The sequence below is a fragment of the Rhizorhabdus histidinilytica genome (assembly GCF_900167915.1).
Classification (GTDB): Bacteria; Pseudomonadota; Alphaproteobacteria; order Sphingomonadales; family Sphingomonadaceae; genus Rhizorhabdus; species Rhizorhabdus histidinilytica.
The window spans coordinates 723,005-768,618 of sequence record NZ_FUYM01000001.1; the positions used below are offsets into that span (position 1 = coordinate 723,005).

Consider the following 45,614-nt stretch of genomic DNA (forward strand, 5'->3'; position numbering starts at 1 on the left):
GGAGGTCGGATTACCTGTTCGAGACGAGTAACGGCGACCGGTACAAGCGCGTCACTGAGATGTGGCGCGAGGTGGTGAACCGGGCACAAATGATGGCACAGCGCGAAGGGCGCGCATTGGTCCCGATGCGCTTCCACGATCTGCGCCATGAGCACGCCATCCGCTACCTGGAGAACGGCGGGAATATCTACACGTTGAAAGAGCGGCTCGGGCATTCCACAATCCGCCAGACTGAGGAATATTTGCGCTACCTGACCCCGGAGCAAGCAGCTATAGCAAGGGGGCAGAGCGGCACAAATCACGGCACACACGCAACAGTTTCTGTAGACGGTGAGAGGGAATTAGTCTAGAGTTTACGGGCTTTCGGAGAGGTGGCCGAGTGGTTTAAGGCAGCGGTCTTGAAAACCGCCGTGGGTGCAAGCCCACCGTGGGTTCGAATCCCACCCTCTCCGCCATTTTCCGCAGTATGCGCCCTGCCAGCCTCCATCCGCGGGGCGATTTGTCGTTTGCGGACACGCGGCGAACCATGCATCAAACTGTACGGATGCCGGCCGCTCCGCAGGATCCCCAGCTTCTCCGCCGCCTGCTGCGCGCCAGGGACCGTATGGACGTCGCCTCGGACGAGGATTGGCCGGTGCGCCGCCTGGCGCGGGTGAGTGGGGTTTCCGAGGCGCATTTCGCGCGCTCCTTCCGCCAGGCATTCGGCATCCCGCCCCACCGCTACCTGCTGTCCCGCCGCGTCGAGCGGGCGGCGGCGTTGCTGCGCGATACCGACCTGTCGGTCACCGAGATCGCCTTCCAGGCGGGCTGGAACAGCCTTGGCACCTTTTCGCGCACCTTCCGCGACGTGACCGGCGAGAGCCCCAGCGAATGGCGCGACAGGATGCGGGGCGAGCCCCACCATCTAGGACTGGTGCCGCACTGCTTCGTCCGCGCCGCGCACCGGCCCGACCTCAAGATGGCAGTTTCGGAGAAGCGCCCTCGGGCGGGCGCGGCTAAGTGCCCTTCCGTCAGGAAGGAGGACTTATGACCCAAGGTGTCCAGGTAGCCGGTCTGTACGTTCGCGATCAGGACGAGGCGCTGCAATTCTATGTCGAGAAGCTCGGTTTCCGCGTCCACACCGATGTGCGCAACGGCGATTATCGCTGGCTGACCGTCCAGCACCCCGAGCAGCCGGACTTCCAGCTCGGTCTGTTCCGGCCGCAGGCGCCGATGGTCGACGACGCCACCGCCCGCGCGCTGCAGGAGGCGGTCGCCAAGGGCGCGATGCCGCCGCTGGTGCTGGCGGTCGAGGATTGCCGCGCTGCCCATGCCGAGATGCGCGGGCGCGGCGTCGAGTTCACGCAGGAGCCGATCGAGCGCTATGGCGCCGTCGATGCGAGCTTCCGCGATCCGTCGGGCAATGGCTGGAAGCTGGTCCAGCGCTGACCCCTCCCCGTCCATCTCCTCCAAAATCGAAAGGGAGACCGCATGTCCACGCAAGCCTGGATCCGGCAGGGTCATCGCTGGCTGGGGATCGTCCTCACGCTGACCATCCTCGCCAATTTCGTCGCCATGGGCTTCGGCCAGCCGCCGGCGCCGATCGTCTACGCGCCGCTCGTCCCGCTCGCGCTGCTGCTGGCGAGCGGGCTGTACATGTTCGTGCAGCCCTATCTCGGCCGGAAAGACGCGGGGCCCGCCGCCTGACCGGGCACGCCTTCAGGCCGACTGCGCCCGCAGCGCCGCCTCGACGATCTCGGTCGCGCCGGTGACGTCGGGATAGCAGAGGCCCGGATCGGCGCGGAAGCGTTCCATGAACGCCCGTTCGGCGGCCAGCCATTTGAGGCTGCCCTCGATCGCCTCGTCGAGCTGGTCGCGCGGGATGACGACGACGCCGTTGTCGTCGGCGAGGATCGCGTCGCCGGGCGCGACCGCGACGCCGCCGCAGCTGATCGGCACGTTCATCTCCCCGCCCATGCCGCGATATTTGGTGGTGACCGGGCTGATGCTGCGCGCCCAGATCGGCAAGCCGGCCTCGCGGGCGTCCTCCATGTCGTTCACAGCGCCGTCGACGATCACGCCCTCCAGCCCGGTCGCCGCGGCGGCGTGGATGGTCGCGCCGCCCCAGTTGCAGGTGCGCTGGTCCTGCCCGCGGTCGATCAGCAGTACGTCGCCCGGCCGGGTGAATTTGAGCGCATAGTGCGCCATCACCGAATCGGGCACGGTGATCCGCACCGTGACGGCGGTGCCGACGATCCTGCTGCCCGGGATGCGCGGGATCATGCCGCCGTCCATGAAGCCGGCCTCGAGATGGTGGCCCACCGTGCCGGTGTCGAGGTCCAGCAGCGCGGCGCGCTGGTCGGCGCGCATCTGCTCGGGCATCGGGTTGACGACATAGATGCGCCGTTCGGGAAGCATCGCCATGATCAGGTCATCCTTGCAGAAAAGGGAGGGCGCCGGGGCAGGACGGCACGGCCGCCCTGCCCTGCGTCGTCAGAAGCGGTAGCGCATCTCGACGCCATAGGTGCGCGGCTCGCCCCAGACCGCCTGGTCGAGGCCGCCGAACACGCGGGCATAGGTGCGATAGTCCTGCTTGGTGAGGTTCTTGCCCCACAGCGCGATCATCAGGTCGCCGACCTCATAACCGATCCGCGCGTCGATCAGCGTATAGCCCGATTCGTGATATTTCGGCAGCTTCTCGGGCTGGAGATACATGTCGCCGGTATAGGTGGCGCTGCCGACCAGGAAGACCTCGCCCGGCCCGGCGGGGAAGCGATATTCGGCCTGTCCGCCGATCATCCAGTCGGGCGTGAACTCGATCCGGTTGCCGGCATAGGAGACCGCCACCGTCGACCCGATCGTCGAATAATCGAAGCGGGTATATTTCGCGTCGAGATAGGAAGCGCTGCCCGACAGGCTCAACCCTTCGAAAGGCCGCAGCGTCGCTTCCACCTCGAAGCCCTTGATCCGCGCCTTGCCGGCGTTGGTGACCTGGACCGAGGAGACGGTGCTCGCCCCGGTCGGCACGATCTGGGCGACCTGCTTGTCCGAATAGTCCATGCGGAACGCCGCCAGGCTGTAGCGCAGCAGCCGGCCGAACAATTGGCCCTTGATCCCGGCCTCATAGTTGATCACCGATTCCGGGCCGAAGATCAGGTCGCGCGAGATCAGGTTGGCGGCGCCGATCGTGTCGAGGTTGAAGCCGCCCGACTTGAAGCCCTTCGAGACGGTCCCGTAGATCGTCAGCTCGCGGGTCGGCTTGTAGGTCAGGCTTCCGGTCCAGGAGACATTCTTGTCGCTGCGGCGCAGATCGTCGAAATCATAGCTCAGCACCGGGCCGCGGACCTGCAGATAGTCGCCGGTCTTCTTCTCGTAGGTGTAGCGCAGGCCGCCGTTGAGGGTGAGCTGCGGCAGCAGGTCGTAATCGGCGTTGATATAGGCGGCGTAGCTGTTGGTGATCGCCTTGGCGCGGTTGAGCGCGCCGTTGGCCAGCGACCCGCCGATGTAGATCTGCCGCAGCGCGGTGCCTTTCTGGTGGTAATAATAGAGGCCGCCGACGTAGCGGAACGGCCCGTCGCTGGGCGAGGTGATCCGGAATTCCTGACTCGCCATCTGCACGAAGTCGGTCAAGGGATTGGAATTGAACAGATTGATCGGAAGCTGATCGATGTCGCTCGACACCGTGACATTGATCTTCCGATAGGCCGAGATCGATGCCAGCACCATGTCGTTGGGCAGGCTGTATTCCGCCGTCAGGTCGGTGCCCCACATGTTGCGCTTGTCGCCGTTGGGCTGGTCGCTGTTCGCCTCGAACCGGTTGCCGGTATAATAGGGCGCGGCGGCGCCGGCCGGCGAATCCATCTGGGTCTGGAGCACGGTGCGCCGGTCGCGGGTGAAGTCGGCGTTGAGCTTGACCTTCAGCGCGTCGGACGGCTTGAAGACGATCTGCGCGCGGGCGCCGCGACGGTTCTCGTCGTTGACGTCCTGATCGTTGAAGATGTTGTGGATATAGCCGTCGCGGTCGTAGGTCGCGACGGTCAGCTTGGCCGACAGCGTGTCCGACAGCGGGCCGGAGATGCTCGCCTGCGTCCGGAAGGCGTTGTAGTTGCCGTAGCTGGCATAGACGCTGCCCTCGACGGTGTCGCCGGGCTCCTTGGTGGTGATGTTGATGACGCCGCCGATCGTGTTCTTGCCGAACAGCGTCCCCTGCGGTCCGCGCAGCACCTCGACCTGGGCGATCTCGGCCAGGTCGGCGTTGTAGCCCGAGGTGCGGGGAATGTAGACGCCGTCGAGATACATGCCGACGCCGGCCTCGATGCCGATGTTGCGCGAATCCCCGCCGACGCCGCGGATGGTGAGCTGGGTCGACAGGCTGCCGCGCTCGGTGAACTGGACGCCGGGCATCAGCCGCGACATGTCGCGCAGGCTCTTGATCCCGGCGGTTTCGAGCTGGGTCTGGTCGAAGGCGGTCACCGAGACAGGAACGTCCTGCAGGCTCTCGGCGCGGCGCCGGGCGGTGACGACGATCTCGCCGCTGTCGACAGAAGAAGCCTCGCTATCCGCGCCGGTTTCGGCCGCGAATACCGCATTGGCCGGCGCCATGCAGAGGATAAAGCCAAGCACTTTTATGGATGACCCAGAAATTATCTTCTTCATGCCCAATCCCCTTCGCAAGTTTATTGATGGTTTATTGGCGGCAGGGACTAGGGCTACCATTCCATCGAATAATTTCGAGTTTGATTTAATTATAAATCCCTATCAGCGATTCTTATGAGCCATAGGCCGGGCGGACGTCCGCCGCGAAACCGTGCCCCGTCGACCGCGCCAGCCAGGCGAGCACCGCCGCGGCCGCCAGCATCGCCGGGCCGATCACCAGCGCCATCGAAAGCCTGAGCGAGGCGGCGTCGGGCCCCATGCCGGTCGACAGCAGGCCGACGAGGGTCGGCCCGAGCCCGAGCCCGACCACGTTGATGAACAGCACATAGAGGCCCGACACCTGCGCCCGGGCGGCCGGCGGCGTCGCGAGCTGGAGGAAGGCGGGCACGACACCCATCGGCATCGAGGCCGCGAAATGGAGGCCGCCCACGACCAGCAGCAGCCCCATGGGGCCGCTCGGCAGGGCGAGGGCGAGCGCGAACGGCAGGCCGAGCAGCGCCGCCAGCGCGACGACGCGGACATGCGCATTGCCGCTTCCCGAGCGCAGCAGCGCATCGGCGAGCCACCCGCCCGCGAGCAGCCCGACCGGGCTCGCCGACAGCACGACGAGCCCATAGCGCACACCGATCACCTCGGCCGGCCAGTGGAACTCGCGGCCGAGCACCGCCGGCATCCACGATACCAGCGCATAGCTGGTCATGATCACCCCCGACATGCCGACGAACAGCGGCAGATAGAGGCCGATGCGCGATCGCACCGCCGCCACCATCGCCGCGAAGCCGCGCGGCTCGCCGGTCCCGGCGCCATCGGCCGGCCCGGCGACACGCTCGGGTTCGCGGATCGCCGCGATCAGGATCAGGAAGAGCAGACCCGGCGTGGCGATGGCGAGGAAGGTCTGCTGCCACGGCCGCAGCCCGCCGATCAGGGGCAGGTCCGCCCCGCCCCCGCCGGTGAAATAGCGATAGACATAGCCGGTGATCAGCAGCGCCAGCCCGGCGCCGAGCACGCCACCGACCTGGAACAGGCTGATCGCGCGGCCCAGTTGCTCGCGCGGGAAGCGGTCATGGACGATCGAGTAGCTGGCGGGGGCGAGCCCCGCCTCCCCCGCCCCGACCCCGATCCGTGCAAGCAGGAGCTGGGGGAAGTTGGCGGCGAGCCCGCAGGCCGCCGTCGCGACCGACCACATGCCCACGCCGAGCATGATCGTGCCCTTGCGCGACCAGCGGTCGGCGAGCCAGCCGAGCGGCAGGCCCATCACCGCGAAGAACAGGCCGAAGGCGATGCCCTGGAGCAGGCCGATCTCGGCATCGCTGATGCCCAGGTCGGCCCGGATCGGATCGACCAGCAGCGACAAGCCGATCCGATCGACGAAGGACAGGATCAAAGCGGCCATCAGCAGCAACACGACCAGCCAGTCCCTGATCCGTCCCTTTTCCATGTGCATTCGCTTCCTTCCTGTTCCGTCCCACCTCAGGCCGACAGTCGTTCGGCCTCGGCCGCTTTCGCCTCGCCATAGGCGGCGCGCACTGCCGCCGGCGTCACCCGGCCCTGGCGCAGGTCGGCCGCGATCGCGGCGACATCGCGCGCCTGCGGATCGCCGAAGCCGCCGCCGCCAGGCGTCTCGATCCGCACCGACTGGCCGGGTGCCAGCACCAGCCGGGGCTGGTTGGCGGGTATCTCATGCTCGCCCGGGGTCCCCCGGTCGCGGATGATATGGGCGACCGCCCCCTTGCCGCCGCCGAACACGCCATCGGCGGGAACGATCGTGCCCTCGCTCGACGCATAGCAGAAGGTGTCGTCGTCGAGCGCGCGGATCTGCCGGGCGATGCCCATGCCGCCGCGCCACTGGCCGGCGCCGCCACTGTCGGTGACGAGGCTATATTCGTCGACCACCAGCGGATATTCGTTCTCCAGCGCCTCGGCGGGCAGGTTCGACGAGTTGGTGATGTGGACATGGGTGCCGTCGGCGCCGTCATGTCCCGCTCGCCCGCCCGCGCCGCCGCCGATCGTCTCGACATAGACATAGGTGCCCGGACGCCGCCGGCTGCGGCCGGAGAAGACCATCGCCGGCATCGCGTCGTTGCTCGCCGCCATCACCCGCTCGCGCGGCAGGAAGTGCGCGAAGGCCCCGATCACCGACGCCGCGACCCGCTGCGCGGTGTTCGATCGCATGCCGACCGCCGCCGGGAAGGTCGGGTTGGTGATCGTTCCTTCGGGCGCGCGCATCGTGATCGAGGCGAACATGCCTTCATTCGCCATCAGCTCGGGATCGAGCATCGTCTTGACCGCATAATAGACGCTCGCCAGCATGGCGCTCTTGGGCATGTTGTAGCTGCCCCGGCACTGGGGCCCCGATCCGTCGAAGTCCACCGTCAGATTCTCGCCCTCGACCGTCAGGGTCGCGCGGATCGCCACCGGATCGCCGCCGAAGCCGTCATCGTCGAGATGGCAGACATGGCTGCCGGTGCCATCCTTCAGCGCGGCGATGCGGTTGCGCAGCCGTCGGGCGGTATAGGCCAGGATGTCCTCGATCGACTGTTCGACCGCGTCGATGCCGAGCTGGCGGACCAGTTCGAGCATGAGCTGCGCGCCGCGCTCGTTGGCGGCGATCTGCACCTTGAGGTCGGCGACCCGGTCCGCCGGCTCGCGGCTGTTCTGCGCCAGCAGGGTCAGCAGCCCGGTATCCAGCTCGCCCTCGCGGACGATGCGGACCAGCGGGATGCGGATGCCTTCCTCGAACACTGTCCGCGCGGTCGGGGAAACCGAGCCCGGATAAGTGCCGCCGACGTCCGAATGATGGCCGATGTTCGCGGCGAAGAAGCGGCAGCGCCCTTCCCAGAAGATCGGCGTGACGATGGTGATGTCGGGGGCGTGTGTGCCGCCCGCCAGATAGGCGTCGTTGCAGATGAAGACGTCGCCCTCGCGGACATTGTCGACGCCATAGTCGCCCAGCACCGTCTCTACCCCGCCCGACAGCGAGCCGAGGTGCATCGGGATATGCGCGGCCTGAGCGATCAATCGCCCCTTGCCGTCGAACATCGCGACCGAGCAGTCCTTGCGCTCCTTGATGTTGGGCGAGAAGGAGGCGCGGACCAGCCGATTGCCCATATCCTCGGTGATCGAGAGCAGGCGATTGGAGAATACCTCCATCGCGATCGGATCGAACAACTGGCCCTCGGCCTTGCTGATCGGGGAATCCCTGTCTGCCATGGTCTGCTATTCCTATTCGAAGATCGATACGATGAGGTTGCCGACCGGATCGACCGTGACGGTCTGGCCGGGCTGGACGATGAGGGTCGAGCTCATCTCCTCGATGATCGCGGGCCCCGCGAAGGTGCGTCCGATCGGCAATTGCCCGCGGCGGTAGATCGACGTCTCCACCCAGCCGGCATCCTTGCCGAAATAGACCGGGCGGCGCCCCTTGACGGCGTCGAGGCCGTGGACGGGTACCGGCGCCGAGACCGGCACCCGCGCCACCCGGCCGATCGCCTGGATGCGGCAGTTGACGATCTCGACCGGGCGGTCGGACACGTCATAACCATATTCCTGGACATGCTGGCGGCGGAAGCGCTCGACCATGTCGCGGAGCCCATCCTCGCGAACCTCGTCGAGCGGCACCGAGACCTCGAAATTCTGGCCGTCATAGCGCGCGTCGACCATGATCCGGAGCTGACGGTCCTCCTCGGCCACGCCCTCGCGGACCAGCCAGGCGGTCGCCTCGTCGCGCATCTCGCCGAGCACCGCACAGACGCGCCGCCACGACGCCTCGCCGGCGAGGCTCAGTTCGCTGCGGACGAAGTCCATGTTGATGTCCGACAGCAGGATGCCGCGCGCGCACAGCGTTCCCGGCTCCTGCGGCACCAGCACGGTGCGGATGCCGCAATCCTGGGCCAGGTCACAGGCATGAAGCGGTCCGGCGCCGCCATAGGCGAACAGCGCGAAGTCGCGGATGTCGTGGCCCCGTTCGGTCGACACCGATCTGATCGCGCGGCTCATATTGGCGTTGGCGATGCGCAGGATGCCATAGGCCGCCTCCTCGACCGACAGGCCGAGCGGCCGCGCGATCCGCTCCTCGATCACCGCGCGGGCCGCGGCGGCGTCGACCGGCAGCCGCCCTTCGAGCAGCGCGACCGGATCGAGCCGGCCGAGCACGATGTTCGCGTCGGTGATCGTCGGTTCGGTACCGCCGCGGCCATAGGCGACCGGGCCGGGCGCTGCGCCGGCACTGCGCGGACCGACCTTGAGCGCGCCGGCGTCGTCGATCGCGGCGATGCTGCCGCCGCCCGCGCCGATGACGTGGATGTCGATCATCGGCGTCTTGACCGGATAGTCCGCCACCAGCCGGTCCGACGCGAACAGCGGTTTGCCGCCGACGATCACCGACACGTCGGTCGAGGTGCCGCCGACATCGAAGGTGACGAGATTGGGGAAGTTGGCTACACGGCCGATCTCCGCCGCGCCGATCACCCCTGCCGCCGGACCCGACACGCAGGTCCGCACCGGAATCTCGCGCACCGTCGGCACCGACATCAGGCCGCCGTTCGAATGGACGGTGTCGAGCTCGCCGGTGATGCCGAGATCGCCGACCCGGCCGAGCAGCCGTTCCAGATAGGTGCCCATGCGCGGGCCCATATAGGCGTTGAGCACAGTCGTGGACATGCGCTCATACTCCCGGAATTCGGGCAGGACGTTCGACGACAGGCTGACATAGGCGTCGGGCAGGATCGCGCGGACGATCTCGCCGGCGCGGCGCTCGTGGTCGGGTCGACGATAGCTGTGCAGGAAGCAGATCACCACCGCTCCGACCCCGGCCTCGCCGAGCTTGCGGGCGGCCTCGGCGACCTGCTCCTCGTCGAGCGGAACCTCGACAGTGCCGTCGGACAGGGTGCGCTCATCGACTTCCAGGCGCAGGTCGCGCGGCACCAGCGGGGTCGGCCGTCCGATCGAATAGTCGTAGAGGTGCGGACGGGTCTGCCGACCGATCTCGAGCGTGTCGCGAAAGCCGCGCGTCGTGATCAGCCCGGTCAGCGCGCCCTTGCGCTCGATCACCATATTGGTCGCGACCGTGGTACCGTGGCCCAGGTGACGGACCAGCGCCGGATCGATGTCATGGTCGGCGATCAGCGCCGACAGTCCGGCCCCGATCGCCTCGGACGGATCGTGCGGCGTCGAAGGCACCTTGAAGTAATGGACTGAGCCGCGCCCTTCATCGAGCATGGTGAAGTCGGTGAAGGTCCCGCCCACGTCGAACCCTATGCGATACATTCATCTTCCCTCTGGCAAGCGACCGGGCATCCTTCACGGAAACCCGTCGAGAGACGGCGCATCGCGCCCACCGGATGGCGCCGTCGGTCGCCCTTGAGTAGCGTCGCCCTTTCGCGGCCGGCCAACGCGATTTTCCGATGGGATGCGATCAGCATTTGTAATCGCGCCCGGAAAACCGGGCCGAACGGGCCATGCCAACCTCCGCCGATCGACTTTCATCGGAAGAAACGATTGGGTCCGCCCACCCCCTGTCCGGCTATGGTCGGGGCAGCTACCATGGCCGTCGCAGGCGACGGAGCGGGACGGACGAGCGGATGAACACACGATTTCTCGAGACCTTCATCTGGCTGGCGCGGCTCAAGAGCTTCAGTCGCACCGCCGAAAAGCTGCACGCGAGCCAGCCCGCCGTCTCGGGCCGGATCGTCGCGCTCGAGGAACTGCTCGGGGTCACGCTCTACGAGCGCAATTCCAAGGGGTTCGAGCTGACTGCCGCCGGCCGCCGCGTGCTCGACCGCTGCGAACGGATCGTCGAGCTGTCGAACGAGCTCAAGTCGATCGCGACCGAGGACAATGTGCTGGGCCGCCCGGTGCGGATCGGCGCGTCGGACGTGATCACGCTCAGCTGGATGAGCGACCTCGTCGCCGTGCTCGGCAGCAAATATGTCGACTATCAGTTCGACATCGTCACCGACAGCGCCAACAATCTCAGTCGGATGCTGATGGCCGACGAGATCGACATCGCGCTGATCGCCAACAGCATCGACGCGAACCGGATCGTCAACGCGCCGTTGTGCAACTATCGCATCGAATGGCTCGCCAATCCGCGCCGCTTCGACGTCACCAAGCCGATCAACATCGAACAGCTCTGCGAGCTGCCGATCATCATGCCGCCGCCCGGGACGCCCGGCTACACCTGGCAGGTCGAATATCTCAAGCGGCACAACCCCAACTACTCGCCCGACCGGCCGTCGCCGCTGCGCATCTCCTGCGGCTATTCGCCAGCCACCGGCATCCAGATGGTGGCGCAGGGCTTCGGCGTGCTGCCGGTGCCCGTGCTCCTCGCGCGGCCCTGGATCGCGTCGGGCGAAGTTGCCCCGCTCAAGGTCAAGGAAAGCTTCCCGGCCTGGGCGATGAACGCCTGCTACAAGTCGCCGCCGACCATCCCGATCATCGTCAGCCTCGTCGAAACCGCGCAGGCGGTCGCCAAGGCCTATGCCGATCGGCGTGGCGGATCGGATTTCTGGCCCTGACCGACCAAGGACAAACGACCATGCCGCACGATCCGGTCCTCGCCCGCGCCATCGCGCAGGTCGAGGCCCCTGCCCCGCACCGCCCCGCGATCAGGAGCTTCTTCGATCCGGCGACGTCGACCATATCGCATGTGGTCCACGATCCGGTCAGCCGCGAGGCCGCGGTGGTCGATCCGGTGATCGGCTACGACCCGGCGTCGGGACGCACCGACAGCCGCCCGGCCGATATGATCGCCGCCTATGTCGAGGCGGAGGGGCTGCGCGTCGTCTGGCTGCTCGAAACCCATGTCCATGCCGATCATCTGTCGGGCGCGCCCTATCTGCAGGAGCGGATCGGCGGGCAGATCGCGATCGGCGAGCAGATCTCCGCCGTCCAGACCAGCTTCGGCCGCCTGTTCCGGCCGGGCCGCGAATTCGCCGCCGACGGATCGGATTTCGACCGGCTGTTCGCCGATGGGGACCGCTTCCGCATCGGGGAGCTGGAGGCGACCGTCCTTCACGTCCCCGGCCATACCCCGGCGTGCGTCGCCTATGTGGTCGGCGACGTCGCCTTTGTCGGCGACACGATGTTCATGCCCGACTATGGCACCGCCCGCGCCGATTTCCCCGGCGGCGACGCCCGCCAGCTTTTCCGATCGCTGCGGCGCATCCTGAAGCTGCCGGGCCACACCCGGCTGTTCATGTGTCACGACTATCTGCCGGAAGGGCGCGACAGCTATCAGTGGGAGACGACGGTCGAGGCCGAACGACGCGGCAATGTCCATGCCCGCGACGGGATCAGCGAGGATGCGTTCGTCGCGATGCGCGAAGGCCGCGATGCCGGCCTGGCGGTGCCCCGGCTGCTGCTGCCCTCGATCCAGGTCAACATGCGCGCCGGCCACCCGCCGGCCCCCGAGGACAACGGCATCCGCTACCTGCGGATCCCGCTCGATGCCTTTTAGTGCATTTGGGGCAACCTGCCTCCGCTCATCCTGAGGACGGACTGAGCCTTGGCGAAGGTCCGTCTCGAAGGATGAGCGGGTCGGATAGAGAGTTCGATGCTCTACGTCCGCCGGCATGATCTAGGATCGGAACCCTATCGGCGGCGCAGCCGCTCGACGATCAGCGCCGCGCCGAGCGCGACGAGGATGGCCGCGCTGTCCGCCACCCAGTCCCAGGCGCTGGCGTCGCGCCGCAGGGCCGGGATCGCCTGGGTCAGCTCTATCAGGATGCCGAACAGCGACAGGCCCGTTGCGAGCCGCCAGGCGGCGACGGAGCGGTAGGCGGTCCGGCCCAGCAGGGTCAGGACGAAAAAGGCTGCGATATGGTTGACCTTGTCGCCTGCGCCTAGGCTCGGGGCCTGGTCGGCCGGCATGATCGCCAGGCCATAGACGACCAGCAGCGTCATCCAGAAGACGGGCGACTTGAAGCGCCGGTAGAGGGCGATCAGCGGCATTCCCTGCCCCGAAATGAAAATGGCCGGGTCATACCCGGCCATATCCACGTCCGAAGGTTCGGAACCAAGCTTACTTCTTGCCGAGCGTGAGCCCGCCGAAGCGCTTGTTGAAGCGGGCCACCTGGCCACCGGCGTCGAGGAGCTGCGACTTGCCGCCCGTCCAGGCCGGATGCACCGACGGGTCGATGTCGAGCTGGAGCGTGTCGCCGGCCGAGCCGTAGGTCGAGCGGGTCTGGTAGGTGGTTCCGTCGACCAGCTGCACCGTGATGCTGTGGTAGTCGGGATGGATATCTTTCTTCATCGTCGTCTGGCTCCAGAAAAATGGCTGGTTTCCGACCAGCCGGGAAGCGAAGCGGCGCCTCTACAGCCTCGGGCCCGATAAGGCAAGCGAAGCAGCTTGCTCAGTCGGTGGGCGGGTCCGCGATCATCGCGGTGAAATTGGCCTGGGCGGCGAGCTTGTCGCCGATATAGGCCTTGCCCTCGAACTTGCAGACACTGCCGCGCTTCTGCGCGAAGGCGACTTCCAGGCGCAGGAGCACGCCCGGCTCGACCGGGGTACGGAACTTCACCTCGTCGATCGTCATGAAATAGACGAGCTTGCCCGAGCCGGCGAGACCGAGCGATTCGACCGCCAGCACGCCCGCCGCCTGCGCCATCGCCTCGACGATCAGCACGCCCGGCATGATCGGGCGGCCGGGGAAATGGCCCTGGAAGAAGTTCTCGTTGATCGTGACGGCCTTCACCGCCGTGATCCGTTCGTCGACCACCAGCTCCTCGACGCGATCGACGAGGAGCAGGGGGTAACGATGCGGCAGCGCGGCCATGACCCGCCGGACGTCCAGCGGGCCAAGGATCTTCGGTGCGTCTTCGCTCATCGAGGGAAGATCAGCGTCCCGCCGGAGCGGCGGCCTGCTCGGCCTGGCCCGGCTGCCAGTTGGCCGGCGGCGTGATCGACACGCTCGGCACCAGCGCGTTGAGCTGGGTCACGACGTCGGGGGTCAGGTCCGAACCGCCCTGGACGGCGACGACCGCCTCCGGGCCGATCACGACACCGACCCGCTTCGCGGTCATCGCGGCCTTGAGGGCCTGCTCGACCTTGGCGCCGATCTGCTCCTTCACATAGGCCTGCGGACGGGCGATCGGGGCGGCAAGGCGCTGCAGCTCGGCCTGGGCGGCCTGGCCCTTCTGCTGGAAGGCAGCGATCTTCGCGTCGAGCGTCGCCTTCGGCGTCGCCGGGTTCTTCTGCAGGTTCTCGATCTCGGTGCGGAGCGGGCCAAGTTCGCCCTGCAGGGCGGTCTGGCGGGTTTGCAGCGCGGTGAACTGCGCCTTGTAGGTAGTCTCGATCTGCGTCATCGCCGAACGGTAGGCCGCCGAGTTGGCGACCGCGCCTTCGAGGTCGACGACGGCGACGCCGGTGTTGGCGGTCGCGGCGGGCGCTGGCGTCGTCGCGGCCTGGGCATTGGCGGCGACGGGAAGGAGCGCGAGGGCGGCCAGGCTGGCCGCCGTCTTCAGGAAGGATTTCATCAGAACTGTGTCCCTACGTTGAAAGTGAAGAGCTTGGTGTTGTCGCCCGGCTCCTTGAGGAGAGCCTTGGCGATGTCGATGCGGAACGGACCGAAGGGCGAGTTCCAGTTGACGCCGAAGCCGACCGAGAGGCGCGGCTTGGCGGAGTCGCCGTAGAAATCCTCGCGGAACGGGCTGATCGTGCTCTGAGCCTTGTCGTTCCTGACGCCACCAACGCACGGGTTCTTCGCCGAGGACGAATATCCGATCTCGCAGAGCGTGTAGGCGCCCGCATTGTCGTTGCCCACGGCCGAGATGTAGAGTTGGCGCCCCTTGCTGTCGAGCACCGGCCGCAGCACGGGCAGATATTTGCCGTCCTCGTCCAGCGCGAATGGATAGCCGGGATTTTCCGGCGCGATCAGCGCCGGCTTCGAGACACCGAACACCGCGCCGACGTCCATGAAGATCGACGGGCGCAGGCCGAGCTCGCGGGCGCCGTTGCCGAGCGGCAGCTCGAGCTCGAGGCGACCGCGATAATAGGCCTTGCCGCCGAGGGCGTCGTCGTTGGTGTAGTTCTTGTCGTTGACCGCGGCGAACTGGCCGGTGTTCGGGTCGATGTAGCGGCGGATCACCCGCGGGCCGACGCCGCGGATGCCGAAGCCGCGCATGTCGGGCTCGCCGAGATAGAAGCGGTCGATCAGGCGGACGTCCTGGCCAAGGCCCTTGATGTAGCCGCCCTCGCCGCCCGCCGAGAAGATGAAGCCGCCGCCGATGCCCCAATATTTGGTCGCCTGCACCGAGGTCTTGATATAGCGGACCTTGCCGCCGAGGCCGGCGAAATCCTGGCTGAACACGGCGCGCTGGCCGCGCGACGGGCGGATGCGGTTGTTGAGGTTGTCGAACACCAGCGAGTAGCCGACCGACGAGGTCACCCGGTTGCCGATCGCATCGCAGAGATAGCGCCCCGCCACGACCGGGTCGCAGGCGTCGCGGATGCCGTCGCCGTTCGTATCGGTGTAATAGGTGAACTTGTTCAGCGACACCTGATCATAGCTGAGGCCGTAGCGTGTCGCGAGCGTGATGAACTCGGTCAGCGGCACACCGGCGCGGAGCTGGAAGCCGGTCGTGGTCTGCTCATAGGTGGTGTTGCGGTCGTTGCCGGCGAAGTTGAACGAGTTGTAGTCGCGCCGGAAAAGGTCGACGCCGACCGCGATGTTCTTGTCGAACACATAGGGCTCGGTGAAGCCCAGCTCAATCGACTTCGAATAGGTCGAGTAGCTGACCCCGGCGCGGAGCTCCTGCCCCTTGCCCATGAAGTTGCGTTCGCGGATCGACAGGTCGACGATGAAGCGCTCGAGGCTCGAATAGCCCGCCGACACCTGCAGCTCGCCGGTCGATTTCTCCTCGACGTTCGCCTCCAGCACGACCCGGTCGGGCGCCGACCCAGGCTTCTGCTCGACCTCGAACTTGTCCTGGAAGAAGCCGAGCGACTGGATGCGATCGCGCGAGCGCTTGACCTTGAAGCTGTTGAAGGCGTCGCCTTCCGACAGGCGGAATTCGCGGCGGACGACCTTGTCCTTGGTGTGGGTGTTGCCGTTGATGTCGATCCGCTCGACATAGACGCGGGGGCTCTGGTTGATCTTGAAGACCACCCCCATGGTCAGGTCATCCTTGTCGCGGGTGAAGTCCGGACGGACGTCGGGGGTGAAGCCGAACACGCCGGTCGCCTCGGTGATGGCGTCGACCGTGTCCTCGACCTGCTTCGCGTTGTACCAGTCGCCTTTCTTCATCGGCAGCAGATATTTGAAGGTCGACGCCTTGATGTCGCGGATCTCGCTTTCGAGGTCGACGTCACCGAATTTGTAGCGCGAGCCTTCCTCGACCACATAGGTGATGATGAAGTCCCGCTTGTCCGGCGTCAGCTCGGCGACGGCGGACACGACGCGGAAATCGGCATAGCCTTGCGTCAGGTAGAACTGGCGCAGCTTCTGCTGGTCGTAGGACATGCGGTCGGGGTCGTAGCTGGTGCCCGACGAGAATATCTTGGTGAGCCCGGTCTGCTTGGTCGCCATCTCGCCGCGCAGGCGGCCGTCCGAGAATTTCTCGTTGCCGATGATGTTGATCTTGCGGACCTTCGACTTGTCGCCCTCGTGGATCTCGAAGATGATGTCGACGCGGTTCTGGTCGAGCTGAACCATCTTCGGCTCGACGGTCGCGGCGAAGCGGCCCTGGCGGCGATAGAGCTCGATGATGCGGTTGACGTCGGCCCGGACCTTCGACCGGGTGAAGATCTGGCGCGGCGCCAGCTTGATCTCGGGGTTGATCTTGTCGGCCTTGAGCCGCTTGTTGCCTTCCAGCACGATGCGGTTGACGACCGGGTTCTCGCGGACCTGGAGGGTGATGTTGCCCTGCCCGTCGTCGCGTACCTGCACGTCGGCGAACAGCTCCGTCTCGTAGAGGTCCTTCAGCGCCTGGTCGAGCGCCTCACGGGTGTAGCTCTCGCCCGGGGCCAGCTTGACATAGGACCGCACGGTGTCGGCCTCGAGCCGTTCCGAGCCGGCGACGTTGACCGACTTGATGGTGCCGAGCGCCTGCGCCGGCCCAAGCGGCGCGGGCTGGGCGGCCGGAGCCGCGGGCTCGGGAGCCGGGGGCTGGGCCGGGGCCTGCTGCGCCATCGCCGGCTGCGCCAGCCCGCCGAGCATCGTGCCGACGAGGAGCGCCGACAAAAGCCGCGCCCGATGGATGTTCGTCGTCGTCGCCGTCACGCGTTCCCCGCCTCGAAAGAATCCCTGACCCCCGAACGTGGGAGCGTGCGCATGCACTGCCCCAACAAGCTCAGCCGATCAACCCGGCAAGCCGCTCCAGAGCCCCCAGCGAGAGAATATCGTTGAGCGTCACGAAGATCATGAACGACAGCAGCACCGCCAGACCCGATCGAAACGCCCATTCCATCGCCCTTTCCGGTACAGGCCGGCGCGCTATCCCCTCGAACAGGTAAAAGACCAGATGGCCACCGTCGAGCATGGGGATTGGCAACAGGTTGATGAATCCGAGATTAATCGAAATGAGCGCCATCAGCATGACGAAGTTGAGCAGGCCGAGCGACGCCTGCTGGCCGGAGACCTGGGCGATCTTGATCGGGCCGCCCAGTTCCTTGACCGAACGGCGGCCGGTGACGATCTGGCCGAGCGTGTCGACCATCATCCGGACGATCCCGAAGGTCTGGCGGGTCGCTTCGACCGGAAGCTCGTGCAGCGGCACCGGAACCACGACCTGCGGGCCCGACATCACGCCGATCGTACCCTTGCGGAACTCGTTGCCGAAGCGGTCGCGTTCCACGTTGGCGACCGGCACCACGAACAGCGACCTTGTCTCCGAACCGCGCACCAGGTCGATCCGCAGCCGCTCGTCGGGGCGGAAACGGATCATGTCGGCGAGATCGTCGAAACGTTCGATCGGCCGCCCTTCGATCGCGACGATCCGATCGCCGGGCTGCATCCCCGCCCGGGCCGCCGGAGAACCCTCGATCACCGCCGATACCACCGATGGGGTGCGGGGGGCGCCATAGACCGCGAAGAAGGCCATGAAGATGCCGATCGCGACGACGAAATTGGTGAACGGCCCCGCGAAGACGATCAGGAAACGCTGCCACACCGGCTTGGCCTGGAAGGTCTTCGCGCGCTCCTCGGGCGGCAAAGCGAGCCATTCGGGCGTCGGCACGCTCGCCGGGTTCATGTCCCCGGCGAACTTCACATAGCCGCCCATCGGTATCCAGCCGAGCTTCCACCGGGTCCCGCGCGAATCGGTATAGCCGGCGATCTCCCGCCCGAAGCCGATCGAAAAGACGTCGGCCTTCACGCCGCACCAGCGCCCAGCCAGGTAATGGCCGAGCTCATGGACGAAGATCAGCGGCCCGATGACGAGCAGGAAAGCCAATATCGTGAAGAGGATACCGGGGCTGTCTGTCACGCCGTCATAACCTCCATCGTCGCCTGTGCGGCCCTGCGGGCGCCGGCGTCGATCGCAAAGACGTCGTCGAGCGAGGCCGGAGCCGGCGGATCGTAGCGCTCCAAGGCTTTGCGGACGATTAACGCGATGTCGAGAAAGCCGATCCGTCCGTCGAGGAAGGCGGCGACCGCCACCTCGTTGGCCGCGTTGAGGATCGCCGGGCGCGCCCCGCCGGCCGCGAGCACGTCGAGCGCGATCGCCAGCGCCGGGAAGCGTTCGAGGTCGGGCGCGAGGAAATCGAGCCGGCCGACCGTCGCCAGGTCGAGCCGGCGACAGGGCGTCGCCATGCGCTGCGGCCAGGCCAGGCTGTGGGCGATCGGCGTGCGCATGTCGGGCGTGCCGAGCTGCGCCAGCACCGACCCGTCGACATAGTCGACCAGCGCGTGGACCACCGACTGCGGATGAATGATCGCATCGAATGCGTCGGGCGGCAGCGGGAAGAGGTGGAAAGCCTCGATCAGTTCGAGGCCCTTGTTCATCAGGGTCGCGGAGTCGACCGAGATCTTGGCGCCCATCGACCAGTTGGGATGCTTGACGGCCTGGGCCGGTGTCGCCGCGCGCATCGCCTCGATGGTCCAGTCGCGAAACGGCCCGCCGCTTGCGGTCAGCGTCACCTTGCGGATGCTGCCCGGCGCCGCATGGTCGAAGCATTGGAAGACGGCATTATGCTCCGAATCGACCGGCAGCAGCGTCGCGCCGTGCGCCCGCGCCGCATCGGTCATCAGCGCGCCCGCGGAGACCAGCGATTCCTTGTTAGCGAGCGCGACCGTCCCGCCGGCGGCCAGCGCCGCCAGGGTAGGCCGCAGCCCCGCGATCCCGACGATCGCGGCCATCGTCCAATCGGCGCCGGCCGCCGCGGCCTCGACGATCGCCTCCGGCCCCGCCGCGACGTGCGTGCCGGTACCGGCCAGCGCCGCCCTGAGATCCTGGTAGCGTGCCGGATCACCGATCACGGCCAATTCAGCGCCGGTCCGCCGCGCCGCCGCCGCGAGGCCATCGACGTCGCGCTGCGCGGTGAGCGCGGTCACCCGGAAGCGATCGGGCTCCCGCTCGACGAGATCGAGCGTCGAGGTGCCGATCGAGCCGGTCGCGCCGAGGATGGCGATGCTCCGCACGGTCACAGCCAGCCCCCCGCGACGGCGGCGGCGACCAGCACCGCCACCGGCACGACGCCGTCGAGCCGGTCGAGCACCCCGCCATGGCCGGGCAGCAGCTTGCCGCTGTCCTTGACGCCCGAGCGGCGCTTGAGCCAGCTTTCGAACAGGTCGCCCGCCTGCGCGGCGACCGCGAGCGGCGCGGCGGCGAACAGGCAGAAGGCCGGCAGGCCGCCGGCCCGCGCGACGAGCGCGCCAACGATCGCGGCGGCGATCATCCCGCCGATCAGCCCCGCCCAGGTCTTGTTGGGGCTGAGCGCCGGCGCGAGCTTGGGTCCGCCGATCGCCCGGCCGGCGAAGAAGGCGCCGATGTCGGTCGCCCAGACGATGACGAGCGTCCATAGGGCGAGGACAAGCCCCTGCCCCGCCTGCTCCCGCAGGAAGACGAGCGCGATCGCCGGCAGCGCGGTGTAGAGCACGCCCGCGCCTAGCCGTGCGCGGAAGCTGATCACGGCCAGCAGGATCGCGGCAAGCCCGGTCAGGTCGATCGTCTGTGCGATCAGCCGGCCGGAATAGCGCGCGAGCATCGCCGGATCGATGAAGGAAAGCGCCGTCACCATCAGCGCGGCGACGATCGCGGCACCGAGCGCGGCCTGCCACCTGGTGGCCTTGGCCATCGCCGACCATTCGAGCATCATCAGCACCGCCAGCAGCGATGCCAGCGCCCAGAAAGCGGGCCCGCCCAGCCACAACGCGCCCAGCGCCACCGCGATCATCGCGACGCCCGAAAGGATGCGGAGCTGGAGCTCGGAGGCCGGAGCCTGTGCCATGACCTTATCGGCCGCCGAAGCGGCGTTCCCGCGCACCGAAGTCGGCGATCGCGGCGGCCAGCGCCGCGCCATCGAAATCGGGCCACAGCGTGTCGACGAACAACAGTTCGGCATAGGCCGCCTGCCAGAGCAGAAAATTGGAAAGCCGCCGTTCCCCGGAGGTGCGGATCAGCAGGTCGAGCGGCGGCAGGTCCTGTGTATCGAGCCGGCCGTCGATCACGGCGCTGCAGATGTCCTCGGGCGCGAGCCGGCCGTCGCGCACATCGGCGGCGATCTCGCGCACCGCGCGCACCATCTCGTCCTGCGCGCCGTAATTGAGCGCCAGCACGAAATCGAGCCGGCGATTATGCCGGGTGCGCTCGACCCCCTCCCGTACCAGGTCGACCAGGTCGCCCTCGAGCCCGTTGATGTCGCCGATCGTCCGCAGCCGGATGCCGTTGCGGTCGAGCTCGGCGACCTCCTTGCGCAGATAGTGGCGCAGCAGACCCATCAGGTCGGACACCTCCTCCGTCGACCGGCGCCAGTTCTCCGATGAGAAAGCATAGAGGGTCAGCGCCTGGAGGCCCATGTCGGCCGCGGCCTTGACGGTGGTGCGCACCGCCTCCGCCCCGGCGCGGTGCCCGGCGACGCGCGGCAGGAAGCGGCGCTTGGCCCAACGGCCGTTGCCGTCCATGATGATCGCGACATGGCGCGGCGCCGCCCCCGCGCCCGCGAGGGTGCTGGAGGCGGGGCTGGCCGAAAGGCCGCTCACTTGCCGAGGATTTCCTTTTCCTTCGCCGCGGCGGCCGCATCGATCTCCGAAATGGTCGCGTCGGTCAGCTTCTGGACCTCGGTCTCGCGGCGCTTGCGATCGTCCTCGCCGATCTCGCCCTTCTTTTCGTCGGTCTTCAGGCTGTCCATGCCATCGCGGCGGACGTTGCGGACGGCAACGCGCGCCTTCTCGGCATATTGGCTGGCGAGCTTGGCGAGTTCCTTGCGGCGCTCCTCGGTCAGGTCGGGGATCGGGATACGCAGCGTCTGGCCGTCGACGATCGGGTTGAGGCCGAGACCGGCCGAGCGGATCGCCTTGTCGACCGGGCCGACGTTCGAGCGGTCCCACACCTGCACGGACAGCATGCGCGGCTCGGGCGCGGTGACCGTCGCGGCCTGGTTGAGCGGCATGTGCGCGCCATAGATCTCGACCGTCACCGGATCGAGCAGGTTGACCGACGCGCGGCCGGTGCGCAGGCCGGTCAGGTCGCTCTTGAGCGCTTCGACGGCTCCGTGCATGCGGCGTTCGAGATCGGCCTTGTCATAGGCGGGCATGATGGTCTCCCCTCAGTTCTGAACGGTCGTGGCCGTTCCCGAACCCGCGAGCACCCGGGCGAGATTTCCCTGCTCACGGATATTGAATACCACGATCGGAATGTCGTTGTCGCGGCACAGCGCGACGGCGCTCGCGTCCATCACCTTCAGGTCGTCGGCGAGGACGCGGTTGAAGGTGACGGTCTCGTAACGGGTGGCGGTCGGATCCTTCTTCGGGTCGGCGTTGTAGACGCCGTCGACCGAGGTTCCCTTGAACAGTGCGTCGCAGCCCATTTCGGCGGCGCGCAGCGCAGCGGCGCTGTCGGTGGTGAAATAGGGATTGCCGGTGCCTGCCGCGAAGATCACGATCCGGCCTTTTTCCAGGTGCCGCTCGGCGCGACGACGGATGAAGGGCTCGCACACCGTGCTCATCGGGATCGCCGACTGGACGCGGGTGTCGACACCGATCTGCTCAAGCGCATTCTGTACCGCGAGCGCGTTCATCACCGTGGCCAGCATGCCCATATAGTCGGCGCTGGTGCGATCGAAGCCCTTGGCGGCGGCGGCCAGGCCACGGAAGATGTTACCGCCGCCGACGACGAGGCACAGCTCGTAATTGGTGGCGACGTCGGCGATCTCGCGGGCGACGCGGGCGACCGTCTCGGGATCGATCCCGAACTGCCCCTGCCCCATCAGCACCTCACCCGATAGCTTCAGAAGGATTCGTTTGAAGCGCGGGCGATCCATGGGTTCTTCTTCACTTTAATTCTGCGGCGTGGCCGGCACATTAGGGGCAGGTTTCGAACCTGCCAAGCGCCTGAGCGGCCGGTGATCCGGAAATCGGGCGGCGACCACGAAAAAGGCCCGCTCTTCCGGCCGAAAAACCGGAAGAGCGGGCCCTGTTTCGATCGATCAGCCCTTGACGGCTGCAGCAACCTCGGCAGCGAAATCGCTGGCTTCCTTCTCGATGCCTTCACCGAGCTGGAAGCGGACATAGTCCTTCAGCGTGATCGAGCCGCCGGCCGCCTTTGCGGCGTTGGCGACGACCTGCGCGATCGGGGTCTTGTTGTCGATCACGAAGATCTGGCTGAGCAGCGCGTTCTCCTTGCGGAACTTCGCGACGGCGCCCTGCACCATCTTCTCGATGATCTCGGCCGGCTTGCCCGATTCGGCAGCCTTCTCGGCGGCGATCGCACGCTCGCGCTCGATCACGGCCGGGTCGAGGCCATCCTCGGTCAGCGCCTGCGGGAAGGCAGCGGCGATGTGCATCGCGATCTGCTTGCCGACGGTCTCCATCTCGGCGACCGGGGCGTCGCCCTCGAGCGCGACCAGCACGCCGATCTTGCCGAGGCCCGGCACGGCGGCGTTATGGACGTAGGGAACGACCGTGCCCTTCGACACTTCGACGACCTTGGCGCGGCGCAGCGTCTGGTTCTCGCCGATCGTCGCGATGTTCGACGTCAGCTTCTCCGACACGGTGCCGCCGCCCGGATAGGCGGCGCCGGCCAGGGCCGCGACGTCATCGCCCGCGGTCAGCGCGATCTGGGTCACGGTCCGGACGAAATCCTGGAACTGGTCGTTCTTGGCGACGAAGTCGGTCTCCGAGTTGACCTCGACGGCTGCACCCTTGGTGCCCTCGACGGCGACGCCGACCAGGCCCTCGGCCGCGGTGCGGCTCGACTTCTTGGCGGCGGTGGCGAGGCCCTTGGTGCGCAGCCAGTCGACCGCGGCTTCCATGTCGCCGTTGGTCTCGGTCAGCGCCTTCTTGCAGTCCATCATGCCGGCGCCGGACTTCTCGCGAAGCTCCTTGACGGCAGCAGCGGTGATCTCCGCCATATGCTTTTCCTTTCGTACAAATGCGTCACCCCGGCCCGGGCCGGGGTCTCACAGAAGCGTCGTGCCGGGCACGACCCGCGAGATCCCGGCCCATTAGGCCGGGATGACGATGGATTTATTACGCGAGAGCGTCTTCGCTCGGAGCCTCGACGGCAGCGCCGAGGTCCTCGCCGCGCGCCTGGCGGCCGCCCTGGGCGCCACGGGTCGCAGCCTCGGCGACGGCCTCGCAATAAAGGCGGATCGCGCGGGCGGCGTCGTCATTGGCGGGAACCGGGAAGGCGATGCCGTCCGGGCTGACGTTCGAATCGAGGATCGCCACCACCGGGATGCCGAGCGTGTTGGCTTCCTTGATCGCCAGCTCTTCCTTGTTGGCGTCGATCACGAACATCACGTCCGGGATGCCGCCCATGTCGCGGATGCCGCCGAGCGACAGCTCAAACTTGTCGCGCTCGCGGGTGAGCTGGAGGACTTCCTTCTTGGTCAGGCCGTGGGTGTCGCCCGACAGCTGCTCCTCGAGCGCCTTGAAGCGCTTGATCGAGTTGGAGATGGTCTTCCAGTTGGTGAGCATGCCGCCCAGCCAGCGATGGTTGACATAATGCTGGCCCGAGCGGCGCGCGGCCTCCGCGATCGGCTCCTGCGCCTGGCGCTTGGTGCCGACGAACAGGACCTTGCCGCCATGCTGGACGGTCTGGCTGATGAAATCGAGCGCGCGCGCCATCAGCGGCACGGTCTGCGACAGGTCGATGATGTGAATGCCGTTGCGATCGCCGAACAGATACGGCTTCATCTTCGGATTCCAGCGGTGGGTCTGGTGACCGAAATGCGCGCCGGCGTCGAGCAACGCCTGCATGGAGACGGTGGGAGCCGCCATAGGATTTTCTCCTTACCCGGTTGAACCTCTGCGGGGCGGGAACCGGGAAACCCGGCACCGGACTATGTACCCCACATGTGGAATGGGCGGGCCTCTATGCGACCTGCCGTGCAAAATCAAGGCTTGACATATAAGAACAAATCATGAACATTGGGAACAGAACGAGATTTCAGGCGCTTTTCCCGGACATCGAAGCCCCAGGAAGCGAACGCGCCGGAAACGGACGACAAAGGACAAGACGATGCTTCAGCTTCTCTCCTTCGCCCTGTTCTCGGGTGTGTTCCTCATCTCGATCGCGGCGATCACGGCCACGATCCGTTCCGAGATGCCTTATATCCTGCGCGCGCTGGGCATCGCCCCCTCGCCCACCCCACCGCTCCGCCCGATCGCGGAGCGGCGTGTCCGGGTCATTCGACAGGTGCAGGTCCGGCCGGCTGTGTCGGCGCAGGCGTGGCGCGCCGCCGCCTGACACGGCGATAGGAGGCCGCGCTGAACGGCACGGTCGCCAGATAGCCGAGCATGAAGACGCTGAGCGTGTGCCAGGGCGCATTGAACAGCGCGGCGCCTAGCATCGCCACCAACAGCAGCGCGGGCAGCCGCCAGGCGCGCGAGATATGGAGGGACGACCAGCTGTAGGTCGCGATGTCGGAGATCATCAGGCAACCGACCAGCGCGGCCCATCCGCAGATGAAATAGGGATCGCGGAACCACCACAGGCCGCTCCACAGCCACATCGCCACCGGCACCAACATCAATCCGGCGCCGAGCGGGGCCGGGACACCGGTCAGGAACCCCGCTGCCTTGCGGGGATGCTCCGCGGTGTCGATCGAGGCGTTGAAACGAGCGAGCCGCAGCGCCGCGCAGACCGCATAGCCGAGCGCGAAGATCCATCCGAAGCGCGGGATCTCGTTCAACGACCAGAGGAACATGATGATCGCGGGCGAGACGCCGAAGGCGATCACGTCCGACAGCGAATCGAGCTCGGCGCCGAACCGGCTCTCGCCCTTGAGCAGTCGCGCGATCCGTCCGTCGAGCCCGTCGAGCACACCGGCAATGGCGATGGCGATCAGGGCCTTCTCCCAGTCCCCCGCGATCGCGAAGCGCACTCCGGTCAAGCCCGAGCAGAGCGCCAGCGCGGTCACCGCATTGGGGGCGACGGCGCGCGCGGGGATACCGCGCCGGATATTCTGACGGCGTCCGCGCATCAGGCGATCGAAGCCCCGTCCGGCAGCATGCGGAGCATCATTGTGCCGCGCCGATGCTGCGATCGGCCTCGCCGAGCCTGGCGATCACCGTCTCCCCGGCGATAGTCCGCTGGCCGAGTACGACGCGGTGGCCGGTACCGGCCGGCAGATAGACGTCGACCCGGCTGCCGAAGCGGATCAGGCCGACGCGCTGGCCGAGGCCGACGACGTCGCCCACCTTGACGAAGGGAACGATGCGGCGGGCGACGAGGCCGGCGATCTGGGTGAAGCCGATGCGGGTGCCGTCGGCGCCCTCGACCAGGAAATGCTGGCGCTCATTCTCTTCGCTCGCCTTGTCGAGGTCGGCGTTGAGGAAGCTGCCGGCGATATAGGCGATGCGCTTGATCGTGCCCGGGATAGGGGTGCGGTTGATGTGGACGTCGAACACCGACATGAAGATCGACACGCGCGTCATCGGCGCATCGCCCAGCCCGTCCTCGCCGGCCAGCTCGCGCGGCGGCGGCACGGTGGTGATCATCGTCACCAGCCCGTCGGCGGGTGCGATCACCAGCCCCTCGCCGGTCGGGGTGCTGCGTACGGGGTCGCGGAAGAAGGCGGCCACCCAGATGGTGATGCCGGCCATCGGCCAGGCGAGCGTCTCCCATGCCAGCAGCGCGAAGATCAGGCAGATCACCGCCGAGAGCAGGACGAATTTGCGGCCTTCGGGATGGACGCTGGGCCAGCGCCATTTGACCGAGGTCGTTCCGATGTCGGGTTTGTCTAGGGATGTCATCGCTGCAGTGTAGGGATGCCGGATGGGGCTGACAATCATCCCGGCGACCTCCGGGTTCCGCTTTTCCGGCCGCGCTTGCGAATAATTGGGGCAGCAATGGTTGATCCTGCCGGTTTGCTGGCATAGGGACGGCCGGAACTTTCCTCCCCGGAGATAGAAAAGCATGGCGAAGATCAAGGTGAAAACTCCCGTCGTCGAGCTCGACGGCGATGAAATGACGCGGATCATCTGGCAGTGGATTCGCGAGCGCCTGATCCTCCCCTATCTCGACATCGGCCTGGAATATTACGACCTCTCCGTCGAGAAGCGCGACGAGACCAACGACCAGATCACCATCGACAGCGCCAAGGCGATCCAGAAGTACGGCGTCGGCGTGAAGTGCGCGACGATCACCCCGGACGAAGCCCGCGTCGAGGAATTCAACCTCAAGAAGATGTGGAAGTCGCCCAACGGCACGATCCGCAACATCCTGGGCGGCGTCGTTTTCCGTGAGCCGATCGTGATCAAGAACGTCCCCAGGCTGGTCCCGGGCTGGACCGATCCGATCGTCGTCGGCCGTCACGCGTTCGGCGACCAGTATCGCGCCACCGACTTCCTCGTCCCCGGCCCCGGCAAGCTCCGCATGGTCTGGGAAGGCGACAATGGCGAGACCATCGAGCACGAGGTCTTCCAATATCCGTCAGCCGGCGTCGCGATGGGCATGTACAATCTCGACGAGTCGATCCGCGACTTCGCCCGCGCCAGCATGAACTATGCGGTCGACCGTGGATGGCCGCTCTACCTCTCGACCAAGAACACCATCCTCAAGGCCTATGACGGCCGCTTCAAGGATCTGTTCCAGGAAGTGTTCGACGCCGAATTCGCCGATCAGTTCAAGGCCCGCAACATCGTCTACGAACATCGCCTGATCGACGACATGGTCGCCTCGGCGCTCAAGTGGAGCGGCAAGTTCGTCTGGGCCTGCAAGAATTACGACGGTGACGTTCAGTCGGACACCGTCGCGCAGGGCTTCGGCTCGCTCGGCCTGATGACCTCGGTGCTGATGTCGCCGGACGGCAAGACGATCGAGGCCGAGGCGGCGCATGGCACCGTCACCCGCCACTATCGCATGCATCAGGCGGGCAAGGCGACCTCGACCAACCCGATCGCCTCGATCTTCGCCTGGACGCAAGGCCTGCAGTTCCGTGGCAAGTTCGACGGTACGCCCGACGTGGTCAAGTTCGCCGAGACGCTCGAACGCGTCTGCGTCGAGACCGTCGAGAAGGGCGGCATGACCAAGGACCTCGCGATCCTGATCGGCCCGGACCAGCCCTGGATGACCACCGAGCAGTTCTTCGAGCAGATCCGCGTCAACCTCGAAGCCGAGATGGCGAACTGGAAGTAAGCTCCGGCACTTTCTGAGATTGGGGCGTCATTCCACTGGAATGGCGCCCTTTTCTTTTTTTCATCTATACATTAGCCACCGGCGACCGGACATGTTCGCGCCGGACGCCCAGCCCGAGGATCCGGGCCGGTATCCTCTGGAGCCGCGGACAGCGCCCGAGCATCCGCAGCGCGAACGGCGCCTCCATCTGCGCGGTCGCGTCGAGCGTCGGACCGAGCACGCCGGCATGGACCGCGCGCTGCAACGCCTGGATCACCCGGACCGGCAGCATCCGCCGCGCCTGGACCTTGCCGAGCAGGCCGTCGACCGGCGCGCCTTGTGCCATCGGCCCGGCGAGGATGTTCGCGGCCGCCACCGCGTCCTGGATCGCCAGGTTGATCCCCACCCCACCGACCGGCGACATGGCATGGGCGGCGTCGCCGATCGCCAGCAGGCCCGGCCGGTGCCAGCGGATCAGCCGGTCGAGCGACACCGACAGCAGCTTGACGTCGTCCCAGGAGGCGATCGCATCAAGGTTTCCCGCGATCCCCGGCTCCGCGAGCGCGACCCGCGTCCGGAAGGCGTCGAGCCCCTCGGCGCGGATGCGGTCGGCGCCGCCCTTGGCGAAGACGAAGGCGCATTGCCAATAGTCGCCCCGGTCGATCATCGCGATCACCGTGCCCGGCGCGAAGCGGCCCATCGTCTCGTTGTGCGGCGTGCGCGGCTTGGGCACCCGGAACCAGAAGACGTCGATCGGCGCGCCGAGGTCCTTGCGGGGAAGCCCCGCCGCCTCGCGCAGGATCGAGCCGCGCCCGTCGGCGGCGATCACCAGGTTGGCGGAGATCGTCTCGCCGCCGGCGAGGCGCACGCCGTCCACGCGCCCGCCCGTCTCGGTCAGCCCGACGACCTCGCTCTCCATGCGCAGCGCGAAGGCCGGCCAGCGGCTCGCCGCGTCGCGCACGAAGTCGAGGAAATGCCATTGCGGCATCATCATCATGAATTTGTGGCGGACCGGCAGATGGGTGAGATCGGCCACCCGATAGCGCTTTCCGCCGACCAATGCCGAGACGTCGGTGACCACATCATGCTCGCGCGTCAGCAGCGCCTCGGCGAGGCCGAGCTCGTCGAACAATTCGATCGTCGAAGGATGGACGGTATCGCCGCGGAAATCGCGTAGGAAATCGGCGTGCTTCTCGACGACCAGCGTCTCGACGCCGGCCCGCGCGAACAACAGGCCGGCCATCATCCCGGCGGGCCCACCGCCCGCGACGACCAGCCTGCTTCCCATCGGCGCCCTCCTCTTCCGCTCAGCGCGGCTTGAAGGCGTAGTCTACCATGGATCGGGCGATTTCGCGCTCGCCGGTGATTGCCACGTCGGCGCCCATCTTCGAGAAATGCTCGACCTCGGCCTCGTCCTGCGCGCGGGCGATGATCCGGATCTCCGGATTGGCCTTGCGCGCGCGTTCGACGATCTGGCCGACCTCGAAGCCCTCGGCGATGGCGATGCAGAGCAGCCGCGCCTTTTCGAGCCGGGCCTGGTCGAGCGGGTCCGCCTCGCAGGCATTGCCGATCAGCACGGTCGCGTTGGGATGCTCGGGCAAGCCGGTCGCGTCGGGCTGCGCCTCGATGATCGTCACTCGTTCGCCCGCCTCCAGCAGCTTGCTGCCGACCAGCGACCCGACCCGGCCATAGCCGATCAGCACGACGTGCCCGCGCGGCGACGGCGGAGGCGTCTCGGTCTCCTCCGCTGCTTTTTCGGGCAGCCATTTGCGGCCATAGCGCCCGACGATCGCGAAGATCAGCGGATTGAGCAGGATCGAGATGATCGCCCCGGCCAGGATCAGGTCGCGCGCCACGGCGGGGATCAGCTTCAGCTCATGCCCCATCGTCGCGAGGATGAACGAGAATTCGCCGATCTGCGCCAGGCTGGCCGCGATGGTGAGCGCAGTTGCAGCGGAGTGGCGGAACGCCATGACGATCGCCAGCGCCGCGACCGACTTGCCGACGATGATGATCGCGACCGTGCCGAGCAGCGGCAGCGGCTCGTCGGTCACGACATGCGGATTGAACAACATGCCGACCGAGACGAAGAACAGCACCGCGAAGGCGTCGCGCAGCGGCAGCGTCTCGTTGGCGGCGCGCTGGCTGAGCGGCGATTCGGCGAGGATCATGCCCGCGAAGAAGGCGCCTAGCGCGAAGGACACGCCGAACAGCATCGCCGCGCCGAACGCGACGCCGAGCGCGATCGCGAGCACCGCGAGCCGGAACAGCTCGCGCGAACCGGTATGGGCGACATAGTGCAGCGCCCAGGGGATCACCCGCCGGCCGACGATCATCATGAAGGCGATGAAGGCGATGACCTTGCCGACCGTCAGCGCGAGGACGGCCCCGATCGCGCTGCTGCTGCCGCCTCCGCCCTGCGCCAGTGCGGGCAACAGCACGAGCGCGAGCACCATCGCCAGATCCTCGACGATCAGCCAGCCCACCGCGATCTTGCCGCGCTCGGTGTCGAGGATCTTGCGCTCCTGCAACGCGCGCAACAGCACCACCGTGCTCGCGACCGACAGCGCCAGGCCGAAGACGATGCCGCCCGCCAGGCTCCACCCCAGCAGCGCCGCGAGGCCCATGCCCATCAAGGTCGCCACCGCGATCTGCGTGACGGCTCCGGGGATCGCGATCTTGCGCACGGCCATCAGGTCGCGCACCGAGAAATGCAGGCCGACGCCGAACATCAGCAGGATGACGCCGAGTTCGGCGAGTTCGTTGGCGAGATGCTGATCCGCGACATAGCCCGGGGTGAAGGGGCCCGCCGCGACGCCGGCCATCAGATAGCCGACCAGGGGTGGGATGCGGAGCCGCTGGGCGACTGCGCCGAAGATGAAAGCGAGCGTGAGCCCGCCGACGATGGTTGCGATGAGCGGTGTCGCGTGGGGCACGCGGCGGGATCTCCCTTCCTATGAGATGGTCGTGATCGTCGTTTAATGATGGAGTCGGGGCCTTGAGGAAAGGAAATTTCTCCGCAGGGTGTTCAGGTCGGCCATCATCCGCAATGATCGACGTATGGCGCTACCCATTCATTCCGCGGCTTTCAGCGATTCGCTCGTCGTCCTGGGCACTGCGGGCCTCGTCATCCCCGCGTTCGCCCGCTTCCGCATCACACCCGTCATCGGCTTCATCCTGGTCGGCATGCTGGTGGGCCCTAATGGCCTGGGCCGGCTGATCGAGGAGGTCCCCTGGCTCTATCATGTGACGATCGGCAATCCGCGCTCGATCGAGCCCTTCGCCGAGTTCGGCATCGTCCTGCTGCTGTTCTCGATCGGCCTTGAGCTGAGCTTCAAGCGATTATGGGGTCTGCGGCGAACGGTGTTCGGACTGGGCTCCTCGAAGCTGCTGCTGTCCGCACTGCTGATCGGTGGCGGTCTCTGGCTGTTCGGCCAGACGCCCAATGGTTCGCTCGGCCTCGGCCTCGCCCTCGCCCTCTCGTCCACCGCGCTGGTGCTGCCGATGGTCGGGACGAGCGGCGCGGTCGGCCAACGCGCCTTCGGCATCCTCCTGTTCGAGGATCTCGCGCTGGTCCCGATCGTGTTCATCCTCGGCGCGATGGCGCCCTATGGCGAGACCGAGGGATGGGACGGACTGCTGTTCACGGTCGCCTCCGGGATCGGCGTGATCGCGGTGATGATGATCGGCGGGCGGCTGATCCTGCCTCGCCTGTTCGCACAAGCCGCACGCGCCAAGAATCCCGAGCTGTTCCTGTCGGCAAGCCTGCTTGTCGTCATCCTCGCCAGCATCGCAACCACTGCGGTCGGCCTGTCGCCGATCGTCGGCGCGCTGGTCGCCGGCCTGCTGATCGCCGAGACCGACTATCATGCCGAGGTCGACCTGGTCACCGCGCCGTTCAAGGGGCTGGCACTCGGGATCTTCCTGATCACGGTGGGCATGTCGGTCGATCCGCTGATGATCCTCGAAAACTGGGACAGCGTCGCGCTCGCGGTCGCGGCGATCGTCGCGACCAAGGCGCTGGTCACCGCCTTCCTGCTGCGCTTCTGGGGCGCTAAGCGGGCGGTCGCGGCCGAGACCGGCCTGTTGATGTCCTCCCCCTCGGAAACCACGCTGATCGTCCTCGCGACCGCGGCCCAGGCGCGGCTGATCGATCCCGGCACCGCCGGCTTCTGGCAGGTTGTGACCGCGATCGGCCTGACGATCACGCCGATCCTCGCCAAGGTCGGACACGATATCGCCCGGCGGGTCGACGAACGCGAGACCGCCGCCGATCCGGACCTGTCGGACACGATCGAGGCGCGCGCGATCATCGCCGGCTTCGGCCGTGTCGGGCGGCTCGTCGCGCAGATGCTCGACGCGCACAACAAGCCCTATATCGCCGTCGACGCCGACATCGACACGGTGATCGCCGCCCGTCGGCGCGGCTACAAGGCGATGTACGGAGACGTCGCCAAGCCGGGCATGCTCGACCATCTCGACCTGTCCCGATCGACCGCGCTCATCCTGACGATGGACGATCCGGTGCAGGTCGTCCGCATCACCCGGCTCGCCCGGCAGAACTATCCCGAGCTGACGATCGTCGCCCGCGCCCGCGATCCGAACCATGCGGCGGAACTCTATCGCGCCGGCGCCACCGACGCGGTGCCCGAAACGCTCGAATCCTCGTTGCAACTCTCGGAGGCGGTGCTGGTCGACCTCGCCGTGCCGATGGGACCGGTGATCGCATCGATCCACGAGAAGCGCGCGGAATTGCGCGCCAAGATCATGGAGCTGGGCCAGATCGACCGCGAACCTGCCTTCGGCCGCCGTCGGCTGCGCGACGCCATCCCGGAGCAGGAGTAGATTCCGGACAGCCTCCCCCATCGCGCTGTTGCAGCGGCGCGGGTGCCGGGATAATCCCTGCAGGGGGTGTTCCTTTCGGGGAGCCAGATGGCCGATTCCGCAGATTATGTGTTCAAGCCGCATGAACGGCCGACACTCCCCGGTTCGCCCGCCAATCCCGACCATCCCTCGCGCCGTCGGATCGGCTATTTCGCGATCGGTTGCCTGATCGGGGTGACCGGCGGGCTCGGCAACGCGCTGGTGACGGTGAACCTGAACTTCGCGCAGGGGACCCTCGGCCTCAACAGCGACGAGGCGACCTGGCTGACCGCCGCCTATTTCATGACCAACGTCACCGCGAACCTGCTGCTGGTGAAGTTCCGCCAGCAATTCGGGCTGCAGATGTTCATCCGCTACATGCTCGCCGCCTATGCGGTGAGCACGATCGCGCATCTGCTGGTGCACGACTTCTGGACCTCGGTCGCCGTCCGCGCGGCGAGCGGGATCGCGGGAAGCGGCCTCAGCACCCTGACCGTGCTCTACCTGTCGCAGGGCATGTCGGCGCCGAAGCGGCTCGCCGGGATCATGATCGGCATCAGCATCCCGCAGCTCGCCACCCCGCTGGCGCGCGTGCTCTCTCCGGGCCTGCTGATCTGGGGCGACTGGCACATGCTCTACTGGTTCGAGCTGGGAATGACGCTGGCCACGCTCGCCGCCGTCATGGCGCTGCCGCTGCCGCCGAGCGAACGGGTCCATGCCTTCGAGAAGCTTGATTTCCTGACCTTCGCCCTGCTCGCGCCCGGACTGTGGCTGCTCGTCGCCGTGCTGAGCGAGGGCCGCATCCAATGGTGGGCGGAGCGCGCCTGGATCGGCTGGTCGCTGGCCGGCAGCATCGCGCTGATCGCCGCCGCGCTGGTCGTCGAGCATCATCGCGTCAATCCGCTGATCAACACCCGCTGGCTCGGCACGCGGGAGATGGTGAGGCTGATCGCGGTGGCCTCTTCGATCCGCATCCTGCTGTACGAACAGGCGTTCGGATCGGTCGGGTTGCTCACCACGCTGGGCATGCTCAACGACCAGATGGTGACGCTCAACCTCGTCATCATCGTCGCCTCGATCGCCGGCATGGCCACGGCGGTGCTGACCTTCAAGCCCGCCAATGTCGCGCGACCGCTGACGATCGCGGTGATCCTGATCGCGATCGGATCGTTCCTGGACGCCGACACGACCAACCTCACCCGCCCGTCGAGCTTCTACCTGAGCCAGGCGATCATCGGCTTCGCCTCGCTCCTGTTCATGGCGCAGGCGATCGTCATCGGCATCGCCCGCACCCTGCTGGCGGGGACCAAGCACTTCATCAGCTTCATCGTGCTGTTCAGCCTCAGCCAGAGCATCGGCGGGCTCGTCGGATCGGCGCTGCTCGGTACCTTCCAGGTGATCCGCGAGAAATATCATTCGCACGAGCTGGTCCAGTCGATCGTGATGAGCGACCCGCAGGTCGCGGCGCGGATCGGCGCCGGGGCCCGTTCGGTCGGCGGGGTGATCGGGGATCCGGTCCTCCAGGGTGCCCAGGGTGCGGCGCTGCTCGCCCGCTCGGTCGCGCGGGAAGCGAACATCCTCGCCTATAACGACGTCTTCCTGCTGATCGGCATCCTCGCCGTCGCGACCGTGATCTGGAGCTACGGCATCCGTCTGTCGATGCGCCGGCGCGGGGAAGTCTCGCCTGTCCTCGAACTGCAACGGCGCATGGCGCAGGGGAAATGAGATGAGCGACCGCGATCCCGCTACCGAAACCGCCCCCGGCGCCGCCGCCGCGCAGCCGAAGCGTCACGATCGCGATCGTCGCGATCGCCGTGGTTGCGATCCTCGCCGTCCTCTATGCGTGGCAGCTGCCGCCCTTCGCCGGCTTCTCCGAGCGGACCGACAACGCCTATGTGCGCGGCCGGGTGACGATCATCAGCCCGCAGGTCAGTGGCTATGTCATCAGCGTACCCGTCCAGGACTTCGCCGAGGTGAAAGCGGGGCAGATCCTCGCGACGATCGACGACCGCATCTACCGCGCGCGGGTGGCGCAGGCGGAAGCCAACCTCGCCGCGCAACAGGCCTCGCTCGCCAACTCGACCCAGGCGCAGCGCTCGCGCGAGGTGGCGACCGCGAGCCAGGACGCCGCGATCGCCAACGCCCGCGCCCAGCTCGTCCGGGCGGAGGCCGACATGCGCCGCGCCGACGCGCTGATCGCCGACGGATCGATATCGGCCCGCGAGCGCGACCAGACCCGCGCGGCGCTTCTCGCCGCGCAGGCCGGGGTCCGCCAGGCCGAGGCCGCCCGCGCGATCGGCACCCAGGACGTCCGCACCGTGCTGGTCGGGCGTGGTGGGCTGACCGCTGCGGTCGAAGGAGCCCGCGCCCAGCTCCGCCTCGCCCGGATCGATCTCGACAACACCGTGATCCGCGCGCCGGTCGCCGGGCAGCTCTCGGAAATCGGGGTGCGCAGCGGCGCCTTCGTCACAGCGGGCACCCAACTCATGTTCCTCGTGCCGCACGACGTCTGGGTGGTGGCCAATTTCAAGGAGGCGCAGACCCGGGACATGCGGGTCGGCCAGGGCGCCAGTTTCAAGGTCGATGCGCTGGGCGGCGCGAAGCTGACCGGCCATGTGGAGAATATCGCCCCTGCCGCCGGATCCGAATTCGCCGTGCTCAAGCCCGACAATGCGACCGGCAACTTCGTCAAGGTGGCGCAGCGCATCTCCGTTCGCATTCGTATCGACCCGGGGCAGGAGCTCGCCCGCCGGCTGCGCCCGGGCATGTCGGTCGAGGCGAAGATCCACACGAGCGGGTCGCTCTGATGCGGCGCTCTGGCCTGCTCCTGCCCCTGTTGCTCGGCGGGTGCGCAGCCGGCCAGGTGAAGCCGGTGGCGGTACCCGCGGTCGACGCGCCTGCCGCCTGGCGGACAGCCGCCCCGCTGTCGGCGGTCGAGCGCGATTGGTGGGCCGGCTTCGGCGATCCGGCGCTCACCGCGCTGGTCGATCGCGCGCTCGTCAACAACAGCGACATCGGCATCGCCGCAGGACGGGTGCGCGAGGCGCGCGCCAATCTGGCCGCCGCGCGCGCGACGCTGCTCCCGACGCTCGACGCCAGCCTGACAGGCGCCCGGTCGCGCAGCATCAGCGCCTTCGGCACGTCGGAGGTGCAGAACGCCGCGCAACCCCAGCTCCAGGCTGCCTATGAGATCGACCTGTTCGGCCGCCTCGCCGACCAGCGGTCGGCGGCGCGCAACGCCTATCTGGCGAGCGAGGCTGCCCGCGATGCGGTCCGCCTCGCCATCGCCTCGGCCACCGCGAGCAGCTATGTCGCGCTGCTCGGGCTCGACACCCGGCTCGATATCGCCCGCCGCACGCTGGCGGCACGCGAGACCTCGCTTCGGATCGCCCGCTCGCGCGTTTCGAACGGCTATTCGCCGAAGCTCGAACTGCAGCAGGCGCAGGCCGAATATGACGCGACCGCCGCGATCGTGCCGCAGATCGAACTCGCCGTCGCGCGGACCGAGCACGGCCTGAACCTGCTGACCGGCGACACGCCTCAGGCGGTCGGCCGGGGCGCGACGCTTGCCACGCTCGCACAGCCGCCGCTCGCCGGCGGCCTGCCGTCCGAACTGCTGCGGCGTCGTCCCGACATCGCGCAGGCCGAACGCCAGCTCGCCGCCGCCGACAGCTCGCTCGCGGTCGCGCGCAAGCGCTTCCTGCCCCAGCTCCGGCTGTCGGCTACCGCCGGCGCGGCCTTCTCCAGCCTGCTCGACGACCCGCTCACCCTCTGGCAACTCGGTGGCAGCATCCTCGCGCCGATCTTCCAGGGCGGGCGGCTGACCGCGCAGGCCGAGGCGGCCGCCGGGCAGCGCGACCAGGCCGCCTTTGCCTATCGCAAGGCGGTGCTGACCGGCTTCCGCGAGGTCGAGGACGCGCTGGCGTCGGTGCGGCGGATCGAGGAGCAGACCGCGCTCGCGATCCACCAGCGCGACACGCTCGCCGAGGCGCTCCGGCTGGCGACCAACCGCTATCGCGAGGGCTATTCGCCCTATCTCGAACAGCTCGACGCACAGCGTCAGCTGCTCGCCGCCGAACTCAACCTCGCCCAGCTGCAGAGCGACGGCTTCGCCGCGCGAATCCAGCTCTACCAGGCGCTGGGGGGAGGCTGGAGCGCGGCGGACGGGGAATCCGGCCAGCCCTGATCGGGAATCGGGCTGGGGCACGTTGGCATGTTCCCCCCTGCCCCGACGCCTGCTATCCACCCCGGCATGTCATCCAAGCATCTCTACCTGGTCGACGGCTCCGGCTATATTTTCCGGGCCTATCATCGCCTGCCGCCGCTCACCAACCGCCATGGAATCCCGGCGGGGGCCGTCTACGGCTTCACGACGATGCTGTGGAAGCTGATCAACGAGCTGCACCAGACCGATGGCCCGACTCACCTCGCGGTGATTCTCGATGCCTCGTCGAAAACCTTCCGCAACGAGATGTACGACCAGTACAAGGCGCACCGGCCGCCGCCGCCCGAGGACCTGGTGCCGCAATTCCCGCTGATCCGCGATGCGGTGCGGGCCTTCTCGGTCCCCTGCATCGAGGAGCTGGGGCTGGAAGCCGACGACATCATCGCCTGCTATGCCGAAGCCGCGCTGGCGCAGGACTGGCAGGTCACGATCGTCTCGTCCGACAAGGACTTGATGCAGCTCATCCGGCCGGGCCTCGACCTGCTCGACACGATGAACAACCGCCGCCTCGGCCGCGAGCATGTGCTGGAGAAATTCGGCGTCGAGCCCGAGGCGCTGGGCGATGTGCTGGCGCTGATGGGCGACAGCGTCGACAATGTGCCCGGCGTCCCCGGCATCGGCCCCAAGACCGCGAGCCAGCTGATCCAGCAGTTCGGCAATCTCGACGCGGTGCTGGCTGGGACCGACCAGATCACCAAGCCCAAGCTCAAGCAGTCGCTGATCGACCATGCCGACAATGCCCGGCTGTCGCGTGAGCTCGTCCGCCTGAAATGCGACGCGCCACTGCCCGAGCCGCTCGACGCGCTCGAGCTGAAGGGCCTCCCGCCCGAGCCGCTGCGGGCCTTCCTCGAGGATCAGGGCTTCAAGTCGCTGCTCGCCAAGGTCCAGGGCGACGGCCCCGCCACCCTGCCGAGCGGCGGCCCGACGATGCTGGCGCTTGCCCCGGGTGCCGAGGAGAAACCGGCGCCGGTGATCGCGCAGGTGCCGTTCAACCACAAGGATTACGAGACCGTCGTCGACGAGGCGGCACTCGACCGCTGGATCGCCGAGGGTTTCGCTTGCGGCCGGATCGCGGTCGATACCGAGACCGACAATGTCGATCCGGTCCGTGCCAACCTGGTCGGCGTCAGCCTGTCCACTGCGCCGGGCAAGGCCTGCTACATCCCGCTCGCCCATATCGGCGACGGGCTGTTGTCGGAGACGCCCAAACAGATCGCGATGGACGCGGCGCTGGCGCGGCTCAAGCCGCTGCTCGAAGCCGCGCACGTCCTGAAGATCGGCCAGAACATCAAATATGACATGGTCGTGCTGAGCAAGTACGGCATCGACGTCGCGCCCTATGACGACACGATGCTGCTGTCCTATGACCTCGACGCCGGGCTCGGCGGCCATGGCATGGATGAACTGGCGCAACGCCATCTCGACCATGCCTGCATCGAGTTCAAGACGGTGTGCGGCACGGGCAAGAGCCAGATCAGCTTCGACAAGGTGACGCTCGACCGCGCGACCGAATATGCGGCCGAGGACGCCGACGTCACGCTGCGCCTGTGGCAGCTCCTCAAGGGGCGGCTCGCCCCCGAGGCGGCGACCCGCGTCTACGAGCTGATCGACCGGCCGCTGGTGCCGGTGCTGGCGGGCATGGAGCGCGCCGGCATCAAGGTCGACCGCGAGGAGCTGGCTCGGCTGTCCGCCGAATTCTCGGGCGAGGCAACCCGATTGGAGGCCGCGATCCATGCCGAGGCGGGGACGCCGTTCACGGTCGGCAGCCCTAAGCAACTCGGCGACATCCTGTTCGACAAGATGGGGCTGAAGGGCGGCCGCAAGGGCAAGACCGGAGTCTATTCGACCGACGTCACCGAGTTGGAACGACTCGCCAGCGACGGCGTGGCGATCGCACGGCTGGTGCTCGACTGGCGACAGCTCACCAAGCTGCGCTCGACCTATACCGACGCGCTCCAGCAGCAGATCAACCCGGCGACGGGCCGGGTCCACACCTGTTTCTCGATGGCGGTCGCGCAGACCGGCCGGCTGTCCTCGACCGATCCCAACCTCCAGAACATTCCGATCCGCAGCGACCATGGCCGTCGCATCCGCGACGCCTTCGTCGCCGAACCGGGCAAGGTCATCCTGTCGGCCGACTATTCGCAGATCGAGCTGCGGCTGGCGGCGCACATGGCGGACGTGCCGGCGCTGAAGGACGCCTTCGCACGCGGCGAGGACATCCACGCACTGACCGCGCAGGAGGTGTTCGGCGAGGTCAACCGCGACACCCGCGCGCGCGCCAAGACGATCAACTTCTCGATCCTCTACGGCATCTCCGCCTGGGGCCTCGCCGGGCGCCTGGAGGTGTCGCGCGAGGAAGCGCAGGGCATGATCGACCGCTATTTCTCCCGCTTCCCCGGCATCAACCACTATATCGCCGCGACCCTCGGCCAGGTTCGCGACCAGGGCTATGTGTCGACGCTGTTCGGCCGCAAGACCCATCTGCCGTGGATCAGGAGCGCCAAGCAGGGCGAACGCCAGTCCGCCGAGCGCCAGGCGATCAACGCCCCGATCCAGGGCACCTCCGCCGACATCATCAAGCGCGCGATGGTGCGGATGAACCCCGCGCTCGCCGCGGCGGGATTGGGCGACGTCAGGATGCTGCTCCAGGTCCACGACGAACTGGTGTTCGAACTGGCGCCCGAGCAGGTCGAACCGGCATCGACGGTGATCCGCGCGGTGATGGCGGGCGCGGCCGAGCCGATCGTGCAGCTGTCGGTGCCGCTCGGCGTCGAGATCGGCACGGGGCCGAGCTGGGGCGCCGCGCATTGAGCCTTGCCCCCGAAACCGCCCCGCCGACCGCCGACACGCTGAAGGAGGGGGATGACATCAAGGCGCTCGCCAAGGGCGGCCGCACCAATTTCTTCGGCTTCCTGCTGCGCCTCGCCGCGCGCCTACCCTTCCTGTTCATCGCCGGCCGCTGGTACGGTGCGGAGGCGCTGGGCCGATTCGCCTATGCGGTGATCATCGTCGAGTTCGTCGCGACGCTGGCGACGCTGGGCCTCAAGCGCGGCCTTGCCGAGCAGCTCTCGGCGACCGACCGACCCCATGTCCATGTCGTTTGGGACGCGCTTCTGATGGGCGCGATCGCTTCGACGGTCGCGGCGACGGTGCTCGGCATGGTGCCCCAGCTCATGTTCCCGAACAGCGGGATCAACGGGCTCGAATGGCTGCTGCCGCTGACTATCTTCGCGCTCGCCTGGTCCGACATCGCCCTTGCCGCGCTCGCCTATCGGCTCGACATCGGCGCGACGGTGCGGGCACGATCGATCATCGAGCCCTGGACGATCAGCATCGCCGCCTTCGCGCTTGCCTTCTATTCGCTGCGCGACGGCCTGATCATCGCCTATGTCGTCTCGATGGTCGCAGCGCTGGCCGCATCGATCTGGCCGCTGCTCAAGAGCTTCGGCTGGCCGCACGGCTGGCGCCCGCGCCCGGTGGTGCTGTTCATGCTCGCCCGCCGCAACGTGCCGCTGGCCGCCGCCGACGCGATCGAATGGGGATCGCGCCGCCTCGACATCGCCATCCTCGGCCTGTTCTTCTCGCCGGTGATCGTCGGCATCTACTATGTCGCGCAGCAGGTTGCCTCGCTGCCGCAGAAGCTCAAGACCAGCTTCGATCCGATCCTCGGCCCGGTGATCACCCGCAACCTCGAAGCCGGCAACCGGCTGGCGGTGGCGAAGCAGGTCGCGCAGGTCGGCTTCTGGATCATCGCCGCGCAGACCGCGGTCGGCCTGGCGCTGGGCATTCCCGGTGAAGGCGTGATGGGCCTGGTCGGGCCCAATTTCGTCGCCGGCAACACCGCCCTCGCCTTCCTGCTGATCGCCGAGGTGGTCGCCGCGACCGCGGCGGTGTCCGAAGCAGCGCTGATCTACGTCGCGCGGCACCTGAACCTGTGGATATCAATGGGCATGATCGGCATACAGATCATGCTGAGCTTCGCGATCGTGATGATCATGCGCGACCAGTTCGCCCTGCCCGTGCTGTGGCAGGCGGCGGGCCCCGCGATCGCGCTGGCGATGGCGCTCGGCATCGCCTCGATCATGAAGGCGAAGCTGTTGTCGAGACTGCTCGGCGCGCCGGTCTCGGGCTGGCGCTGGCCGCTTGTCTGGGCGGCGTTGGCGGCGGGCGTCGTCGGCTATCTGGCGACGCGGCTGCCCGAATGGATCGAGCTGCTGTTCGGCATCCCGGCGATCCTGCTGGTGTTCGGGGCGATCATCTGGCGCTTCGGTTTCACCAGCGAGGACCGCACCTTGTTCCGCCTCAAGGAGGCCTGATCCCTCAGCTTCCCGGCGACGGCAGCGGGACGATGACGCCGCGGTCGGGCACGTCCTCGCGCCAGCGGACCGAGCCATAGGGGCGTTCCAGCTTGCGGCGGACGCGGATCGGATCCGCGTCGCGGTGGAAATCGATCGCCTTCTGCCAGGTGTCGAGATCGGCGACGGTCAGGCGGCTGCGCTGGCGTAGATAATCGTGCCAGGTCGGGGTGTGGTAGCGCTCGGTCCACAATTCGGGATCGCCGACGTCGCGCGAGATCGACCAGCCATAGCCCCCGGTGCGGTGACGAATCGCCTCGACCGGCATCATTGCGGTGTAGAAGTCGCGCGCCTGGTCGAGCGGCACGCGATACTCGATGGTGACGACGATCGGGCCGCTGCGCCCGTTGAGGTCGAGATTGGTTTCCGGCTCGCTGAGCGGCGTATCGCGGTCGCGCTGCTCCTCGACCGCCGGCATCCGCCAGACCAGGCTGGCCGCGATCGTCAGGATCAGCGCCGTACCCGAGGCGACGAGCGCGAGGCCGGTACCCTCCGACGCGGCGATCCGGCCCCAGGCCCAACCGCCGATCGTCATCCCGCCGCAGACCGCCGTCACGCAGGCCGCCAGCGCGCGGCCCGTCACCCAGCGCGGCGACGACATCTGGATGTTGATGTTGCACAGCGCCATCGAGATCATCCACCCCGATCCCGCGCCCATCACCAGCAGACCGGTGAGTAGGCCGTGGCGGCTGAGGCCGGTGCCGATCATGCACAACCCCATCAGCGCACTGGCGAGCCCGACCGAGACTTCGTCCGACAGCCGTTCCTTGATCGGGGTCAGGAACAGCGCGCCAAGCACCGCGCCGCCGCCGAAGCAGCCGAGCAGCACGCCATAGAGGGTGGCGTCGCCCTTGAGCAGCTCGCGCGCGACGAGCGGCATCAGCGCCGACGCCGCGACGCCCGCGAAGGCGATCAGCAGGGTCCGCACCAGCACCGCCCGGATCGGCGGCGAATAGACGACATAGCGCGCACCCGAGATCACCGCGCGGCCGAGCGCCTCGGGCGGGAGCCGCGAGGTTTCGGGCAGGCGGCGCCAGAAGACCATGACGACGATCAGCGGGATATAGGCGAGCGCGTTGAAGGCGAAGGCCGCGAGCACGCCGGCCAGCGCGACGAGCAGGCCGCCGATCGCGGGGCCGAAGCTGCGCGCGATATTGTAGCTGATCGAGTTGAGCGCGATCGCCTGCGCCAGCTCGCGCGGCGGCACCTGCTCGCCCACCGAGCTCTGCCAGGCGGGCCCGAACAGCGCCGTGCCGGTGCCGACGACGAAGCAGAAGAACAGGATCCATGCCGGCGTCAGCAGGCCCAGCGCGGTGACGAGGCTGAGGCCGAGCGCGCCGAGCAGAGCGATCGACAGCGCGGTCAGGGCGATCTTGCGCCGGTCGTAGCTGTCGGCGATCGCGCCGGCGAACAGCGACAGCAGCATCAGCGGCGCGAAGGTCGCCGATTGGACCAGCGCGACCATGTCGGCGCGCCCGGTGAGCTGGGTCATCGCCCAGGCCGCGCCGACGCCCTGGATGAGCTGGCCGAAATTGGAGAAGAGGCTGGCCGTCCAGATGCGGCGGAAAAGGCCGTGGCGCAGTGGATCGAAAGGCCCTACCCGCCCTGCCGCTTCCCCGCCGCCATCGGCCATGCCAGCCCGTCCTCCTCTTTCCTGCTGCTCCTTAATGCGGAAGCGCCCTCAGCGATCAATGCCGGAAATGGCGCATGCCCGTGAAGACCATCGCGAGCCCGGCTTCGTCCGCGGCCGCGATCACCTCGGCGTCGCGGATCGACCCGCCCGGCTGGATCACCGCCGTGGCCCCGGCCTCGACCGCCGCCAGCAGGCCGTCGGCGAACGGGAAGAAGGCATCCGAGGCGACCGCCGAGCCGATCGTGCGCGGCGTGGCCCAGCCCGCCTTCTCGGCGGCATCCTTCGCCTTCCAGGCGGCGATGCGCGCCGATTCGAGCCGGTTCATCTGGCCGGCGCCGACGCCGGCCGTCGATCCGCCCTTGGCATAGACGATCGCGTTCGACTTGACGTGCTTGGCGACCGTCCAGGCGAACAGGCAGTCCTTGAGCTCCTGCTCGGTCGGCGCGCGCTTCGTCACCACCTTGAGGTCCTCAAGGCCGATCCGGCCATTGTCGCGCGACTGGAGCAGCACGCCGCCGGCGATGCTCTTCATCGTCAGGCCGGCACGCGCCGGATCGGGCAGATCGCCGGTCAGCAGCAGGCGGAGGTTCTTCTTCTTCGCGAACACCGCCTTGGCCTCGTCATCTGCGTCGGGCGCGGCGACGACTTCGGTGAAGATGCCGCTGATCGCCTCGGCGGTCTTGCCGTCGAGCGGCCGGTTGACCGCGATGATGCCGCCGAAGGCCGAGACGCTGTCGCAGGCGAGCGCCGCCTCATAGGCCTCGATCAGCGTGTCGGCGCTGGCGACGCCGCAGGGATTGGCGTGCTTGACGATGACGACGGTGGGCGGACCGTCGCGGAACTCGCTGACCAGCTCGAGCGCGGCGTCGGCGTCGTTGTAGTTGTTGTAGCTCAGTTCCTTGCCCTGGACCTGGGTCGCCTGGGCGATGCCACGTGCGGTCGGCCCGACCGGCAGGTAGAGCGCCGCCTGCTGGTGCGGGTTCTCGCCATAGCGCAGTTCCTCGGCCTTGCGGACCGGGATCGAGAGCGCCTCCGGGAAGAATTGTCCCTGGTCGGCATGGGCGAACCAGGAGGAGATCATCGCGTCATAGGTCGCGGTCGCGGCAAATGCCTTGGCGGCGAAGCGCTTGCGCAGCGCGAAGTCGGTGGTGCCGCCGCTGGCGATGATCTCGGCATAGTCGGCCGGATCGGTCGCGATCGTCACATAGGCATGGTTCTTGGCCGCCGAGCGGACCATCGACGGACCGCCGATGTCGATATTCTCGATGACCTCGTCGCGACCGGCGCCCTTGGCGACGGTCTGCGCGAACGGATAGAGGTTGACCACCACCAGGTCGATCGCGCCGATGCCATGGTCGGTCATCGCCTTGGCATGCTCGGGATCGTCGCGGACGCTGAGCAGGCCGCCATGAACCATCGGATGCAGCGTCTTGACCCGTCCGTCCATCATCTCCGGGAAGCCGGTGATATCGGAGATGTCCTTCACATCGAGCCCGGCGTCGCGGAGCGCCTTGGCGGTGCCGCCGGTCGAGACCAGCTCGACGCCCCACCCCGCCAGCGCCTGGCCCAGCTCGACCAGCCCGCTCTTGTCGGAGACCGACAGCAGAGCGCGCTTGATGGCGACTTTGTCGGGGGCGGGCGTGGTAGGGGTCTTCATGATGCGATCCTGTCGAGGGGCTGGGGTGACGTGGGAAATGGGGGGCGTGGTTCTCAGCCGAGCGCCTTGATCGCGCTGCGGCCGGCATAGACGGCGACCGGGCCCAGCTCTTCCTCGATGCGGATGAGCTGGTTGTACTTGGCGAGCCGGTCAGAGCGGGCGAGGCTGCCCGTCTTGATCTGGCCGCAGTTGGTGGCGACGGCGAGGTCGGCGATCGTCGAATCCTCGGTCTCGCCCGAGCGATGGGACATGACCGCGGTGTAGCCGGCACGCTGCGCCATGTTGACCGCTTCGAGCGTCTCCGACAGCGTACCGATCTGGTTGACCTTGACGAGCAGCGAGTTGGCGAGGCCGTCCTTGATGCCCTGGGCGAGCCGCTTTGGGTTGGTCACGAACAGGTCGTCGCCGACGAGCTGGACCTTGCCGCCGATCTTGTCGGTCAGGATCTTCCAGCCCTCGAAATCGTCCTCACCCATGCCATCCTCGATCGAGACGATCGGGTAGCGTGCGCAGAGATCGGCCAGATAGTCGGCCATCTCGGCCGGCGAGCGCTTCACGCCTTCGCCGTGAAAGTCATAGACGCCGTCCTTGAAGAACTCGGTCGCGGCGCAGTCGAGCGCGAGGACGACGTCGTCGCCGGGCTTGTAGCCGGCCTTCTCGATCGACTGCATGATGAAGTCGAGCGCGTCGGGGGCCGAGGCGAGGTTCGGGGCGAAGCCACCCTCGTCGCCGACCGCGGTCGCCAGCCCCTTGTCGTGGAGCGCCTTCTTGAGCGTGTGGAAGATCTCCGATCCGGCGCGAACGGCGTCGAACAGCGTCGGCGCGCCGACCGGCATGATCATGAATTCCTGGAAGTCGATCGGGTTGTCGGCATGCGCGCCGCCGTTGATGATGTTCATCATCGGCACCGGCAGGACCTGCGCCGAGACGCCGCCGACATAGCGGTAGAGCGGAAGCGCGCGGGCCTCGGCCGCCGCGCGGGCGACCGAGAGGCTGGCGCCGAGGATGGCGTTGGCGCCGAGCCGGCCCTTGTTCGGGGTGCCGTCGAGCTCGATCAGGCGGGCGTCGATCTCGCTCTGGTCCTCGCCCTCCATGCCGATGATCGCGTCGGCGATCTCGCCGTTGACGGCGTCGACCGCCTCCTGGACGCCCTTGCCGAGCCAGCGGCTCTTGTCGCCGTCGCGCTTCTCGACCGCCTCATAGGCGCCGGTCGACGCGCCCGAGGGAACCGCCGCGCGGCCGAAGCTGCCGTCCTCCAGCGTGATGTCGACCTCGACCGTGGGATTGCCGCGGCTGTCGATGATCTGGCGGGCATGGACGTCGACGATGGCGGTCATGGGCGCGTACCTTTGCTGATGGACCTTGGGATGCGCGCGCTCTATCCGCGAGATCGGCGTTAGGCAAATATTGAAGTCGTTTCGGGTCTGGTAAACGATGGAGTGGATGGCTCCCGCTCACCGGCTGAGGCAGACTGCCTCGGCTGAAGAGCGAGGAGACGGACGATGAGTGAGATTGTCACGATTGGGC

The 45,614-nt window shown here is 67.5% G+C and carries 39 protein-coding genes and 1 tRNA gene (1 of these 40 cut by a window edge); 15 read left to right on the forward strand and 25 right to left on the reverse strand.

Going from position 1 to position 45,614, the window contains the following annotated elements; all coding sequences use genetic code 11:
• The 5 genes from B5X82_RS03545 to B5X82_RS03565 form a co-directional block, all read left to right on the forward strand.
• Positions 1 to 350, forward strand: the 3' end of a protein-coding gene (locus B5X82_RS03545) for a tyrosine-type recombinase/integrase (RefSeq protein WP_079646635.1). The gene continues 742 nt to the left of window position 1, outside the view; 350 of the gene's 1,092 nt are visible here — the last part of the coding sequence; the start codon falls outside the window, past its left edge; its stop codon occupies positions 348 to 350.
• 15 nt (positions 351 to 365) lie between these two features.
• Positions 366 to 455: transfer RNA gene (locus B5X82_RS03550), tRNA-Ser, on the forward strand.
• Positions 456 to 526: 71 nt separating this feature from the next.
• A complete protein-coding gene (locus B5X82_RS03555) occupies positions 527 to 1,030 on the forward strand; it encodes a helix-turn-helix transcriptional regulator (protein WP_217699559.1) in 504 nt (167 codons plus the stop codon).
• Positions 1,027 to 1,428 (forward strand): VOC family protein, encoded by a 402-nt coding sequence (locus B5X82_RS03560; protein WP_079646637.1) that lies wholly within the window; start codon positions 1,027 to 1,029, stop codon positions 1,426 to 1,428. The genes B5X82_RS03555 and B5X82_RS03560 overlap by 4 nt, the downstream gene beginning before the upstream one ends.
• Before the next feature lie 42 nt (positions 1,429 to 1,470).
• Positions 1,471 to 1,686 carry a hypothetical protein gene (locus B5X82_RS03565; protein ID WP_079646638.1) on the forward strand — a complete coding sequence of 72 codons (216 nt, stop codon included), beginning with the start codon at positions 1,471 to 1,473 and terminating at the stop codon, positions 1,684 to 1,686.
• Between the two features lie 12 nt (positions 1,687 to 1,698).
• Here B5X82_RS03565 and B5X82_RS03570 read toward each other — a convergent pair whose 3' ends face one another.
• The 5 genes from B5X82_RS03570 to B5X82_RS03590 form a co-directional block, all read right to left on the reverse strand.
• Positions 1,699 to 2,403 (reverse strand): RraA family protein, encoded by a 705-nt coding sequence (locus tag B5X82_RS03570; protein WP_079646639.1) that lies wholly within the window; start codon positions 2,401 to 2,403, stop codon positions 1,699 to 1,701.
• Between the two features lie 69 nt (positions 2,404 to 2,472).
• Complete coding sequence (locus B5X82_RS03575; RefSeq protein ID WP_235862584.1) at positions 2,473 to 4,581, reverse strand: TonB-dependent receptor; 2,109 nt, start codon at positions 4,579 to 4,581, stop codon at positions 2,473 to 2,475.
• Between the two features lie 166 nt (positions 4,582 to 4,747).
• Positions 4,748 to 6,079, reverse strand: coding sequence for an MFS transporter (locus B5X82_RS03580; RefSeq protein WP_079646641.1), 1,332 nt, complete (start codon positions 6,077 to 6,079; stop codon positions 4,748 to 4,750).
• Positions 6,080 to 6,105: 26 nt separating this feature from the next.
• Entirely contained in the window at positions 6,106 to 7,845 is a 1,740-nt protein-coding gene (locus tag B5X82_RS03585) for a hydantoinase B/oxoprolinase family protein (protein WP_079646642.1), read from the reverse strand.
• 12 nt (positions 7,846 to 7,857) lie between these two features.
• Positions 7,858 to 9,900: a hydantoinase/oxoprolinase family protein gene (locus B5X82_RS03590; RefSeq protein ID WP_079646643.1), complete on the reverse strand. Its 2,043-nt coding sequence runs from the start codon at positions 9,898 to 9,900 to the stop codon at positions 7,858 to 7,860.
• 314 nt (positions 9,901 to 10,214) lie between these two features.
• On the opposite strand from B5X82_RS03590, the gene B5X82_RS03595 reads away from it, so the two are divergent.
• On the forward strand, positions 10,215 to 11,150 hold the full coding sequence (locus B5X82_RS03595) for a LysR family transcriptional regulator (RefSeq protein WP_079646644.1): 936 nt from the start codon (positions 10,215 to 10,217) through the stop codon (positions 11,148 to 11,150).
• A 20-nt stretch (positions 11,151 to 11,170) separates the two neighbouring features.
• Positions 11,171 to 12,091 (forward strand): MBL fold metallo-hydrolase, encoded by a 921-nt coding sequence (locus B5X82_RS03600; protein ID WP_079646645.1) that lies wholly within the window; start codon positions 11,171 to 11,173, stop codon positions 12,089 to 12,091.
• 134 nt (positions 12,092 to 12,225) lie between these two features.
• Here the strand turns inward: B5X82_RS03600 and B5X82_RS03605 are convergent, their stop codons facing one another.
• The 13 genes from B5X82_RS03605 to rpsB form a co-directional block, all read right to left on the reverse strand.
• Complete coding sequence (locus B5X82_RS03605; protein ID WP_079646646.1) at positions 12,226 to 12,585, reverse strand: VanZ family protein; 360 nt, start codon at positions 12,583 to 12,585, stop codon at positions 12,226 to 12,228.
• A 70-nt stretch (positions 12,586 to 12,655) separates the two neighbouring features.
• Positions 12,656 to 12,886, reverse strand: coding sequence for a 50S ribosomal protein L31 (gene rpmE / locus B5X82_RS03610; RefSeq protein WP_079646647.1), 231 nt, complete (start codon positions 12,884 to 12,886; stop codon positions 12,656 to 12,658).
• A gap of 100 nt (positions 12,887 to 12,986) precedes the next feature.
• A complete protein-coding gene (gene fabZ / locus B5X82_RS03615) occupies positions 12,987 to 13,460 on the reverse strand; it encodes a 3-hydroxyacyl-ACP dehydratase FabZ (RefSeq protein WP_079646648.1) in 474 nt (157 codons plus the stop codon).
• 10 nt (positions 13,461 to 13,470) lie between these two features.
• Entirely contained in the window at positions 13,471 to 14,109 is a 639-nt protein-coding gene (locus B5X82_RS03620) for an OmpH family outer membrane protein (protein WP_079646649.1), read from the reverse strand.
• Positions 14,109 to 16,853, reverse strand: coding sequence for an outer membrane protein assembly factor BamA (gene bamA / locus B5X82_RS03625; protein ID WP_079646650.1), 2,745 nt, complete (start codon positions 16,851 to 16,853; stop codon positions 14,109 to 14,111). The genes B5X82_RS03620 and bamA overlap by 1 nt, the downstream gene beginning before the upstream one ends.
• A gap of 70 nt (positions 16,854 to 16,923) precedes the next feature.
• On the reverse strand, positions 16,924 to 18,057 hold the full coding sequence (gene rseP / locus B5X82_RS03630; RefSeq protein ID WP_079646651.1) for an RIP metalloprotease RseP: 1,134 nt from the start codon (positions 18,055 to 18,057) through the stop codon (positions 16,924 to 16,926).
• Positions 18,054 to 19,211 carry a 1-deoxy-D-xylulose-5-phosphate reductoisomerase gene (locus B5X82_RS03635; RefSeq protein WP_079646652.1) on the reverse strand — a complete coding sequence of 386 codons (1,158 nt, stop codon included), beginning with the start codon at positions 19,209 to 19,211 and terminating at the stop codon, positions 18,054 to 18,056. The genes rseP and B5X82_RS03635 overlap by 4 nt, the downstream gene beginning before the upstream one ends.
• A gap of 2 nt (positions 19,212 to 19,213) precedes the next feature.
• Positions 19,214 to 20,020 (reverse strand): phosphatidate cytidylyltransferase, encoded by an 807-nt coding sequence (locus tag B5X82_RS03640; protein WP_079646712.1) that lies wholly within the window; start codon positions 20,018 to 20,020, stop codon positions 19,214 to 19,216.
• Between the two features lie 4 nt (positions 20,021 to 20,024).
• A complete protein-coding gene (locus tag B5X82_RS03645) occupies positions 20,025 to 20,771 on the reverse strand; it encodes an isoprenyl transferase (RefSeq protein ID WP_079646653.1) in 747 nt (248 codons plus the stop codon).
• Positions 20,768 to 21,325, reverse strand: a complete 558-nt coding sequence (gene frr / locus B5X82_RS03650; RefSeq protein WP_079646654.1) for a ribosome recycling factor — start codon at positions 21,323 to 21,325, stop codon at positions 20,768 to 20,770. Before frr ends, B5X82_RS03645 begins: the two co-directional genes overlap by 4 nt.
• A gap of 12 nt (positions 21,326 to 21,337) precedes the next feature.
• Entirely contained in the window at positions 21,338 to 22,051 is a 714-nt protein-coding gene (gene pyrH / locus B5X82_RS03655) for a UMP kinase (protein ID WP_079646655.1), read from the reverse strand.
• Between the two features lie 165 nt (positions 22,052 to 22,216).
• Entirely contained in the window at positions 22,217 to 23,140 is a 924-nt protein-coding gene (gene tsf, locus B5X82_RS03660; protein ID WP_079646656.1) for a translation elongation factor Ts, read from the reverse strand.
• A 118-nt stretch (positions 23,141 to 23,258) separates the two neighbouring features.
• Positions 23,259 to 24,011 carry a 30S ribosomal protein S2 gene (gene rpsB, locus B5X82_RS03665; protein WP_016744062.1) on the reverse strand — a complete coding sequence of 251 codons (753 nt, stop codon included), beginning with the start codon at positions 24,009 to 24,011 and terminating at the stop codon, positions 23,259 to 23,261.
• A gap of 241 nt (positions 24,012 to 24,252) precedes the next feature.
• Here rpsB and B5X82_RS03670 point away from each other — a divergent pair, with 241 nt between their 5' ends.
• Positions 24,253 to 24,480, forward strand: a complete 228-nt coding sequence (locus tag B5X82_RS03670; RefSeq protein ID WP_079646657.1) for a hypothetical protein — start codon at positions 24,253 to 24,255, stop codon at positions 24,478 to 24,480.
• On the opposite strand, the gene B5X82_RS03675 is transcribed toward B5X82_RS03670, so the two are convergent.
• Together B5X82_RS03675 and B5X82_RS03680 are read right to left on the reverse strand one after the other, a co-directional pair.
• A complete protein-coding gene (locus B5X82_RS03675; protein WP_079646658.1) occupies positions 24,419 to 25,216 on the reverse strand; it encodes a CDP-alcohol phosphatidyltransferase family protein in 798 nt (265 codons plus the stop codon). The two genes, B5X82_RS03670 and B5X82_RS03675, sit on opposite strands and share 62 nt — an antisense overlap.
• A gap of 37 nt (positions 25,217 to 25,253) precedes the next feature.
• Positions 25,254 to 25,988: a phosphatidylserine decarboxylase gene (locus B5X82_RS03680; protein ID WP_079646713.1), complete on the reverse strand. Its 735-nt coding sequence runs from the start codon at positions 25,986 to 25,988 to the stop codon at positions 25,254 to 25,256.
• Positions 25,989 to 26,151: 163 nt separating this feature from the next.
• On the opposite strand from B5X82_RS03680, the gene B5X82_RS03685 reads away from it, so the two are divergent.
• Positions 26,152 to 27,372, forward strand: a complete 1,221-nt coding sequence (locus B5X82_RS03685) for an NADP-dependent isocitrate dehydrogenase (RefSeq protein WP_079646659.1) — start codon at positions 26,152 to 26,154, stop codon at positions 27,370 to 27,372.
• 64 nt (positions 27,373 to 27,436) lie between these two features.
• Here the strand turns inward: B5X82_RS03685 and B5X82_RS03690 are convergent, their stop codons facing one another.
• Together B5X82_RS03690 and ybaL are read right to left on the reverse strand one after the other, a co-directional pair.
• Positions 27,437 to 28,639, reverse strand: a complete 1,203-nt coding sequence (locus tag B5X82_RS03690; RefSeq protein WP_079646660.1) for an FAD-dependent oxidoreductase — start codon at positions 28,637 to 28,639, stop codon at positions 27,437 to 27,439.
• 19 nt (positions 28,640 to 28,658) lie between these two features.
• Positions 28,659 to 30,287, reverse strand: coding sequence for a YbaL family putative K(+) efflux transporter (gene ybaL, locus B5X82_RS03695; RefSeq protein WP_079646661.1), 1,629 nt, complete (start codon positions 30,285 to 30,287; stop codon positions 28,659 to 28,661).
• Between the two features lie 124 nt (positions 30,288 to 30,411).
• Here ybaL and B5X82_RS03700 point away from each other — a divergent pair, with 124 nt between their 5' ends.
• The 6 genes from B5X82_RS03700 (at position 30,412) to B5X82_RS03725 (ending at position 40,758) form a co-directional block, all read left to right on the forward strand.
• Positions 30,412 to 32,196: a cation:proton antiporter domain-containing protein gene (locus B5X82_RS03700; RefSeq protein ID WP_079646662.1), complete on the forward strand. Its 1,785-nt coding sequence runs from the start codon at positions 30,412 to 30,414 to the stop codon at positions 32,194 to 32,196.
• An 87-nt stretch (positions 32,197 to 32,283) separates the two neighbouring features.
• On the forward strand, positions 32,284 to 33,939 hold the full coding sequence (locus B5X82_RS03705; protein WP_235862585.1) for an MFS transporter: 1,656 nt from the start codon (positions 32,284 to 32,286) through the stop codon (positions 33,937 to 33,939).
• 89 nt (positions 33,940 to 34,028) lie between these two features.
• The gene (locus B5X82_RS03710) at positions 34,029 to 35,021 is read left to right on the forward strand and encodes an HlyD family secretion protein (protein WP_377266337.1); all 993 of its coding nucleotides are present in this window, start codon (positions 34,029 to 34,031) and stop codon (positions 35,019 to 35,021) included.
• Positions 35,021 to 36,400 (forward strand): efflux transporter outer membrane subunit, encoded by a 1,380-nt coding sequence (locus B5X82_RS03715; RefSeq protein ID WP_079646664.1) that lies wholly within the window; start codon positions 35,021 to 35,023, stop codon positions 36,398 to 36,400. Before B5X82_RS03710 ends, B5X82_RS03715 begins: the two co-directional genes overlap by 1 nt.
• A 66-nt stretch (positions 36,401 to 36,466) precedes the next feature.
• A complete protein-coding gene (gene polA / locus B5X82_RS03720) occupies positions 36,467 to 39,253 on the forward strand; it encodes a DNA polymerase I (RefSeq protein WP_079646665.1) in 2,787 nt (928 codons plus the stop codon).
• Entirely contained in the window at positions 39,250 to 40,758 is a 1,509-nt protein-coding gene (locus tag B5X82_RS03725) for a lipopolysaccharide biosynthesis protein (RefSeq protein ID WP_079646666.1), read from the forward strand. Before polA ends, B5X82_RS03725 begins: the two co-directional genes overlap by 4 nt.
• 4 nt (positions 40,759 to 40,762) lie before the next feature.
• On the opposite strand, the gene B5X82_RS03730 is transcribed toward B5X82_RS03725, so the two are convergent.
• The 3 genes from B5X82_RS03730 to eno are packed head-to-tail and all read right to left on the reverse strand — an operon-like array spanning position 40,763 to position 45,424.
• Positions 40,763 to 42,430, reverse strand: a complete 1,668-nt coding sequence (locus B5X82_RS03730) for an MFS transporter (RefSeq protein WP_079646667.1) — start codon at positions 42,428 to 42,430, stop codon at positions 40,763 to 40,765.
• A gap of 55 nt (positions 42,431 to 42,485) precedes the next feature.
• Positions 42,486 to 44,087: a bifunctional phosphoribosylaminoimidazolecarboxamide formyltransferase/IMP cyclohydrolase gene (gene purH, locus B5X82_RS03735; RefSeq protein ID WP_079646668.1), complete on the reverse strand. Its 1,602-nt coding sequence runs from the start codon at positions 44,085 to 44,087 to the stop codon at positions 42,486 to 42,488.
• Between the two features lie 53 nt (positions 44,088 to 44,140).
• The gene (gene eno, locus B5X82_RS03740) at positions 44,141 to 45,424 is read right to left on the reverse strand and encodes a phosphopyruvate hydratase (RefSeq protein ID WP_079646669.1); all 1,284 of its coding nucleotides are present in this window, start codon (positions 45,422 to 45,424) and stop codon (positions 44,141 to 44,143) included.
• Between the last annotated feature and the right edge of the window lie 190 nt (positions 45,425 to 45,614).

What these genes read in the sequence shown, in the direction of transcription:
- B5X82_RS03580 (WP_079646641.1), bottom strand. Translation starts at nt 6,079, where the DNA reads ATGCACATGGAAAAGGGACGGATCAGGGACTGGCTGGTCGTGTTGCTG.
- B5X82_RS03570 (WP_079646639.1), bottom strand. Translation starts at nt 2,403, where the DNA reads ATGGCGATGCTTCCCGAACGGCGCATCTATGTCGTCAACCCGATGCCC.
- B5X82_RS03620 (WP_079646649.1), bottom strand. Translation starts at nt 14,109, where the DNA reads ATGAAATCCTTCCTGAAGACGGCGGCCAGCCTGGCCGCCCTCGCGCTC.
- rpsB (WP_016744062.1), bottom strand. Translation starts at nt 24,011, where the DNA reads ATGGCGGCTCCCACCGTCTCCATGCAGGCGTTGCTCGACGCCGGCGCG.
- B5X82_RS03565 (WP_079646638.1), top strand. Translation starts at nt 1,471, where the DNA reads ATGTCCACGCAAGCCTGGATCCGGCAGGGTCATCGCTGGCTGGGGATC.
- frr (WP_079646654.1), bottom strand. Translation starts at nt 21,325, where the DNA reads ATGCCCGCCTATGACAAGGCCGATCTCGAACGCCGCATGCACGGAGCC.
- B5X82_RS03590 (WP_079646643.1), bottom strand. Translation starts at nt 9,900, where the DNA reads ATGTATCGCATAGGGTTCGACGTGGGCGGGACCTTCACCGACTTCACC.
- B5X82_RS03690 (WP_079646660.1), bottom strand. Translation starts at nt 28,639, where the DNA reads ATGGGAAGCAGGCTGGTCGTCGCGGGCGGTGGGCCCGCCGGGATGATG.
- B5X82_RS03685 (WP_079646659.1), top strand. Translation starts at nt 26,152, where the DNA reads ATGGCGAAGATCAAGGTGAAAACTCCCGTCGTCGAGCTCGACGGCGAT.
- B5X82_RS03705 (WP_235862585.1), top strand. Translation starts at nt 32,284, where the DNA reads ATGGCCGATTCCGCAGATTATGTGTTCAAGCCGCATGAACGGCCGACA.
- B5X82_RS03730 (WP_079646667.1), bottom strand. Translation starts at nt 42,430, where the DNA reads ATGGCCGATGGCGGCGGGGAAGCGGCAGGGCGGGTAGGGCCTTTCGAT.
- fabZ (WP_079646648.1), bottom strand. Translation starts at nt 13,460, where the DNA reads ATGAGCGAAGACGCACCGAAGATCCTTGGCCCGCTGGACGTCCGGCGG.
- B5X82_RS03605 (WP_079646646.1), bottom strand. Translation starts at nt 12,585, where the DNA reads ATGCCGCTGATCGCCCTCTACCGGCGCTTCAAGTCGCCCGTCTTCTGG.
- purH (WP_079646668.1), bottom strand. Translation starts at nt 44,087, where the DNA reads ATGAAGACCCCTACCACGCCCGCCCCCGACAAAGTCGCCATCAAGCGC.
- B5X82_RS03595 (WP_079646644.1), top strand. Translation starts at nt 10,215, where the DNA reads ATGAACACACGATTTCTCGAGACCTTCATCTGGCTGGCGCGGCTCAAG.
- B5X82_RS03585 (WP_079646642.1), bottom strand. Translation starts at nt 7,845, where the DNA reads ATGGCAGACAGGGATTCCCCGATCAGCAAGGCCGAGGGCCAGTTGTTC.
- B5X82_RS03640 (WP_079646712.1), bottom strand. Translation starts at nt 20,020, where the DNA reads ATGGCACAGGCTCCGGCCTCCGAGCTCCAGCTCCGCATCCTTTCGGGC.
- rpmE (WP_079646647.1), bottom strand. Translation starts at nt 12,886, where the DNA reads ATGAAGAAAGATATCCATCCCGACTACCACAGCATCACGGTGCAGCTG.
- B5X82_RS03555 (WP_217699559.1), top strand. Translation starts at nt 527, where the DNA reads ATGCATCAAACTGTACGGATGCCGGCCGCTCCGCAGGATCCCCAGCTT.
- B5X82_RS03575 (WP_235862584.1), bottom strand. Translation starts at nt 4,581, where the DNA reads ATGGCGCCGGCCAATGCGGTATTCGCGGCCGAAACCGGCGCGGATAGC.
- pyrH (WP_079646655.1), bottom strand. Translation starts at nt 22,051, where the DNA reads ATGGATCGCCCGCGCTTCAAACGAATCCTTCTGAAGCTATCGGGTGAG.
- B5X82_RS03600 (WP_079646645.1), top strand. Translation starts at nt 11,171, where the DNA reads ATGCCGCACGATCCGGTCCTCGCCCGCGCCATCGCGCAGGTCGAGGCC.
- B5X82_RS03670 (WP_079646657.1), top strand. Translation starts at nt 24,253, where the DNA reads ATGCTTCAGCTTCTCTCCTTCGCCCTGTTCTCGGGTGTGTTCCTCATC.
- B5X82_RS03675 (WP_079646658.1), bottom strand. Translation starts at nt 25,216, where the DNA reads ATGCGCGGACGCCGTCAGAATATCCGGCGCGGTATCCCCGCGCGCGCC.
- tsf (WP_079646656.1), bottom strand. Translation starts at nt 23,140, where the DNA reads ATGGCGGAGATCACCGCTGCTGCCGTCAAGGAGCTTCGCGAGAAGTCC.
- B5X82_RS03560 (WP_079646637.1), top strand. Translation starts at nt 1,027, where the DNA reads ATGACCCAAGGTGTCCAGGTAGCCGGTCTGTACGTTCGCGATCAGGAC.
- eno (WP_079646669.1), bottom strand. Translation starts at nt 45,424, where the DNA reads ATGACCGCCATCGTCGACGTCCATGCCCGCCAGATCATCGACAGCCGC.
- polA (WP_079646665.1), top strand. Translation starts at nt 36,467, where the DNA reads ATGTCATCCAAGCATCTCTACCTGGTCGACGGCTCCGGCTATATTTTC.
- B5X82_RS03700 (WP_079646662.1), top strand. Translation starts at nt 30,412, where the DNA reads ATGGCGCTACCCATTCATTCCGCGGCTTTCAGCGATTCGCTCGTCGTC.
- B5X82_RS03680 (WP_079646713.1), bottom strand. Translation starts at nt 25,988, where the DNA reads ATGACATCCCTAGACAAACCCGACATCGGAACGACCTCGGTCAAATGG.
- B5X82_RS03715 (WP_079646664.1), top strand. Translation starts at nt 35,021, where the DNA reads ATGCGGCGCTCTGGCCTGCTCCTGCCCCTGTTGCTCGGCGGGTGCGCA.